Below are 57,671 nucleotides of genomic sequence, written 5' to 3'. Positions count from 1 at the left end.
TATGGTATTCTACTTCATACCTGATGGATCGTCATCAGAGCATGAACGGATGTGCCAAGAAGCGTTTCGAAAACTACAAACAGCAGCCTGTTGAATTTGCATTCAACCCTTCATTCACAGGTAAGCTTTCTCAGTTCGGACTTGATCCTGACCGTCGTACTCCAAGCGGTATCAAGGCTGCTATCATCCGCGAGAAAGGTACTAACGGTGAACGTGAAATGGCATACATGCTTTACCTTGCAGGATTCGACGTTAAGGACGTTACAATGACTGACCTTGTAAGTGGTCGCGAAACATTGGAAGACATCAACATGATTGTATTCTGCGGTGGTTTCTCTAACTCTGACGTTCTTGGTTCTGCTAAGGGATGGGCCGGTAGCTTCCTGTTCAATCCTAAAGCTAAAGCAGCTCTTGACAACTTCTACGCACGCCAGGATACATTGTCACTCGGTGTATGTAACGGTTGCCAGCTGATGATGGAACTCGGACTTATCACTCCTGAAGACAAGAAGAAAGGCAAGATGCTTCATAACGACTCACACAAGTTTGAATCTAACTTCCTTGGCGTGACAGTTCCTATGAACCGCAGCGTAATGTTCGGCTCATTGAGCGGTTCTAAGCTCGGTATCTGGGTAGCTCACGGAGAAGGTAAGTTCTCATTGCCTTATCCTGAAGACCACTATAATGTAGTTCTGAAGTATTCATACGATGAATATCCTGGTAATCCTAACGGTTCAGACTACAGCGTAGCAGGTATCGCTTCACAGGACGGACGTCATCTTGCAATGATGCCACACCTTGAAAGAGCTTGCTTCCCATGGGAAAATGCTTATTATCCAGCAGAACGTCTTGGTGAAGACCAGATTACTCCATGGATGGAGGCATTCGTAAATGCTCGCAAATGGGTTGAAGCAAACAAGAAATAATACGTAACATTTTGTTATTAATAATATCAAAAAGGTTTTCCCGGGTAAAATCGGGAAAACCTTTTTTTCGTTTTATTTTGATTTCCAATCATTTTTAGCGACATTTGCAATGTATAACTTCATAATGCCATGTTTTATAGAATTGTCCTTACATTTATCATATTATTCTCATGTATATTAAATTCATACACTCAAATATACAAATACATTGACATGAAAGACGGCCTCAGCAGCCGACGTGTCCTATCTATATGCCAAGGAAATCAGGGATATATGTGGATTCTGACACACAAAGGTGTGGACAGATTCGACGGAAAGAATTTCAAGCACTACCAACTGACGAGAAATAACAATACAGTAAACTTCTATCCAAACCTTAATCAACTTGCCACCGACGCCGAGAACAAACTATGGGAAGCGGGAAAAGATGGATACATATATAAATACGAGGAGATGAGAGATTCATTTCGTCTTGTATTCGACATGAAACAGACATATCCGCAATACAAGGATCTACCCGTATCTGCCATATATTTTGGTCATAATGAAATATTAATGACTTGCGATAAAGATATTGTTATTTACAATACGGAGAAAGACAGCACTTCATGTATTACCAATCTGCTAAATGAGGATATTTCATACATAGCACAGGATGAAAATCCCGGTGAATACTTTCTGGCGTCAAAAAGACATATTTACAAAATCAAGAGAACACCTTCCGGCACATATTCTAAAGAAAACTATGGCTTGGATGAGGTTGGATTGATAGATTACATTTATTACCACAAAGAAACCGGATATCTGATTATAAACTCCCTTATAAATGGATTATACCTTTATGATACGGATAAAGCCATTCTACATAATGTAGGTAAAGTATTGACAGACGTAAGCATAAATACAATAAAGCCGTATGGCAGTTCCGGATGTGAAGTTCTGATAGCAACAGACGGAGACGGAGTTTATAAGCTGAACCTGAAGGACAGAACTTTCGCCAGCTTCCTTACAGAGGACTATTCCAGACAGAACAGAATGAATGGAAGCATTGTCAAGGACTTATGCATTGATCATGACGGACGTATATGGAATGTAATTTACCCTACCGGTATCACTGTATATACAGAAAAATATCAGCCATACGAATGGATCAGACACTCCAAAGACAATAGTAATTCACTAATAGACAACAGAATTAATGCCATTATGACCGATTCGGATGGCGATGTATGGTTTGCTACCAGCAATGGTATAAGCTGCTTTGACCGCTCGGCAAAGAAATGGATAAACTATCTGTCATCATTTGCTAAAGATTCGAAGAATGATAACCATATATTTACGTCTTTATGCGAATACAAAACGGGAGAGATACTGGCAGGAGGATATATGTCAGGAATATACCGAATAAACAAAAATAGCCAAACAGCCGACTATGCAATCAGACTGTCACCTGATAATGACGAAACACCTGACAAATATATAAGAAGCATAATTCGCGACTCTGACAATATACTTTGGGGAGGTGGCTTCCAAAGCCTAAGGATGTATGATCCTCAAAATAAACGTACAAGCATGTATCCATCAACATATCCGATAACATGCATAAAGGAAAAAGACAAAAAGTCATTATGGATAGGAACAATAGACGGACTGTACATTTTCAGTAAGCCTGAAGAAAAGCTGGAAAAATTCAGAACAGAAGAAGAAACCGGGTGTGTAAATTCCATATGCATTACTCGGGATGGGAGCTATACATTCGTAGGAACGTACGGCAACGGACTTTTCATCATAGACAATATTTCAGGAGAGGTAAAACATTATACTACTGCAAACTGTAGCCTTATTACAAACAACATTTACAGTCTGGTAGAAAACAAATATGGCGACATAGTTCTGGGAACAGAAAACGGAATTTCCCTATTCAGCATCAAGGACAAAATGTTTACAAACTGGACAGGGGAACAGGGCCTTTCAGCATATAACTTCAACCAGGGGGCTGCCGTAAACACTGGATATGGAGAGATTATATTAGGTAGTAATGACGGAGCAATTGTACTTGCTGACAGTATGAAACTGCCTGAGAAATTTTCTTCTCATATGGTTCTTGACAACCTTAGCATAATGTACAAGCCTGCATACCCGGGCGAAAAAGGTTCGCCATTGAAAAAACTGCTTGACGAGACATCAATCCTGGAGTTGGAATTCAATCAGAATACCTTCTCAATAAACGTATCTTCTGTCAACTACGACAATCCGTCAAACATCTATTATACCTGGAAACTGGAAGGCTTCTTCGACGAGTGGAGCAGTCCCAGTGAAGATGGAATGATAAGATATACTAACATATCACCTGGAGAATACAGACTAAGAATAAGAGCAATACTTCTGGACAACAACCAATTGCTGGAAGAGAGAAACATCAGTATTATCATTAAAAGTCCTATATGGCTTACTTCATGGGCCATAATGCTTTATATAGTATTAATATTCGGAGCGGCATTTTCACTTTACAGATATAAGATGATAAAGAAAGACAGACGTATATCGCAGGAGAAAATAAATTTCTTTATACATACGGCTCACGACATACGTACACCACTTACACTTATAAAAGCGCCTTTGGGAGAAATTCTGAAAAAAGAGAAGCTTTCGTCCGAAAGTACCATGAACATAAACCTGGCTCTACAAAACACAGACAACCTTTCGGAACTGGCGAACAAACTGATGAACTTCCAGAAAGAGGAGCTTTACAGTCCGCAAGTCAGCGTAAAAAAATATGAACTTAATTCATATCTTAAAGAGTATCTTCAACAGTTCAAAAACTATGCTGAGCAACAGGAGGTTACTTTGAAATACGAAAGCGATTTCAATGAGCTGGAAGTGTGGATAGACCGTAACAAAATGGATTCGATATTAAGGAACCTTATATCGAACGCCATTAAATATACTCCCAAGGGTGGATATGTGGACATAAATGCATCACATAATAAAAAGAACTGGAATATCGACATAACCGACACCGGTATAGGAATACCTAAAAAAGACAGGAAGAAGATGTTCAGATATATGTTCAGAGGACAGAACGCAACAAACCAGCTTATCACCGGTTCAGGTATCGGAATGCTTCTGACATGGAGGCTAATACGCAACCATGAAGGACGCATATCGTTCACCAGTGAAGAGAATTCCGGTACAAGCTTCCATTTGTCGTTCCCTATCAGAAGCAGAAAATACATATATCGTGATGAAAATCCGGAAGAATGGAATGAAGCAAACATACAGGAAGGATGGGCATACACCATAGCTTCACAAGAAGACCAGCAGACAAAATCCACTGTCACACAAACGGAGAATAATATCCCGGAGAATGCTCCGCACATTCTAATTGTAGAAGATAACGATGTGTTGAGAAACTTCCTGATGCAATCGTTGGCAGACACATACCACACATCCGGTGCAGAAAACGGCAAAGAGGCCCTTGACACAATAAGAAAGAAACAACCGGATCTGATTATATCGGATGTAATGATGCCTATAATGAACGGATACGAACTATGTAGAGCAGTAAAAGGTAATATGGCAACCAGTCATATACCGTTCATTATGCTTACTGCCCTTGGCGAAAAGAAGGATATTATTGACGGTCTGAAGACTAAAGCAGACCTGTATATAGTAAAACCGTTCGACATAACCCTTCTGAAAGCCAATATCAGCAATGTTCTTGAAAACAGAGACCTGATAAGGAAAAGGCTTCAGGAACTTATAGTATCCCTGCCACAACAAAAAGAAGATACGGACGAGAATTCTATATCATCAGAAGAAAATGACGTGCCGGAAATGATTTCCACACTTGACGAAGAGTTTATCCGTAAAGTGACCGGACTTATAAAAGAAGGACTTGGAAAAGGTCTGAATGTGGATACCTTATGTGCAGCCGTAAACATGAGCCGTACAAGTTTCTACAACAAGATCAAAGCACTTACAGGTGAACCTCCAGCCGAGCTTATCAGGAACATACGTATGCAGGAAGCTGCCATATTACTGAAAACAAAGGAATATACCGTATCAGAGGTTTCAGACATGCTCGGATTTGCCGACCCGAAATATTTCGCAGATACATTCAAAAAATATTACGGTGTTCCTCCTAGAGATTATATGAAATCAGTTAATAACTAAAAACAGAGAAATAAGCTAGTTCTTAATTAACGACATGATATATCTAAATTATTTTACAATATTCTTCCGAATAGGACTATTCACAATAGGAGGCGGTTATGCCATGGTTCCACTGATTGAAGCGGAAATAGTTGATAAAAGGAAATGGATAAAAAAAGAAGAATTCCTTGACCTCATGGCATTGTCGCAAACAGTTCCGGGAATATTCGCCGTCAACATCGCAATATTCATAGGGTATAAACTGCGTAAATTCTGGGGAGCATTCTTCATGGCTTTAGGAACAATCATGCCATCATTTCTGATAATACTGGCCATTGCACTATTCTTCAGGCAGTTCCAGCATCTGGAGCCTGTTGAAAGAGTATTCAAGGGCATACGTCCCGGAGTAGTGGCATTAATTGCCGCACCTACTTTCAAAATGGCTAAAACCGCACGTATCAACAGATACAATATATGGATTCCGGCAGTATCTGCACTGCTTATATGGCTGCTCGGCTTCTCGCCTATCTACGTAATTATTCTGTCAGGACTTGGCGGATATATTTACGGGCGATATAAAAGAAAAACTGAGGATAAAAGCAAATGACAGAGAGTTGAAAGTCAGTAAAAGCCACACCCAAATTCTTAATTATTAACTTTTAATTTTTAATTTACAACATGATATTCCTACAACTATTCTATACATTCTTCAAGATAGGTCTCTTCGGATTCGGCGGAGGCTATGCAATGTTGTCCATGATACAAGGTGAAGTTGTGACACGTCATGACTGGCTCAGTTCTTCTGAATTCACAGATATAGTTGCCATCAGCCAGATGACACCCGGTCCTATCGGTATAAACTCTGCCACATACGTTGGTTATACAGCTGTAGTTAATGCCGGCTACTCTCATGGAATAGGCGTTTTAGGTTCTGCCATAGCAACATGTTCTGTAGTCTTGCCTTCATTCATCCTGATGATATTGATAAGCAAATTCTTTTTGAAATATCAGAAACACCCTGTAGTGGCTTCTGTATTCGACGGGCTACGCCCAGGAGTAGTGGGACTTTTAGCATCTGCAGCCCTTGTACTGATGAATACCGAGAATTTTGGTTCGGACACTTACAGCATAATAACGAGCATAGCGATTTTCGCTTCAGTGTTCATCGCTTCACACAAATATAAAGTCAATCCTATACTTCTTATCATACTCTGCGGCATCGCTGGATTTATATTATATTGACACATCATCTAATTACTCATAGTATCTGAAGATTGCATTCCATATATAGTAAAAATGCGAAAATAAAATAAATGATTTTCAATTTTCCGTTTTTTTCATATATTTGCAATGTTTTGTTCCAATATGCCTATTTACAGGATGAGGATGAAAAGGGAATCGGGTGAAAATCCCGGACAGTCCCGCTGCTGTAATCTCCACAGAATAAGGATAGCTTAATATCTGTTTAACCACTGTCAAACTTGATGACGGGAAGGTAAAGCCATCCGGAGTAAGTCAGAAGACCTGCAAAACAAGAAATCATACCACAGCATTCTCGAGGAAAGAATGATGCGGATACATGTAATTTTTGTAAGATACTTATTGAGTAAGAAATGGGCAAACTGAATTATGTTGTCCACAGGTACGCTGTAACTGTACTGTTTTTATGTCCGATAATGGTATCTATGGCACAGAAGAACAACACAGACAGCATCACCGGTAGGATACACCAAATTCCGGACGTTACTATCAGTGCGAGAAAGACTCCATCAGCCTTAATGGCAACGTCACCGCTTCAGATACTGAAAAAATCAGAGCTGGAGCGTATGGGAGTGTATGATGTAGCCGAAGCCGTAAAACACTTTTCGGGAGTTAATGTAAAAGACTACGGAGGTATAGGAGGACTGAAAACTGTTTCCATAAGAAGTATGGGAGCACAGCATACAGGAGTTATATACGATGGAGTAAGCATAAGCGACTGCCAGTCTGGACAAGTTGATATTTCAAGGTACTCTCTGAGTAATGTATCAGAACTTTCTCTTACAATTGGTCAGACTGATGATATATATCAAAGTGCAAAAGCTTTTGCCTCGGCAGGAGTTCTCAACATAAAGACTATAACACCTGACATAGAAAAAGGTAAATACAGTATTAACGCTTCCTTCAAAACCGGCTCATATGGTTTGATTAATCCCTCTGTAATGTATAGCCATAAAATAACCAATAAAACTGGTCTTTCATTTTATGGAGATTATCTGCAAGCCGACGGTAACTACAGATTTAAATTATGGAACGGAAACCAACTGATTGATGCAAAAAGGAACAACAGCGACATACGTTCTTACAGAGCAGAAGCAAATCTGTACTCATCCATTACCTCCAAACAAGACCTACAAGTAAAAGCATACCTATTTGACTCAGAAAGAGGACTGCCGGGAAGTGTGGTTTACGACAATCCTTATTCTGCTGAAAGACTGTACGATAGAAACTACTTCGGACAAGTGCGTTACGAAAACAGATGGAATAAACGGTTGAAAATGCAGGTACTTGGAAAATTCAACTACAGTTGGAATAGAGACTATAACGACAAGTCATCCGGAATAACAGACGACCGATACAGACAGACAGAGACCTATCTGTCAGCCACCGTAATGGGCAGTCCGATAAAAAATCTTTCTTTCTCATTTGCACAGGATTTTGCATATAATTATCTGTACACTAACCTGAGAGATTGCCAGTTTCCTGAAAGATTTACTGTACTGAGTGCTTTGGCTGCCAGATATGAACGTACCAACTTCTCAGCTTCGGCTTCACTGCTCAACACATACATAACAGAGAATGTGAAGATAGGTAAAGCTGCAAATGACAGGAAACGTCTGTCTCCTGCGGTCAGTATATCGTGGAAACCTTTACGTCAGCACGGATTAAGGATAAGAGCCTCGTATAAGGATATATTCAGAACTCCTACATTCAACGACCTGTATTATCTCCTTATAGGGAATACCAATCTTCGTCCGGAAACCACACGACAGGGAAACTTCGGAGTGACATACAATAGATCGGACTCTAACAGACGATTCAGATTCCTTAGCCTTTCAGCTGATGTATATTATAATAAGGTCAACGACAAGATTGTTGCAGTTCCCACCATGTTTGTGTGGAAAATGATGAATGTCGGTAAAGTTGAGACTATAGGAACAGACATAAACATATCATCGGAATACAGTCTGACAGACAAAATAAACCTTTATATCACAGCTAACTATAACTTTATCCAGGCAGAGGATATAACCGACCCTGAATCAAAAACATGGAGAAACCAGATTGTATATACTCCAAAACATTCAGGAGGAGGAAGTCTCACAATAGAGAACCCATGGGTGAATATTACATATAATGTAACCTTTGCTTCTGAGAGATATACTCTGGCACAAAACCTTCCTTCGTACCGTATTGAGCCATATTCCGATCATAGCTTATCGGCATACAGATTTTTTTCCTGGAAAAAGCACAAATTCAAGATTCAGCTGGATGCATTAAATCTGAGCGGAAAAAACTATGAGGTCATAAGATTTTATCCTATGCCGGGAAGAAACTATAAAGTATCACTGAGTTATATTCTATAACAGATAAAACTCTATGAATAAGAATATTAAATCATTAAACAACAACAAATAAAAACAGAACATTATGAAATTGAAATTCATTTATCTTACAGCAGCTATGTTTCTTATCACTGCAATGACATCATGTAATAACGATGAACCGGGAATTGATGGTGGAACAGAAAAACCTGTAATCACCACAGGAGCATACATAATTAACACTGGCAACTGGGGTGCCAATGACGGTTCAATACAATGGTACGATATAGACAAAGGCACAGCGTCATCTGATATTTATGCAGCAAGTAACGGCAAAGGAATAGGTGACCTTCAGGACTTATGTGTTTATGGCTCTAAACTATATGCAGTAAGCACCACTTCTTCAAAAATAGAGATACTGGACAAGGAAGGAAAAATAATAAAAAGCATGCCACTTACAACGTCCGACAATAAACCTCTGCAACCAAGATTTGCCACAGCAGGCGACGGATTTGTATTCTTTACTGCATACGACGGTACTGTTTCCAAACTTGATACCCTGTCTCAAGAAATAGTTTCTTCTGTAAATGTAGGGGATTATCCGGAGGGATTGTCATACACCAAGGGAAAAATCTTCGTAAATATCTCCGGATATGGTATGGGAAATACAGTTGCGGTAGTAGATGCAAAGACCATGACCAAAGTCGAGGATATTACAGTTTTGCTTAATCCTTATACGCAAAGCATTGTGGGTAGCGACGGATTTGTGTATATTGTATCAAATGGTAACTATGCCGGATCTGAAGGACTAGAAGAGGAGGATTATATCTACGGAACTATGCAACGTATAAATCCAGATACATATCAGGTTGAGGAACTATGCAACGCTTCATACATAGCCAACAATGGCGACAAGATGTATATTCTCTACTCTGAGTTCCATCTGCCGGAAAGAGCAAAGTGTTTCGTATATGATATCAAGACCAGTAAAGAGACAGAATTCGTAAAATTCAGCGACATACCAAACCCAGGCGGTATAGCTGTTGACCCTGAGACAGAAGATGTGTACATAATAAACCAGCCATACGGAGCGTTGAACGACGTATATGTGTACGACAAGAACGGCAACAAAAAATCTCAATTTGAAGCCGGTCAATACACTACAGGAATACGTTTTGTAACAGAATAAAAGCCAAAAGAAGAAATATCTGCATCATTATTATAATGAAGAAATCATTTTTACTATCTGCCAATATAGTAACATTAGTCCTGCTTCTCTCTGCATGCAGCGGAGGAAGCAGGACTTCCTCGCATTCTGAAACTCCTGTCGATACAGTAAAATTCAGTTATGCGGAAAACATCAGAATTCTGAAATTCAAGGATTATACCAAAGTGGAACTGCGCAATCCATGGGATACACTGAAAACTCTGCATACGTACATACTGACAGACAGAGACAATACCAACACCGGCAATCTGCCCGAAGGAACTATAGTTCGTACTCCTTTAAATAATGCCATTGTTTACTCATCTGTTCACAACTCCCTCTTGGCCGAAACAGGAGCTATCAAATCCATAGCCGGAGTGTGCGACATTCAGTATATCAAGCATCCACAGATAAAGGAGATGTACGAAGGTGGCTTCATAGCCGACTGCGGCTCTTCAATGAGTCCCGACATAGAAAAGATTATCGACCTCAATGCCGATGCGGTACTGCTCTCTCCTTTTGAGAATAGCGGCGGGTACGGAAGAATAGAAAGTATAGGAATACCCATCATAGAATGTGCCGACTATATGGAGACATCTCCCCTAGGCAGAGCAGAATGGATGAAGTTTTATGGACTCCTTACAGGTAAAGAGGAAGAGACTGACTCACTGTTCAGAAAAATAGAGAAACAATATCTCACTCTGAAACATATGACAAAAGATGTCCACGACCGCCCTACTGTGATTACTGAATTGAAATATTCATCTGCATGGTATGTTCCCGGAGGAAGAAGCACCATGGCCAGGATGATAAACGATGCCGGAGGAGACTACATATTCAGCTATACAAAGGAAAGCGGCTCAGTGCCTATGTCGTTCGAGACAGTTCTGGACAAAGGTCAGAAAGCTGACTTCTGGCTCATAAAGTATAATCAGAAACAGGATAAGACATACTCCGAACTGAAAAACGACTACTCTCCATATACCAATTTTGACGCGTGGAAAAATAAACGTATCTTTGGATGCAATACCTCGTACGTAAACTTCTACGAAGAGACGCCTTTTCATCCGGAGACTCTGCTCAGAGACCTGATTATAATCTTCCATCCGGAAATTATGAAAAATGAAAAGACACAGTATTATACAGAATTGAAGTTTTAACTGTTGATTTTGATTACTCGTCTATTAAAGAATAAAATTTTGAGAAACAGGAATACCATATATATCGCACTGCTTGCCATCCTGACTGTAACCCTTGCCGCCATAAGTCTGTATTATGGTTCAGTCAGTATTCCGGCATCTGTGGTTACCGATATACTTTCAGGTGGAGAGGCGGAAAAATCCAGCTGGACTTACATAGTCCTGCAGTCGCGTGTACCACAGACCATTACCGCTATACTAACCGGAGCCGCACTTGCCGTTTCCGGACTTATGCTGCAGACTGTATTCAACAATCCTCTGGCAGATTCATCCATACTGGGAATAAGTTCCGGCTCCAGTCTCGGAGCCGCACTGGTAATACTTGGTATGGGAGGAAGCATAACGGTATCTACCATCAGTCTCGGCGGATTTCTGTCCGTCATCGCTGGAGCCATGGCAGGCGCATTCGCCATAATGGCATTCATCCTGTTTCTATCCACACTGATAAAGAACAACGTCATGCTTCTGATAGCCGGAATTATGACAGGGTACGTCACTTCATCGGCAATATCACTTCTAAACTTCTTCTCTACAGCCGAAGGAGTACACTCCTACGTCACATGGGGAATGGGAAATTTCGGAGGTGTATCGCTCACTCAACTTCCTACCTTCTCCTCAATGATATTAATAGGGCTGGCAATATCCGTAATGCTCATAAAGCCTATGAATGCTCTTTTGCTGGGAACTAGATATGCGGAAAATCTTGGCGTAAATATCCGCCGAACAAGGAATATGCTCCTGCTGTCAACAGGAATACTGACTGCCGTAACAACTGCGTTCTGCGGACCGATTTCGTTTATCGGGCTGGCTGTACCTCATATTGCACGGCTTCTGCTAGGAACATCAAACCATAACTCACTTCTCCCCACAACCGCACTCTGTGGAGCAGCAATGGCTCTGTTATGTTCGATAGTGAGCATACTTCCGGGAGAGAATGGTATCATACCGATAAATGCCGTAACACCGGTACTCGGAGCTCCGGTAATAATATATGTAATTATAAACCAGAAGAAAATACAATACTTTAACTGATGGAAAACAACGATGTGATTACAGCTACCAATCTGAGTATCGGCTACCACACGAAAAACAGGAAAACTACCGTACAGTCCAACCTCAACTTCACACTGAAGGGAGGCAACCTGACATGTCTGCTTGGTCCGAACGGTGCGGGAAAGTCAACTCTCCTGCGTACAATCTCAGCATCGCAACCTATATTGGACGGTAGCCTCAACATTATGGACAAACCTGTAGAAAGATATTCGGAAAAGGAACTGTCGCGCACCATCGGACTTGTACTGACGGAAAGGATTTTTGCAGGAGCATTGACGGTACGACAGCTTGTAGCCCTTGGACGCCAGCCGCACACCGGTTTCTTCGGACGCTTGTCTGCTTACGACAAAGAAATAATAGACCATGCGCTGCATCTTACAGGAATAAGCCATAAAGCAGAAACTTATACGGCTAACCTCTCTGACGGAGAACGCCAAAAGGCCATGATAGCCAAAGCCATAGTACAGGAATGTCCGATAATACTTCTTGATGAACCGACCGCATTCCTTGATGCAGTAAGCAGAATAGAAATACTCACATTGCTCCACCGCCTGGCGCATGAAGAAAACAAAGCCATATTACTCTCCACCCACGACATTGAGCAGGCGCTGGTTACAGCCGACTATCTATGGCTGCTCACTCCTAAAAACGGAATACATTCCGGAGTGACGGAAGACATAATATTATCCGGACTGATGGACCAGCTTTTTCCTGAAGCAGAAATTAAATTCGACCTTATGCACGGAGGATACTCCCCTACCGTGAAAGCCGACCGTTCCATCATACTATATACAGACGACCAGATACTTAAACACTGGACACAGAACGCACTGAACCGCCACGGATTTCTGTGTCTGGACAAACAGGCGGCACAGGAAGACAAAAAACTGCCGGAACTTAAAGTTCTGTCATCATCAGAAATGCAATTACATATTGATGAAAAGAACTATAGTTGCGGCAGTTTCGGCGAGCTTATATCTATACTAAGTTAAGATATATCAGATATATACACAGATCTCATCCATATCCTTCCTTTTCTTCTCCGGTATTTCAGTATCAGGTGTATAGCCCACAGGAATTAGAGCAACCGGCTCCATCTCCTCAGGCAAGGACATCAACTGATGACAGAGTGCAGCATCGAAATTACATACCCAGCAAGTACCTAGCCCCTGTTCCGCAGCAGCAAGACACAGATGCTCGATAGCTATTGCCAGATCAATATCTGCATGATCCTTATTGTCCGAGCGACGATGCCATGACTCATCATGTTTGGCACATGCCACAATAATACATGGAGCAGACATTATCCATTCACGCTTATAAGTTGACTTTATATCATTCAGCTTATCTTTATCCGTTACAATATAGAATTTCCACGGCTGGAAGTTCACAGCTGACGGAGCCATACGAACACATTCCATGATATAATCTATCTTCTCTTTCTCAATCTGACGTTCTTCGTATGAACGTACAGAATAACGCTTATTTACCAAATCAAGAAAACTCATAAATTAAAGTATTATTTTAGTTGTTAGTATGATACTAAATGTTTTTTAATCTATCACAAATTGATTATAAACTCCACACCGGCAATATTGGTCTTTGTGGAAATATCATCCTGCCTGCAATAAAAAACCGATAATGAATACATATCAGTAAGATTCATCCTTAATCCCGGCATATAGCGGATTCTTTCAGCTTTGAAAGCATCATTATTCTCCAAATCATTGAAGGCCTCAATTGAAAAATACGGGACCAATATAGTTGCTGGTATATTATAGTCAAACATCAGTCTGGAACGAATTATCATCTCATCATCGCCTAAAGCGAATGTATGTTGAAACCTCTCCCTCCAGCGGATTCTGAAATCGCCCTTCTTCCAGAATGCTTCCGAGCCCAGATGATACCTGTAGGCATTGAAGTTACCCTTCGAAGCACTGTTCCTGCGATGATAGGCAAAGACACCTTTCAGTTCCCATTTAGGCAGAACCTTGTAACCCAATCCGGCATTTATAAAAAATCTCTCAAAAGCACTGAAATTATCCCTTGACCTGACTTGCACTTTCGACATAAGTCTAAGATTCTTATTAAACTTATGATTTACAGCTACAGATGTCCATGAACTCCAGTCAGCCCCGTCCTGCGCCATCAATGGAAAATTTCCCAATGCAAGAAGCCCACAAATTACCAACAATAATATACCCGACCTATGTGTTTTCATAATTTTATAACTTTTTACAGTCACAAAGATATAACAAATCAAACGATTTAACTAAGTTTGCAGTCGATTTATAAACTATAGGATAATCAAACAAAAAGAAAATTCTTTATTCATGAAACTTGTAATATTCGATTTAGACGGCACATTACTGAACACAATAGCCGACCTGGCTGCGGCTACCAACTATGCACTTGAGCAATATGGACTTCCTACACATAATGAAGATGAATATAAATTTTTCGTAGGAAACGGAATAAACAAGCTATTCGAACGTGCATTGCCGGAAGATAAGAGAAACGATGAATATGTTATGAAAATACGCTCTGAGTTTGTACCTTATTACGATGCGCACAATTCAGATCTGAGCAAACCTTATCCTGGAATGAACAGTCTTCTGGCAGATCTGCAGAAAAACAACATACAGATAGCAGTAGCTTCAAATAAATATCAGGCAGCAGCCGTAAAGCTGGTAAGACAGTATTTTCCTGACATAAACTTCTGCGAAATACTCGGGCAGCGTGATGGAGTTCCATCAAAACCGGACCCAACAATAGTAAATGAGATATCAGAACATGCAGGCATATGCAAAGAAGAAATCGTGTACGTTGGCGATTCATGCGTTGACATGGAAACTGGTAAAAATGCAGGAGTAAAAACTGTTGGAGTAAGCTGGGGATTCCGTCCTAGAACAGAACTTGAAGCATACCAACCGGATTTCATTGCCGATGATGCGAATGAGTTGAAAAGTTTCTTATTGGAACAATAAATAAAACAGTAAAGGAGATAAAGAAGTTAAAGGAGATAAAGCTCAACACTTTATCTCCTTTAATACTTTTATATATCATAACAACAGAGCCGATACACCATCACGGCGTACCGGCTCTTTCTCTGAATTAAACAACCAATAAATAGAGAATCGTATATGTTATCGTATGAACAATAACTCACGATACTTAGGTAAAGTCCACATCTGGTCATCGACAATCAGTTCCAACTTATCTATATGATAACGGATAAGTTCAAGCATTGGAGCGATGTTATCGTGATAAGCTATGGCTTTCTCGCGTTCGGAAGTAATCTTATTAGCCACCTTACGAGCCTCTACCATAGAGTCAACGTGTTCTTTTATATATGCAGTGCGTTCTGAAATTTCCTTAATGATAGCCACATTTCCAGCAGACAGTCTTTCTGCTTCTTCAGCCGGGAACAAACTTTTCATCTTGAATACATTATCAATAAGTTTTGTCTGATAGCTGATAGCTACAGGCACTACATGATTCATAACCAAGTCTCCCAGAACACGTGCCTCAATTTGAATTTTCTTGGTATAAGTCTCCCATTTTACCTCATTGCGTGCTTCAAGTTCCTTACGTGTCATTACGCCTGTTGACTCAAACATCGCTACACTTTCAGGTTTCAGATAGTTATCGAAGATAACCGGACAGCTGGTTTCGCAGTCCAATCCACGCTTGAGAGCTTCTTCTTTCCATTCGTCACTGTAACCATTACCGTCGAAACGGATAGGTTTACTTTCTTTTATGTATTTACGCAATACCTGTAACAAAGCAGAAACTTTCGGTTCGCCTTTTTCAATCAGGTCATCCACTTCTTTCTTGAATATGACAAGCTGTTCTGCAACTGCTGTATTCAATGCAATCATGGCACTTGCACAGTTGGCTTCAGAACCTACTGCACGGAATTCAAATCTGTTTCCGGTAAACGCAAATGGTGAAGTACGGTTACGGTCTGTATTATCAATCAGCAATTCCGGAATCTGAGGTATGTCAAGTTTCATTCCTTGCTTTCCTCCCAATGATACTAAATCTTCATTGGCATTTTCCTCTATATGGTCAAGAACTTTGCTTAACTGTGAGCCAAGGAAAGAAGAAATGATTGCTGGAGGTGCCTCGTTTGCTCCCAGACGATGAGCGTTAGTAGCACTCATGATAGAAGCCTTAAGCAGTCCGTTATGTCTGTAAACAGCCATCAATGTATTGACTACGAATGTAACGAAACGCAAGTTTTCTTCTGTTGTCTTTCCTGGAGCCATCAGTAGAACGCCGGTATCAGTTCCTAAAGACCAGTTGTTATGCTTACCGGAACCATTAACACCCTTAAAAGGTTTTTCGTGAAGCAACACTCTGAAACCATGTGCACGTGCCACTTTACGCATAAGTGACATAACCAGCATATTATGGTCAACAGCCAGATTACATTCCTCATATATCGGAGCAAGCTCAAACTGGTTAGGAGCAACTTCATTATGACGTGTCTTTACAGGAATACCAAGTTCTAGTGCCTGTATCTCCAAATCCTTCATAAATGCTGCGACTCTGGTAGGAATTGCTCCGAAATAATGGTCTTCAAGCTGCTGGTTTTTAGAAGCCTCATGTCCCATAAGTGTACGTCCTGTAAGTAACAAGTCCGGACGAGCTGCATACAAACCTTCGTCAACAAGGAAATACTCCTGTTCCCAACCAAGGAATGCCGTCACCTTTTTCACGTTTGTGTCAAAATACTTGCAAACAGCTACGGCAGCCTTATCAACGGCGCTAAGAGCCTTAAGCAAAGGAGCTTTATAGTCAAGCGACTCTCCTGTATATGCAATGAATACAGTAGGAATACACAATGTATCGTCAACTACAAAAACCGGTGATGAAGGGTCCCATGCGCTATATCCACGAGCCTCGAATGTATTTCTTATACCTCCGTTTGGAAAAGATGACGCATCAGGTTCCTGCTGTACAAGAAGTTTACCGGAGAATTCTTCCATCATGCCACCTTTACCATCATGTTCCACAAACGCATCATGCTTCTCGGCTGTTCCTTCCGTCAGAGGCTGGAACCAGTGTGTATAATGTGTTGCACCAAGTTCGCTTGCCCAACGTTTCATACCTGCCGCCACTTCGTCTGCAGTCTGTCTGTCAAGTGTCGCTCCATGATCCATCGCATCTACCAACTTTGCATAAACCGTACTTGGAAGATACTTGAACATTTTCTCCCTGTTGAATACATATTTGCCAAAATACTCACTCGGACGGCAGCTCGGAACGCTTACCTCCATAGGCTTTGTCTGGAAAGCCTTTTCCACTACATTAAAACGAATCATATTTATTTAGTTGTTAGGTTATTCAATGAATAATTAATAATTAAAAAAGAATTGATGTCTTCTTCACTATTAATTATTCATTGTTCATTATTAATTATAAATTATCTGTTGTATGCCGATTCACCATGTTCATAGATATCAAGTCCTTCTTCTTCCACGCGCTTGTCAACACGCAAGCCAACAGTCGCGTCAGCAATCTTGAACAGGATAAAAGTAACTACCGCACTATATACAATGGAAACTACCGTAGCCACAATCTGTATCCACAACTGATGCCAGTCTCCATACAAAGCACCCTGCACGCCGTCCTCTCCGGAAATAAAACGCGTAGCAAACACACCTGTCAGAACAGAACCAATTATACCACCAACTCCATGCACACCAAAAGCGTCGAGGGCATCATCGTATTTAAACTTAGGCTTTACAGCGGCAACCATGAAAAAGCATACCACGGAAGTAATGATACCGATACACAATGCACCTAGCAAATCAACTGTACCGGCTGCGGGAGTGATAGCCACAAGTCCGGCCACAGCTCCTGTACACGAACCTATGATAGTAGGTTTCTTATTGCAAAACCAATCTATCACCATCCAGGTTATGGCAGCTGCGGCTGTGGCAATATGCGTCACCATAAAAGCGTTCGCCGCCAGTCCGTCGGCCGCCAGCCCACTTCCGGCATTGAATCCGAACCAGCCTAACCACAAGAAAGAAGTTCCCATAAAAACGAAAGTCACGTTGTGTGGCGTAATGGGGTGTCCTACCCTATAATCCATTCGCTTGCCAAGCATGATAGCCATAACCAATGCGGAAATTCCGGCGTTAATATGCACGACCGTACCTCCGGCAAAGTCGATAGCACCCATTTCCTGCAGGAATCCTCCACCCCACACCCAATGGGCCATAGGGAAATAAGCTACAATCACCCACAAAGTAATAAACAATACATATCCGGAAAACTTTATACGCTCGGCAAAAGCACCGAGTATCAATGCCGGCGTAATAATTGCGAACATGCATTGAAACATCGCAAAAAGCAGTTCGGGAATATCGCCTGCTGTAAGGGTGCCGATGCTGATGCCGTGAAGGAAAGCCTTGTCGAAGCCTCCTATTATACACGCCAGCGGATTGCCTGTTTCGGCAAAACTGGTATCGAACGCCCAACTATAGCCGAACGCCACCCACAAAATACTGACTACACCAACAATAAACAGCGTCTGCATGATGACACTCAACACATTTTTCCGTCGAACCAGACCGCCATAAAATAAAGCGATACCGGGAATACTCATAAACAACACCAATATTGAGGCAACCAACAGCCAAGCCGTATTGCCGGAATTCAAAACCGGCTCGGTTACAACAGTTTCTTCACTCGCACACACATCAGGCACCCAACAAAACATAATCAGAAGCATTACGGCATACCGCAACATACGCATGCCGCCTTTTATATATTTGTCCATAATTTATCTCGTTTATTTAGTTATTTTATTATATATGAAAGAATGACGAACAAGGTTATTTCTCCTGTTCCGCATTATAGAGCGCGATGTCTCCACGTTCCCCGGTACGAATGCGAATCGCATCTTCCACCGGAATTACGAAAATACGACCATCGCCTATCTCGCCTGTATGTGCGGCTTTCATTATGGCTTCAACAGTTTTTTCCACATTCTTGTTTCTCACAACAATAGATATCAAAATGCGCTCTATGGAACTTGTATCATATACTACACCTCGATATATGCGTCCCTCGCGTGTCTTCCCGACTCCTCTCACATCGTAATAAGAAAACCATTCTATATCGGCTTTCAGAAGAGCCTCCTTTACATCGTCGAACTTCGTCCGGCGAATAATAGCTTCAATCTTTTTCATAATCTCATTCGTTATTGTATTTGTATATTGTATGTATATTGTATTTGTATATGCTATACCCGGATATCAGAAACTTATTCCGGCTACGAAGTATGCGCCTTTTGTTGTAGGATTCCAGATAGCCTGTGCCCAAAGCGGAAGAGAAAAACTGTCTGTTATCTTTATCTCTTTTGATGCCTGAAGACTTATGGCAGAAACTTTAAAACCGTTGGAATAACCATTATAGAAATCATTAGCCCAAGGAGTGGCTCCAATCTCTGCTGTCCAATCAATGCCTCCCAATGAGAAAGGTGCCGAAACAGAAAAATATGAAGCATATGCATCTTTACCATCTTCGTTTACACCTACCGAACCAGCAAAATTAGTAAACCAATTGACCGCTACAGGTCCGAAATCGTAACCCAAGGCAACTTCAAATGTATGAGCATCCTTATAATCGGAATAACGTGCAGGCGAATCCGCACTTGTAAACCAATAGTCGGTCACTCCGACACTAAAACCACCATACTCATATCCCAGTGTCAAATCAAGTTCTTTAGTATCTGTGCCTTCAAAACCTACAGAACCCCAGGCCGACAAAGAGAAACCTTTGTAAGAAAGTCCTGCTCCCGGCTGAATGCTTACACCACCCAGATCCTGACCACGCCAGATGTAACCACTGACCAAGTCAGCTCCTACCGACGCTTCAACCTTGTCCTGCGCCTTAACACCCGATGCTGATGCCAATCCAATAATAGCAAAAAGCAACATCATTTTTCTACCTTTAATCATTTTCATATCTCTTTACCTTTTTAAAATGAACTTTTGTCTTATTTAAACCAATATCCATGGATTATTGCTATCTATTAGAAAGTATTAAAGTTATATTTATATCTTTATGTCTTTCTTTACTGCAAAAGTACAGCTTTTTGAAAGAAAAAATTCAATTTACCTATACTTTATGTAAATCAAAATACATATATAACAATCCCAAAGAAAATAAGATATTTTTAATTACAGTTTTTAATTATTATCCACTTCATTTTTACTATTTAATACATCGCTAAAATGTAAGAGAAAAATATATACCGGATTTATGCCATACAACATATAAATAACTTCTTCTTTTGACAACATATAATACTAAAGTTTATAACTTTGCAATATAATGATTTTAAAAACATTTTTACTATGATTCACGAAATGCCAAAGCTTCCCTACGACATGGAAGCATTAGCTCCTAAAATGAGCAAAGAAACTTTTGATTACCACTATGGCAAGCATCTGCAAACCTATGTGAACAATTTGAACAAGTTTATAGCAGGTACAGAATTTGAGAACATGAACCTGGAAGACATCATCCGTAACGCCCAAGGACCAACATTCAACAATGCTGCACAGACATGGAACCATACATTTTTCTTCATGTCGCTCACACCTGAGCAAAAGGAAATTCCATCAACACTGTCCGACAAGATAAACTCCACATTTGGTTCCATAGAAAAATTCAAAGAAGAATTTACCAAATCAGCATTAGGTGTATTCGGCTCAGGATGGACTTGGCTAGTAAAAGATAATGAAAACAATCTGAAAATAATGAATACTGCCAATGCCGGCAACCCTATCACCGAAGGTTTTACACCACTTATGGTTATAGACGTTTGGGAACACGCCTACTACATTGACTACAGAAATAACCGTGCAGCTTTTATTGATGCTTTCTGGTCGCTTGTCAACTGGAATAAAGTGGCAGAAAGATTATAAACTTCCAATACCCATAAAAAACGCTTCGATGTTTTAGATAAGAATGCTTTGTAAAACATCGAAGCGTTTTTTATTATTTACTCTATCACAGTTTCAGCTATTTTCTTATTAAGGAACTGCATCTTTAAATTAGCCTCTTTCTGTTCCTTTCTTATTTCTTCCATCGAAGCTAATACCTGAGCCAGTTTGCTAACCTCTACTATTGCCTTGATGTCCGGCGAGTACATAACAGTTCTGTAAGTTCTATCACCAATAAATTCAAGCTTCAATGACTTGGCATCCTTATTCGCTATTATAAACCCAACGACACCACCGTCTGCACCAACCTTATAATCTGCCTTTTCAATCTTTCGTCCCAAGTCCGAAGTGACATACATATCTGGCGATTCAGGTGTTTGAGCAAAAGCATCAGCAGAACTAACCTTTACAGATGTATGATTTAAAGAACCGCCTGCACAATAAATGGAAGTAAGTGACATTTCTCCCTTTTCACTTACACAAGCCCTCAAAAATGTTCTTCCTATATTTTTTTCAACAACTTGCGACGGATAAAAGTAATTTCCTATTTCCTGATATGCCGTATCTTTTTCAAGTACAAATGCAACTTTCATGGAATCCAAAACAGCCTGCTTTACCGCCATCATACTGTCAAGATATTCTAGGGATGTTTTCTGTTCTTCCAATTCAACCTGCTGCATAAGTCTTACAGCTTTCTTGCGGACTTCAAACACTTTAGGATATAAATTCCTTATACTATCTATCTGAAGTTTAGCCTCACTATAATTAGCCGACTTAAAGGACTCCTCTGCTCTATTGAACAGCTCTGTGGCTTTTTTTTCTTCCTGCCCACATGAAGCAAGAAATAAAATCATAAATGGAACAAGAAATTTTCTGACTTTCATATATACATTATTATATTATAATAGTACGGCAAAAATACATAATATTACATCAAACATATCTATGTTATACGAAAAAAAATAATTTTTGCTCCCGGTTATGTAGAGTTTATCACACAACCCATTTAATTTTATCATTTTTTTCATCCTGATTTACAGGACTTTTTAAAATTTCATTATAAAAAATCATTCAAATATTTTGCAGTTTCAAAAATAAGTCATACCTTTGCACTCGCTATCGGGAAATAACGATAGCAAAACAGGATTGATTCGCTAGCTCAGCAGGTAGAGCACAACACTTTTAATGTTGGGGTCTTGGGTTCGAGCCCCAAGCGGATCACTCAAAAAGAATACCGCTGATAACTAATCGTTATCGGCGGTTTCTTTTTTATCCATAAAGCACTGTTTTTTTATACCCCAATTTACGACATAATTCTTCGTAATCCTTTTCACTTGTAACAAACAGTTTCAAAATATCTTTTTCTTTTATTCCTTTGTTTTTATGACCAAGTTCTCTTCTTATGAAAAGTAATAATTTAAAATAATTATCTAATGTTATTGCTGAATCATTTTTGTTTGTATCAAAGTTTAATTTGATAAAATGTTTTAATACTTTATCAGAAGCATTAAACAATAGAAGTTGCTTTAATTCCATATATCGTTTAGTATAAGTATCTTTATCCAACTCCTTATTATCCAAAGTATCTTTTAACAAGTCAAAAATATAACTATATACCTTGTTGTATATATCACTTTTTTCTTCTCTTAACTTTAAACATAAAGTAGCTTTGCTGTTTTTGTTTATCTGATAAGATACACGAAAGAAAGCAATAATCGCCACTAGTATAGCTGACAAAACGCCTAATATCGCAACTAACAATTCTTTATTATTTATAATTCTTTCTATCATATAATATATAGCTTATACTATAAATTTTATTTATAACATTTGCAAACATTACACATAAGTCGAATAATCTCAAATCATTTTAATACACTGAATCAAATGTTAAATTCTAATTTTAGTCCATATTACTATATAAACTGTTATTTATTATACAAAAAGCTTTATTATCATATTCAACTCTACAGTTCTTTCAAATATTGCAATAACTGTTTCACCGTTATTGCCCCTTCCACCTCTTTGGTTTCAAACACCATAAAATATCGATAATTAGAACCAGACATATCTGCCCATTTTCGGCCAATCTTTATTTTGTTTAACGAATCATCATTCACCAAATGATCACCCTTTGTTTCTACAAGGACGGTTCTTCCAGATTTCATACGTACAATAAAATCCGGATAATGATTGATAAAACCATTTAAGCAAAATCCTTTTCTATCTGGATTTCGATGCCAGAAAAGAACATTATCATTATCCGCAATCGCAGATATAACATCATACTCAAAGTCATTTACATCTTCTTCTTTTGCATATAATCCTTTTTCCAATCCTTGAAGTTCCTTACTAGTAAAAACTACTTTATCTAAGAAGGTATAGTGCGGTCGAACCTCAATACGCGATATATCAAGCCAATAATTAAAGACTTCGGCCTGATGTTCTTTCAACAATACTTCTATTTTATCCTGAATAGCATCTCTTGTATTATAAATATTGTCTATAAGATTATTGATTTCATCAGCATTAAACCGTTCTATCACTTTTGATACATACTCCTTTATACGAGGCTCAGGAATACTGTCTATCCTTATTAAACGTGCTATTTGTTTCGCCAACAATCCCTTTTTATCAGAGGCGGATTTATCCACATATTGACTTCGAATCAAATCAATAGCCTGTTGATTATTCCTCCTGACAGGTACATAACTATCACCACTTTCAGCAATATCAATAGTAGTTCCCTGAGGGCGTATTATAGTAAAATCAACAAAGGTATCCTTCGTGGACAAGTCAAATCCCTTTGTCAACATAGATTTTTCCAATGGAACCCATTCTTCTTCTGAAAATACTGAAGCACTTGTTTTAGTATAAAAAATAGGCAAATTCATTGCTGATGCCACTTCCTGATACTCTACATTTATTTTGTAATATTTATCCATAGGCATAACTCCCGCTAAAGGATCATCATAATTAGAATTATCATCAATTTGCTCATCATATTCTTTACTCAATTGTTTAGCTTGTTCTTGAAGATTTGCAATTTCATTGTTTGCCTCCGATGCATGAAGTTCCGTCTTAATAGATTCAACTTCTTCATCAGTTATGTCCATAGGGTTATATTCTACCTCTGTTTGTACATCAGTAGATTCTACATTTCCAAACAAATCTCCCCATACAACAGGTTGCTGCTGTTCAGGAATAACCTTTTCTATTTCTCTAAAGTCTTTTCTGCTGAAGCCTGCTTTTTGCAGCGATACAATAATCTTCTCCACAGTCTGGCGAAAATCATTGGAACAGGTAAACACATATGAAATGTTCAGAAGATCATTGGAATGCCTTGTTGCATAAGGCTGGCGCAAAATTCGCCCCAATATCTGCTCTACATCTACAGCTGACGTTTTATTGGCTAATGTAGCTAATATATAAGCAAACGGACAATCCCAACCTTCTTTCAAAGCATTTACAGTAATAATATATCTTACCGGACATTGATCACTCATCAGATTTATGCCTTTTAATTCATCTTTATTAGCTGTTTTGATCTTTATTTCTTCCTCCGGAATACCGAAATTTATCAGATTATGTTTTATTTTGTCAAACGTAATGTTATCATCATCTGTTTTGGGTTGTGCCTGAAAGAGCACAATAGGCCGAATATACTTCCCCCCTTGATGTTTCATCACTTTAGCATGCTCTTCAAGACTATTTCGCATACGTATAGCATTAACTAATACATCTTTAGCCGAATTACGATTTTCTACGATAACAGGCAACTTCACCATATTTTCTCTTTTCAATTGCATAGCATCAACAAAAGAAATAATATTGCTATTATCTCTTGGTGTGGCCGTCAATTCCAATATAAAACGTGGTGCGATATTAGTCAACATTTCCACACGTAAGTCAGCCTTAAAATTATGACTCTCATCCACAATAACGAGAGGATTCTGTTGAGCAATAACCTGTATAAGTGCTGTTGGATCAGCGCCTTCTATCAATCTATCAGAATTAACATAAAGTTTCGCATGCTCAACCAAGTTTCCGTTTTCGCGATAGACTCGAGGCTTAGCCTGTTCAGATGTTTTATCTTTCTTCGCCCTAATAGTCTCTACAAATGACTGAGCACTAAGTACAAAAACAATCAAGTTTTCACGCATGCTTGTAGGACTAATATTTTGTCCCATAAGAGCCGACTCCTTATCAACAACTATTACACGATGATTGAACAATGCATCCAGACGTTGGCGGTACGGATGTTCTACATCTTGTAACTTTTCCAATGTTTGTTTCAATATTGTATCACTTGGGACAAACCAGGCTACAACTTTGTTTGGAGCATCAGTTTGTAAACGCTCCATAACAGTTTTTATGGCATTACAAGCAATAAATGTCTTTCCACCTGCAGTTGGTACTTTTAATGTTACACGAGGTACAGAATTGACACTATTGATATAAGGTCGTAAATAATCATTGTTTATTCCACTGACAGACACACCTCTCTGTTCCCAATATCGGGAATAGGCTAGCGAAAGACTGTTACATTCATTTAATACGTCAATGTATTGGGCAAGGTCTCTTAATGTATCTTCTTGATATTTTTTCAGTTCCATAGTTAAAATCTATTTATATCACGTGGAATTTTCTTAAACGAAATGTTCATTTTAGCCAATTGTTCTTTACTGATGGTACATGTATCAGCATAAATTACATAATAGTCTGCCTTCTCAGGTACAATGTTAAGCGTATCATGCGAAAGTGTTGTTTGTTCATCCTTTTTATAATAGAAGAAGTACCCTGTACCATCATGATAATCCAATAGATACGGATATTCTTCACTCTGTTCTCTTGTCAGATGTTCACGAGTTTCTGTATAATATATATATTCACGAATACGTTTTTCTCCGACTTCTTCATTCAAGGTATCATCCTCTTTGAACAAAGGTGCACCAAGTTCGTAAAAATCAAAGGATCCTCCAAGTCCTTCCATCCTATCAGTAATGATTTTGGTTCCGACCACTTTCAAACAATCATCTTTAATAGTAGGCTTACTTATTTTATCATATTTATCCTTATTTTCTTCAATAGCACTTTTTGCCTGTTCCATCAAATCAGCCCCTTTCATAAGATTTACCGGAGTCAGCTTTTTAGAATATATTTCTTCCTCAATTTTACCCTTATACGAATAACCATTAATTGCTCGTTTTATCCTTTCTGCTGTAATTGTTTCCGCATAATCCATCAGTTCTATGAGAATAAATTGTCTTTTACCATCGTCTAATTGATTTAATTTTAATACTGCATGCCCTGTAGAACCACTACCTGCAAAACTATCAAGAATAAGACTATTATCTTTCGTTGCTATTTGTAAAAGTCGCAGAATCAAAGATGTAGGTTTAGGAGTATCAAAATCAACATTCTTTCCCAAAAGACTATAAATTTCTTTTTTAGCCATATCTGTATTACCAACTTCATCATGTGGCAACCAAGTCCATGGCACAACCCCATCCACCTCAGATAAATATCTGATAATATTCGGTTGAGCATTTCCATCCTTACCAAAATATATTCGCCCTTTTTCCAATAAATCCATGTATGTTGTCTCAGAAATTCCCCAACAACGCCCTTCCGGAGGATAATGCACTTTACCTCCTGGAGTTACAATTGGATAAAATTGGTCTTTCGTTGCATGTCCCGCTTGTGCAGTCATTGGTACAGGTCTCCATCGTCCTTTAGGATCATTGTTCGGATTTTTATAGACTTTTGCTTGCTGTGGATTCATTGGAATTAAATTTCGGATTTCTTTAAACCTCTTTTTATCCATTGCATATAAAAGTATATATTCATGTACATCCCCAATAGTTTCCCTATTCTCACGTGAATATCTTTTCTGCCAAACAAAAGTAGCAACGAAATTATTTTTACCAAAAATTGAATCACATAAATATCTTAAACTTTGGAATTCATTATCATCTATTGATATAAAAATCACGCCATCCGTTTTAAGAAGTTTTTTAAGCATCATCAAACGAGGGTACATCATACAAAGCCACTTATCATGACGGCTAAAATCCTCACCCTCAACGCCAACTACCTCACCTAGCCACTTCTTTATATGTGGATCATTAACATTATCATTATAAACCCATCTTTCTTCACCTGTATTATAAGGAGGATCTATATAGACACAATCAATCTTACCCTCATATTCAGGTAATAAAGCCTTTAAAGCTTCAAGATTATCCCCATGAATAATTTTATTACCGCTATGGGTTTCAGACTTATCTTCAGAGTTGTCAGCTCGAAAGCCATACTTATGTTCTAATACACGAAAAGGAACATCGTTATGATGATTGATTACTTTTTCTTTTCCAATCCAATCAAGTGTGGGCATAATATTTAAATTATCAAAATAATGTATAATCTGTTTCTCTCACTCATAATCCTCTTGTTGGTTGCTTTGTCATTTGCTATCAACTTTTTGAGGAAACAATCTTAAATATAATAAATATCAGATTATCAAATCCTTCATAAATCAGCTACCGTAAAAAGCAGATTTACAACAACAAGAAAAACAAACTGGTCACATATGCAAAATTAGTAAATTTGGATGAACCGACCAAAGTTTTATCAATCAAAGAACTAAGAGTAAAATAACGGATTGCTCAACATATTTATTAAAAATCTTTAGTTGACAACATCTATTTATTTCATGTTATCAGATAGAAAAATATATGTTTTAAAAGCGGGCGCACGTTCCACTTTAAACGGGCGCACATTCAAATCCAAACGTGCGCACGTTTTAGATGAAATGTGCGCACGCTTTTTTCTGACCATTAGAAAGGTTAAAATCCGTACAACAGCGGTCACTTTTTTTACTATATTAAAAGAATTTGCGCTAATCGCTAAATCAAATAAAGAAACGAATTATCTGCGTTTTTTAAAGAAATCCTTCATCAACTGCCCACACTCATCAGCCATAACGCCTGAAAGAAGAACTGTCTTGGGATGAAGAGCATCAGGAGCATATTTCATGAAACCACGTTTATCATCAGAAGCTCCATAAACCAATTTTCCGAGTTGCGACCATGCTATAGCACCGGCACACATCACACACGGTTCAACAGTGACATACAGCGTACAGTCATTCAGATACTTTGCTCCCAAAGCATTCTCTGCTGCTGTGATTGCCTGCATCTCGGCATGAGCAGTAACATCATTCAGTGTTTCAGTCAAGTTATGCGCACGGGCTATTATACGGTCACGACAAACCACTACGGCTCCCACCGGAACCTCTCCACTCTCGGCCGCGCGTTCAGCCTCAGCAAGGGCCTGCTTCATATAGAATTTATCGTCTGGCATATACTATCTGCGCATTTCGTGTTCATTGAAAAGAGTAGGATAATCATCGTCCAACTGCTGATGGATATGAGACAAGACGGTCTCACGAAGCCATCTCGCCTTGTTTGTTATCTTATATTTCTTGAGATAACAATCTACTATGCGGATTTCTTCTTCACTCATCAGACATACCATACGCTGCTTGCGTGGTGGAACAGATGACGGGACTCTCTTTCTTGTTTTACCTTTTGCTATCATTCAATGTGCAAAATTAATCTACTTCCGGTTAATTAAGAAAAAATAAATAAGTATTTTTGCAAAAAATGACAAAATGGCTTTACATAATATTTTAGGAAAAACAGGAGAAGACATAGCATGCCAGTTTCTTCAGGAAAAAGGATATGAAATATTGGAAAGAAACTGGACGTGGAGAAAACTGGAACTGGACATAATAGCCAGAAAAGACAACTGCTTGATTATTGCTGAAATAAGAACAAGGAGTACCGATGCCTATGGTGAGCCTGAATATACAGTGTCCGACAAAAAGATAAGAAGAATCATCAATGCCGCGGATGTGTATATAAAGAAGAATATGATTGACCTTAATGTAAGATTCGACATTATATCCATAACCGGACAAGACGGAAATTTCAAGATAAAACATATTGAGGACGCATTTATTTCTCCTGTATGGTAAAACAATACATTAATTAAAGATTTACAATGAATTATCCAAAACCTATATATATACCACAGACAATTTCCACTAATGTAAGCCTGGCTGATATTTGTTCAAAAGGTTACACAGAAGACCTTACATCTGTATATTCATCTTTTCAGACCGACGGCAGGGGACAGCGAGGAAACAAATGGGAATCAGAAGACGGAAAGAATCTTCTGTTCAGCTTTGTGGTTTTCCCGAAAGAACTGCCTGCCAGAGAACATTTCATACTGCTGCAGATTACCGCTCTTGCGTTGTTCGACACTCTGTCGGAATACACTGACGGAATAAGCATAAAATGGCCCAACGACATTTATTGGATGGACAAGAAGATTTGCGGGACATTAATAGAAAATGACTTGAGCGGTATGAACATAGAACGATCAATCTCGGGAACCGGTGTAAATCTGAATCAGAAAATTTTCAGAAGTGACGCCCCTAATCCTGTCTCTCTATCACAGATTACAGGACAGGAATATGATATTGAGTCTGTGCTTCACAAGATAATGAATTCGGCAAGCGGTTACTATCATATGTACGAGAATGGAGAAAATGATATTATCCGAAAAAAATATTTTGATGCCATATACAGAAAAGACGGTTTCCATAAATATAAAGATGACAACGGAACATTTGACGCTACCATAGAGGATATAGAGAAAGACGGACGCCTCGTACTTAAAGACAGAGAAGAAAACGTTAGAAAATATCTGTTTAAGGAAGTGTCATATATTATATAATATACCAAACACAGGAACATGAACCAGACAAACAAGGAAATTCTGCAGATAGCCATACCATCAATCATCTCGAACATCACAGTACCGCTGCTGGGACTGGTAGATGTAACCATAACCGGGCATTTGGGTGATGTGGCATACATAGGTGCCATAGCCGTGGGAGGTATGCTGTTCAATATGATTTACTGGATTTTCGGATTTCTGAGAATGGGAACCGGAGGTATGACTTCACAGGCATATGGAAGCAGGAATGATAATGAATGCCGTAATATACTGCTGCGTTCGGTGGGGATAAGCGTTCTGCTGGCAGCCATACTTATTATGCTACAAACACTCATTGTCAGCATAGCATTTCTTTTTATCGACACCAGCACTGAGGTTAAGACATATGCATCGGAATATTTCCATATATGTATCTGGGGAGCTCCGGCTGTATTGGGACTATACAGTTTCACAGGATGGTTTCTTGGAATGCAGAACTCCAAATACCCAATGTTCATAGCCATAACACAGAACATCATAAACATTGCAGCAAGTCTTTTCTTTGTAAAAGAAATGGGAATGAAAATTGAGGGTGTGGCATACGGAACACTGATTGCCCAATATGCCGGATTGTTGATGGCTATACTCTTGGGATTAAAATACACTCAAAAATATACATGGAACATATCTCCAGCCAATGTATTCAACAGGAAGAGCATGTCGGTTTTCTTTAAAGTGAACAGAGATATATTTTTCCGAACATTATGCATAGTGGCTGTTACAGTATTTTTCACATCGTCCGGAGCGGCATACGGGGATACTACTCTGGCAGTAAACACTCTGCAGATGCAGCTGTTTACAATTTTCTCGTACATAATGGACGGATTTGCATATGCAGGAGAAGCTTTGGTAGGCAAGCATGTAGGCAGCCGCAACAACGCACTTCTACGACAGACTATAAAACACCTAATTTACTGGGGAACAGGTGTTGCAGTATTCTTTACATTATTATATAGTATAGGTGGAAGGGATTTCCTGCAGCTACTCACAGACGACACTGATGTAATAAAAAACTCATCTGAATATTACTATTGGGTACTGGCAATACCTTTTGCCGGATTTATGGCTTTCATCCTCGACGGTATATGTATAGGAGCCACGGCAACAGGCATAATGCTGCGCTCTATATTCGTGGCTTCCGTTGCATTTTTCTCTACTTATTATATATCGGACAGTACGCTTGGAAATCATTCACTATGGATAGCATTCATATTATATCTATTCGTAAGAGGAAGCGTGCAGGCAGCACTCACCTACCGTCTTATCCGGTCTGACTTTCGGGCCAGTTGACAAGATAAAGCTTCTCACTTGCTCTGGTCAAGGCTGTATATAGCCAACGGTAATAATCGGGCGTAAAAGTATCTTCGGTGATATATCCCTGGTCGATAAAGATTCTTTTCCACTGTCCACCCTGCGCCTTATGACATGTCACGGCATAAGCATATTTCACCTGAAGAGCATTATAGAAACTGTCTTCCTTGAGTTTCTTCATACGTTCCTTCTTATTGGTTATGTCCGAATAATCTTCCATTACGGCATTGAACAGACGGTCACTGTCTTCTTTCGACAGCGACGGATAGTCCGAATGAAGTGTGTCAAGTAATATCTTCAGCTCGAACTCTATATCATTATGATCTGGGAAAGAGAGTACTACATCGGCAAACCTGAACCCGTACATTTCTTGAGTCCTGCGTACGCGGCGCACAACGGCTATATCTCCATTTGCAATGAAGTCCATCTCCTTACAGTCCGCAGTCCAGTGATAATTATTCTTGGCTATCATAAGTATATCGCCTGTACTTAGTTCTTCTTCTCTATAAAGAATGGTATTCCTTATTCCCTTATTATAAAGATAAGCCCTCTTGTTTGAACGGCATATTACCATAGTTTCATCCATACCTACTTCATTATAGGATGAGTTTATAGCCTCAATCAGTTCACTGCCTGGTATGGAAGAAATATCTTCGTATCCCTTAAGCGTAAGCACCGGAAGATCGTAAATATCATCGGCTGCCATTCTTTCGCGAAGCATGGTTGCGTTTGACAGAATACCGTTTCTGCCAGAATATCGGATTACTTCCGTCAGGATACATTCCGTAACGTCAAGTCCGTATCCGCTCAACACTTCTGCAGATAAAGCCGGGCTTTCATCTTCACCAACCGGCGGCAGCTGGGCATCATCACCTATTATAAGAAGGCGGCATCCCTGTCCGGCATATACATATTCTATCAGGTCATCTAGAAGCCTTCCGCTTCCAAAAGATGCTCCCGACAGCCCGTCATTAGAAATCATGGAAGCCTCATCCACTATGAACAGTGTATTCTTGTGAAGATTGTCATTCAAAGAAAAATTATCAAGATCATTGGAAAAGGATTTCTGACGATATATTTTCTTGTGTATTGTATAAGCTGAAAATCCCGAATAACGGGAAAAGACCTTGGCAGCCCTTCCGGTAGAAGCCATAAGCACATAGCCGGCCCGCATCTCGGACAAAGTCCTGACGACAGCCCCAATCAGAGTTGTCTTACCGGTTCCTGCATATCCTTTCAGTAATAACAAAGTATCATTTTCAGGCTTAAACAAGAAATCTGCTATACATTTTATAGCTTTTTCTTGCTCTTCTGTTGGTTGGTAACAAAAATTTCGCTTAATTTGTTGCGTTAAATAGTTATTTAACATAAAAGTAAATAAAAAGATTGAGTAATATTTACGTTGTTCAAGTTATTTATCTTATTTTTGCGCTACGAATATAAACTAAAAAAATAATATTATCATGAAAACAGTTATTAATCTTGTTTTAGCAGCCTGCGTTGTAGGTTTGGTTTACATCTGCTATGGCAGTGTAATGGGTCCAATAAATTTTGACAAAGAAAGAGGAATTAGAGAAAAAGCTATCATTGCTCGTCTTATCGACATCCGTAAAGCACAGCAGGAATACCGCGGTATGCACCAGGGTGCTTACACAGCTGACTTCGACTCTTTGATAGACTTCGTAAAAACAGCAAAACTTCCATTCATCCTTAAAGTTGGATCTCTGACTGACGCTCAGCTTGAAGCCGGTATGACTGAAAAGAAAGCTATGGCTATCATCAACAAGGCTAAGAAAACTGGTAACTATAAAGAAGTAGAAAAAGAAGGACTTCAGAACTTCCGTCGTGATACTATGTGGGTAGCTGTACTTGACACTATCTTCTCAAAAGGATTTAACCCTGATTCACTTTGCTATGTTCCTTACGGTAACGGTGCTAAATTCGAAATGGCAGTACGCAAAGACACTATGAAATCTGGTGCTCCTCTTAACTTGTTCCAGGCACAGGTTGCATACGATGTATATTTGGACGGTATCAACAGACAAGAACTTGCAAACCTTAAAGATATGCAGTCTAAACTTGGCAAATATTGCGGTTTGAGAGTAGGTGATATCGAACAGCCAAACAACAATGCCGGAAACTGGGAATAATCATTTATACATGACAGAAACTTTAGATTTTAACAAATCAGAACAATATACATTATCCATCCGTCTCAGTACGGATGGATTTTCTTTTTCTATCTATAACCCTATAAACGGGAATGACTTCTATTATCGCGCATATCCTGTAAACACACAGCGTTCGATGGCCGCAAACGTAAAAGCTTTCCTTGCAGCCACAGAAGAGCTGAAATACACATTCAAACAAACCAACATTCTGATACACTCACCACGCTATACGATAGTACCTTTGGAGTTTTTTGAGGATGACTCCATGGAGAATATATTCTATCACAACGTAAGGGAAAAGAAGAATGAAATCATATTGTGCAATATATTAAGTAACAGCAGCTCTGTTGTTATATTTTCACTGGACAAACTTACGCACGTGTTCTTGTCCGAACATTTTCCTGATGCAAGATTCTTTTCTTCAATAAGTCCACAGATTGAATATCTGACTATAAAAAGCCAACTTGGTAACAGCAAGAAACTATACACCAATATTCACCACAACAGTATTGATGTAGTAGCACTGGATAAAGGCAGACTTATGCTTGTAAATACGTATTCAAGCACATCAACAAATGACATCAATTACTTTATACTCAACATATGGCAACAGGCCGGATTTGATCAGGAAAGAGACGAGTTGTATTTAACAGGACTATCCGATATAAAAAAAATCATTATCCCGGAGCTTAAAAAGTATATAAGCCACATTTACAGTATTAACCCACAAGCGGAATTCAATAATTCATCAATAAGTGAAATAGAGAATATCCCGTTCGACGTTCAATCACTAATATTATGCGAGTAATAAGCGGTATATATAAAAGAAGAAGATTTGATGTTCCTCATACATTCAAGGCACGCCCTACAACAGATTTTGCAAAAGAAAATTTGTTCAATGTACTGAACAACTATATTGATTTTGAAGATGGCGTTTCAGCGCTTGATTTGTTTGCCGGAACAGGAAGCATAAGCATAGAACTCCTGTCGAGAGGATGCGACAGAGTTATTTCTGTAGAAAAGGACGCCCAACATCTGTCATTCATCAGCAAGATAATGAAAGAAGTGAAGACAGACAAATGTTTCATGTTAAAGGCAGACGTTTTCAAGTATATAGAAAGATGTCAGGAGAAGTTTGATTTTATTTTTGCCGACCCACCTTATGCACTTGAAAGGCTGTCGGAAATACCTGATTTGATTTTCAAATACGGATTACTGAAAGAAGGAGGGCTGTTTGTTCTTGAACACGGAAAAGACTTGAGCTTTGAATCACACCCATACTTCATAGAACACAGATACTATGGAAGTGTCAACTTCTCATTTTTCGGATATCCGTCTGATGCGGAAGCAAACGACGAAAATAATGAGATTACAAAAGAGGAGACAACAGTCTCATGACAGACTCGGAAATCTTATTCTTTCCTGAACGGGAATTCCATATCTTTTGTGTCAGCAACATACTTGATTTTATATCATTATAAAATATATTTTTCAGAGCCAATGCCGTTTCTTTGTCATAGAAGAAGGCATTGGCTTCAAAATTATGTTCAAAACTCCTGAAATCCATATTGGTAGAACCTACAGTGGATATTTCATCGTCACTGACCATGAGTTTGGAATGTAAAAATCCTGCCTTATAAAGATAAACCTTCACCCCGGCCTCGAGCATATCGTCAATATATGACATAGTTCCTTTATGTATAAGCCACGAATCGCCTCTCTTAGGAATCATGACCCTTACATCTACACCAGCCAAAGCTGCTGTCTGTAAAGCTGTAAGCACAGGCTCGGTAGGAAGTAAATATGGAGTCTGTATATATATATAGCTTCTGGCATTATTTATTGCCATAACATAACCTTGCATGATATCCCTCCATTCACCTACCGGATCAGAAGTTACTATCTGAACCAATGAATTGGACTTCCTATCATTTTCAGGTTGTTCCGACATTTTAGGAAAATATTCAGGAGCGGTAATCAGAGATCTTTCCACAGTAAACCAGTCTGTCAGGAAACTTGTCTGCAATCCATATACGGCTTTTCCTTTAATCCTTACATGAGTATCTCTCCATCTTCCCCAATCAAATCCATACAAATATCTATAGGCTATATTCATACCTCCGACATAACCCACTTTACCATCAATAACAACAATCTTTCTATGATTTCTATAATTGACCTTTGAGGTAAAAATAGGATATCTCACTTTCAGAAAACCTTGTACCTCTATGCCTTCGCACAACATCTGTTCATAAAATCCGTTGTCAACCTTCCAACATCCTACATCGTCATAAAGCAATCTAACCTTTACCCCTTGTCTCGACTTGTCTATCAGAGCATCTCTCAGCATACGGCCAACGGGATCATTTTCTATTATGTAGAACTCAATATGAATATGATGCTTTGCATTATAAACAGACCTCAATAATGAAAGAAACATGGAAAAACCGTCTGTGTATATCTCAACCTCATTTCCATCAAAAGGCAAAGCTTTGTTGACATTTTTAAAGAATGATATTATCCTGTATTTTCCTATACTGATATTTAATGTTTCCTGTGCCTGATATTCAGCCATAGGCCTTTTTATAAGCCTGGAATATCCTTTTTTACTTATCAGCCTTTCCTTTCTATTACTTCTCCCCAAAAAGAAATATAGTACAAGTCCTACCAATGGAAGGAAAAACAGAACCAGTATCCAAGCCATTGTCTTAACCGGGTTTCTATTATCAAGTACAACAAATACCACAGTTGAGAAAACAACCAGGATATAAGTAAAATAAAACAGCGAAAAGAAAACATCATTCATAATAATTCCATTTCAGGTTAAAAACAAAAATACATGTTTTTAATGAAAAACATATTACTTTTCAGCCTTTATATAATAAAAAAACGCATGAAATCATTTCTGACTTCATGCGATTTTCTAACGTTATCATTATCTCCTGTGACCAAATCCAGGTCCATGTCCCGGAGGTCCGAATCCCGGGCCGCCCATAGGACGTCCACCTTGTTTTCCACCAAATAAATTAAGACGATATATAAAATGAACCATACAATAACTGTAGATGGCATTATACTCTGTATCAGAACGCATGGCAGCCGAAATTACACGACTTATATTGCTCTGATTGCGTAATATATCGTAGAACTGTACGCTTACTGTTGCAGCATTTCCCTTGAGGAAATTCTGTGAAATCTGCGCATTCCATAAAAGTTCATCACGATTCATGGAAGCATCCGTGTAACCACGTCTGGAATTCTGTGACAAATCAGTAGAGATGGACATATTCCACGGAAGATTGATATTTGTACTTGCACCGTAAGAGAACTGATAAGTGTCCATATTGCTGGACTCCTGATAGCTGTTTCTTGAATGAGTATAATTGATAGATCCATTCAATGAAACTTCCCACCAGTCTGATCTGTATGTACCTCTCAAGCGCTCGCCAAGGCTTAACTGCTTGGTTATATTCTTATCTGAATTTGTGGTAACCTCCTTACTGCTGATATAACTAACCATATTACTATATCTGGTATTAGTAAATGTGTTAATTGTATATTTCTTGTTCTTCAAGGCAATGTTACCACCTACCATACCGAATATATTCCAGTTTCCGTTAATATTTTCAGGTCTGGTAGTATATCCTCCGGTATTTTCATCATAAGTTCGGCGGTTACTGATACTGTTAAGTGTATTGTTGTATGTAAAGAATGTCATACAACCTCTCTGAGTATCAACATTGAACGTATTATAATGAACACGCAATGTATTTGTAAAGGAAGGCTTCAGATTAGGATTTCCCTGTTTTACATTAAGCGGATCCGTATTGTCCTCAATAGGTAACAGATCTGTCATGCTTGGCTGTGAACTACGTCCTCTATAGTCAACCCTGAGCTGACTTGTTTTCGAAAACTTATATCTGAAGTCCAATGTAGGAGTGAAGTTAAACACCTTACGCACACTTACAGTATCCAAATCACCTTTCTTATAATCAAGTTTTGTGTTCTGTGGCTGTAATGAGACACCCAAGTTAAACTGAGACTTTTGGGTTATCCATTTATAAGACACATCAACCTGATGATTATAATAGTCATATGCTGCACTTTTACTTAAATCATCATTATAAGTACCATTTATATCTCCTGCTATGCCTTGAGGTACTGTCCATCCTTCGGGCATATCATAAGTGGAATTATCCGAGGTGTTTCTCTTATACTGGAAATTATAGCTGAACTGCAAGAACATATTCTTGAGTATAGGTTCGCTATATGAAACACGGGCACTGTAGCTGTAACTTTTTGTCGGTGTAGATATATAACGGTTCAATATTTCCAGTTGCTCTTCCGGTGTCTTCTGGAAATAATTGGTTTCAGATGTAGAGAATTGCTCTGATGTACTGTTTGTTACATTATAGTATCCTCTCAATGTTATATTTCTTCCAGCTTTACCAAGACGTCTGTTATACATCAATGAGGCTCCATGAGTAAGCGAATTTGAACGCGACAGACTGTTACGTATAATGGTGTTGATGATGTTCTCTTCAGGAACAAGTTCTGTCAAATCATCAGCATTGATAAGTTCGTCTGTAGAGAACACCGGATCCTGATTAAAGGTATATGTCTTTGAATCAGTTCCGTTGTCAGTATCTCCCAACTGAAATCTTGGACGGAAAAGCACCATAGTCATAGTGTCAGGATTCCATTCAATCCTAAAATCAGCCGTAAGATTAAGATTCTTATTATCTTGGATATTCATCGCATTTGTAAAAGAGCTTGAAGAACTGGACACAAATGTTTCAGAAGCACTTTTACTTCTTATATCCGAATTTTTCAGATTAAAGTTTACACTTCCGTTATTATGCCACTTCTCTGTTTCTGTAGCGAAGTTGAAACCTGCCATATGAATGGTGTTCAAGCCATTCTGACGTCTCCAACCGCCACCTCCCCCACCGCCGGGAAAGCCGTTGTCATTTACATTGTTTGACGAACCGATGACAGTAAACTGATTTCCACCATAAAAACGGTTTAAAAGGACTTTTGCACTATACCTATCCTGAGTACCACCAGCAACATCGGCATTACCAAACCAACCTTTGTTCATACCCGGCTTTACAGTAAGGTCAAGTACTGTTTCTTCTTCTCCATCCTGAATACCTGTAGCCTTTGCCATATCCGACTGCTTATCGTACGCACGAAGTTTATCAATAATGTTTACAGGCAAATTCTTCAGGGCAATATTAGGATCGTCGGCAAAGAACTCCTTACCGTCAATCATAATTTTGCTTATTTCTTTTCCGTTAATGGTTATTTTTCCGTCATCATCTATCTCTGCTCCAGGAAGTTTCTTAACCAGTTCCTCCAGTGCTGATCCCTCCGGCACTCTGTATGCAGAAGAATTATACACCAAAGTATCCGCCACTGCAGTTACTTCAGGAGCCTGTGCAACTATCACAGCTTCCTCAAGCATAATAGCATCAGAAGAAAGTTCTATATTTCCAACCGAAGCCTTCGGCTTTTGTCTGGTTATTTCGAAATCTTTAAAAACCGGCTTATATCCCACAAAGGACACTTTCAGCAAATACTTTCCTAACTTTGCATTTAGCGAAAATTTACCGTCCAGATCTGTAATATTACCGATTATCATAGTACTGTCCTTTGGTGACAACACTTGCACCGTAGCCTGCATTACCGGCATCTTATCATCAGCATCTACTACTGTTCCGGAAACAGTACCACGAGGAGTCCTTCCTTGTGAGAAGATTAACGAAGGGGTGAAAGCCCCCAACAAAAAACACAAAACCCAACTTTTCATAGTCCCAAAACTATCATTCCATATTTTAACAAATTATATTCAATACGCTTTTGATAGAGAAACTAAGAAAAGGTTTAATCCAGTAAACGTCATTTTAATTTTTCCTACCAAATTTTTTCTCTATTTTACGTTTTTGCACCAAAAACTCAAAGCATATAACATTCATTACCATATAATATATACCTACAGAATTATCGGCACTTTGATAATTCAAATCTGCAGCAGCCATTCCTAGCGCAATCAGATAGTATATTCCCCACAGAAACAAAGCAAATTTTGCAGCTTTCGCACGCAAAGACGATGTTATCTCATCCTCATCGACAGTCTTCGCAAAAAATATGAAAAACAATGAAATCCATATGACTGCTTTTGCTGCAAGTTTAGAATATATAAAACCTGCATCTGATGTTATCATTCCAAACATATACATAAGCATTGGAACAAATACAGACAATATAAGAAGTGTGTATCCCGCCACACGAAAACAAGTTGGAAAAAGTCCTTTCATAACTCTTATCATTTAGTTTTTAATTAGTGGTACAAAAATAATTATTTGTAAACGTTATAAAGTGATTTTCTAACTTTTTTTCTATTTTTGCCGTCAAATATGTAAAATCATGAGCAAACAAAAAATTATTATTTGCAAAGAACTGGAAGAAGATCTGAAAACAGTAATATCTTCTCATAAATTCGATAAACTGTTCATATTAACAGATAACCATACTTCACGTCACTGCCTGCCTTTGACCAAGAACATAGATTTCATACATAATGCCTCGGAAATCACCATAGGAGTTGAGGACACAAACAAGAATCTGGACACCTTAGCTTACGTATGGTCTGAATTAAGCCAAAGAGGAGCCACAAGACATTCCCTATTAATAAACCTTGGAGGAGGAATGGTTACAGACCTGGGTGGTTTTGCTGCCGCAACATTTAAAAGAGGAATACAATTCATAAATATACCTACCACGCTTCTATCAATGGTAGATGCAGCAGTCGGTGGAAAAACAGGAATAAATTTCAACGGTCTGAAGAACGAAATCGGAGCTTTCGCGCCTGCATCTGAAGTAATCATTGACAGTGAGTTTCTGAAAACACTTGACTATGAGAACATAATGTCAGGATATGCAGAAATGTTGAAGCATGGTCTTATAAGCAATTATGACAATTGGAAAGAACTCATACAATTCGATTTTTCAAAAGATATAGATTATAAATCATTACAGACACTAATAGGAAAATCAGTAGGAATAAAAGAGAACGTGGTTGAACAAGACCCGTTTGAAAAAGGAATTCGCAAGTCATTGAACCTAGGACACACGGTGGGACATGCTTTTGAAAGTTATTCTTTGCGTGGAAAAAATCATTCACTGCACGGATATGCAGTAGCATGGGGATTGGTATGCGAATTATATCTATCGCACATCAGAGCAGGTTTCCCTAGTGACAGGCTTCGACAAACAGTGACATTTGTAAAAGAACACTACGGCAAACTGGGTTTCACATGTAAAGACTACGAAACTTTATATGAACTCATGACTCACGACAAGAAGAACGAATCTGCCAATTCCGTAAACTTCACACTTTTGAGCGATGTTGGCGAAATAAAAATAAACCAGATAGTTTCAAAACAAGAAATTTTCGAAAGCCTTGACTTCTATTCTGAAACAATGGGATAATTGATTAACATGGTATAGACCATGGCATGGGCAAAACCAAGAATATAATTTGGTGTTTATAAAAAAAACACTAATTTTGCATCCGCAATTCGGGATGTAGCTCAGCCCGGTTAGAGTACGCGTCTGGGGGGCGTGTGGTCGCTGGTTCGAATCCAGTCATCCCGACTGAGAATAAAGCATTGATAATCTGATGATTGTCAATGCTTTTATTGTTTTATATAGTTTATACATCTACAACAATCGAATAAAGAAAATTGCAAACTAAATAAAAAACAAAGGAAAGTAAAATAGAACAATTATTTACTTTAAAGAAGTTTGAAATACTTGAATTTATAATATTATACAATTAAAAATTTTAAACATTCATATAATATATCATATATATAATAAAAAAAATCCAAGTCAATGAGCATAAACTAATTTTTATTGATTAAATTTGCGTCATTAAAAAAATATATCAGAAACTAATCACTATCTATCATGTTAACCCAAATAATTAACGCTCGTATTTTAACGCCACAAGGATGGCTTAAAGACGGTTCTGTAATAATTTGTGACAATAAAATCCTTGAAGTTACTAATTGCGATCTGGCTATTGTCGGCGCAAAAATAATTGACGCAAAAGGTATGTATATAGTACCTGGCGGTGTAGAAATCCACGTACACGGTGGTGGAGGTAGAGATTTTATGGAAGGATCGGAAGATGCATTTAGAGCTGCAATCAAAGCACACATGCAACATGGTACGACCAGTATCTTCCCTACTCTGTCATCATCAACAATCCCAATGATACGTGCTGCTGCTGCAACTACAGAAAAATTAATGCAAGAACATAACAGCCCTGTCCTCGGATTACACTTGGAAGGTCATTATTTTAACATGAAGATGGCAGGAGGACAAATGCCTGAAAACATAAAAAATCCAGACCCTGAAGAATATATCCCTCTGCTGGAAGAAACAAATTGTATAAAAAGATGGGATGCCGCTCCCGAACTTCCTGGAGCAATGCAATTCGCAAAATATATCACATCTAAAGGTATCCTAGCATCTGTGGGACATACTCAAGCTGAATATGAAGACATATTGACAGGTTATGAGGCCGGATATACACATGCAACACACTTCTATAATGCAATGCCGGGATTCCATAAACGCAGAGAGTACAAGTATGAAGGTACCGTAGAAAGTATATATTTGATTGACGATATGACTGTTGAAGTTGTAGCCGACGGTATCCATGTTCCACCGACAATTCTCCGCCTTGTACACAAGATAAAAGGTGTTGAAAGAACTGCATTAATCACAGATGCTCTTGCCTGCGCAGCAAGCGACAGTCAGGAAGCTTTCGACCCAAGAGTTATAATCGAAGACGGTGTATGCAAATTAGCAGACCGATCTGCGTTGGCTGGAAGTATTGCAACAATGGACAGACTGATACAGACTATGGTACAGAAAGCCGAAATACCTTTAGAAGATACAATAAGAATGGTATCTGAAACACCGGCCAGAATTATGGGAGTATTGGACCGCAAAGGTACACTGGAAAGAGGCAAAGACGCCGATATCCTGGCTTTGGACAGAGATCTTAACGTACGTGCCGTTTGGTCTATGGGAGAAATAGTAGAAGGTACAAATAAATTATTCTAAGAATCATACAAACTAATAATATCGATTATGCTTACTCAATTAATAAACGGACGTATCCTTACTCCACAAGGATGGATTATGGATGGCTCTGTACTCATTAGTAATGGTAAAATACTGGAAGTTACCAATAGCGATTTGGCTGTAATAGGTGCTAAAGTTATTGATGTAAAAGGAATGAATATTGTTCCAGGATTTGTAGGTATGCATATACACGGAGGAGGAGGCCACGATTATAACGAATGTACAGCTGAAGGATTTAACGCTGCCACTCACGCACATTTAATTCATGGAGCAACAACAGTGTTCCCTACATTGACTTCCACTTCATTCGATAATATCACAAAAGCAGCCGCTTTATGTGAGGAAATGATGAAAACCAACAAAGTAATACAAGGTTTACACATTGAAGGTCCTTACTTGAATCCTAAAATGGCAGGTGCCCAGTGGGGAGAATACTTATCAGAACCTAACAAAGACGAATATACACAAGTAATAAACTCAACTTCATGTATAAAAAGATGGGATATAAGTCCAGAAGTTCCAGGTGGTTTTGATTTCGGCAGATTCACTTCCTCAAATGGTATATTAACAGCAATCACACATACAGAAGCGGAATATGACGATATTAAAAAGGCATTCTCTGCTGGTTTCACTCATGCTGCACATTTTTATAATGCAATGCCGGGATTCCATAAACGTAGAGAATACAAATATGAAGGAACCGTTGAAAGTGTGTATCTGACAGACGGCATGTCTGTAGAAGTTATAGCTGATGGAAGACATCTTCCTGCTACAATATTAAAGCTAGTATATAAGCTAAAAGGTGTAGAACAAACCTGTCTGGTAACAGACGCATTAAAATACGCTGCATTTGACGGAGAAATTAATGACCCGCAATATGTTATCGAAAACGACGTATGTAAGCTGGCAGATCATTCATCATTGGCCGGAAGCCTTGCAACCATGGATAAACTGGTATGGACTATGGTTAAAAAGGCAGGAATTCCATTAGAAGATGCAGTAAGAATGGCTTCTGAGACACCGGCAAAGATTATAGGTATAGACGACAGAAAAGGAACTCTTCAAAAAGGCAAAGATGCCGACATCGTTATTTTGGACAAGGATACTAATGTAAGATGTGTATTCTCTTATGGAGAAATCGTTGAAGGCACAAACACATTAATACATTAATAGCCTTACATTCAACTATTTAATAAAATCTTTATTAGTATAGATAAACACACATTTGTAATATCTGGGATACACACTTCAAAGGTGATTATCCCAGATTTCTTTTTTTATTAATATTTTCCAATAAAAAAGTCTCAAATATTTTGCAGATTTAAAAAAAAGTCATACCTTTGCACTCGCAATCGGGAAACAACGATAGCAAATAGGATTGATTCGCTAGCTCAGCAGGTAGAGCACAACACTTTTAATGTTGGGGTCTTGGGTTCGAGCCCCAAGCGGATCACTCAGAAAATCAAGCGATTATCTCAAAAAGATAGTCGCTTTTTTCGTATTTATACGTTGGTTTGGAGCACGGCATGGGTGTCGGCGGGCGACACGGTCGACTCACGCGCGATGCGGTTGGCAAGTTCCTGCGTTTCTACGGGTTTGCCTACGGTGACGCTGCGGGGATACCACAGGTCGTTGATTGCTTGTTGTACACGCTTCCAAAAAATCATACAAACTTACTTTTTAGGTCTTCTGCCCAGTGCGGTCAAGACGGTTTTGCAACTTATTGATTGACAATGGATTCTGTTTTAGTCTCCGACGATATTCTCATTTGTCCCCGACGGGGTGCTCGTTTGTCCCCCACGAGGCGGTCGTTTGTCCCCGATGGGGAAACCGGGTGTCCCAGACGGCAAATCGTTTTGACTAATTCTTGACAAGAAGACGGGTTAAACATATTGCATTATTGTTTTATAATATCGGTTTTGCCCTATATTTCTATTTGATGACTTGATTCCCAGTTGACCAAGTTGCCTTTTGTGTCGGCTTCTTCTTGTTCAACGCCATAACCCCTACTAACGGATGTGGTACGTAGGCTTCTTCCAGATAGTTCATGTCATCGTCCGTCAGTTTCAAGTCAAGTGCGGCAACAGCTCCCTCGATGTGGTGCAGTTTGGTTGCTCCAACAACGGGCGAAGTGACTTTTTTCAGGAGCCATGCCAGAGCGACTTGAGTCATCGTCACGCCGTATCGGTCGGCAAGTTCGGCTACACGGGCAATGATGACGTTATCCTGTTCGGCTGAGGCATCGTATTTCATTTTTGCCACACCGTCTTCTTCCTGACGCTTGGATGTTTCACCCGGATGTTTCGATAAGCGGCCTCCCGCCAACGCACTGTATGGAGTAAGTGCAATGTTATCTTCTTCGCATAGGGGAACCATTTCACGCTCTTCCTCGCGGAAAATCAAATTGTAGTGACCTTGTACGGAAACGAATTTTGCCCAACCGTTACGCTCGGCTATGGCGTTGGCTTTGGCAAGCTGCCAGGCAAAACAGTTGGATATGCCGATGGCACGTACTTTACCTGCTTTTACTGCGTTGTTCATTCCTTCCAGGATGTCCTCAATAGGCGTGTTGTAATCCCACATGTGGCAGATGTACAAGTCCACGTAATCCATGCCAAGGTTTTCAAGGCTCTTGTTGAGCATACGCTCCACATGTTGTTGCCCAGTGATGCCTGCGGCAATTTCGTCAGCGGTACGTGGCAGGAATTTTGTTGCCACTACCACATCTTCGCGCTTTGCCAACTCACGAAGGGCTTTGCCGACATACTGTTCACTTGTGCCACTTTGGTAAGCGATGGCGGTGTCGAAGAAGTTTACGCCTAATTCCAATCCTCGCTTGATGATGTCTCGTGAAGCGTCCGGACCAAGAGTCCAAGTACAAGGTCCTTGTGTCGGGTCGCCGAATCCCATGCATCCCATGCAGATGCGTGATACGTTTAAGTCAGAATTTCCAAGTTTAATGTATTCCATAATGATATGTTTTTGTAATGAATAAATGCGTTAGTTTTTCCCTGCATAGACTTGTGTCATGCCCCCATCGACCGTCAATTCAATGCCAGTGATGTATTTGCTTAAATCCGATGCAAGAAACACCACAGCATCGCCCAGTTCTTCGCTTGTGCCGACACGTCCCAATGGGATTTCCGAAGCGACACGGTCGGCGTATGCCTGCACGTCGGCATGGCTCATACCTTGCACCACTTCATAGCCTTCGGTTGGTATCACGCCCGGACTGACTGCATTGACACGGATACCACGGCTTTTTAAGTCGGTTGTCCAGCTACGGGCAAATGAACGCACAGCCGCTTTTGTAGCGGCGTACAAGCCGAAACCGGGCAATCCCATATAAGCCGTAATGGAAGCGTTGAGGATGATTGATGCTCCGTCCCGCAGGACAGGCAGCATAGTTTGTACGGTAAGATATGTCCCCCATACGTTTACATCAAATGTGCGGTGGTAATCCGTTTCCGTAGCTTCTTCTAAGGGGATAGCTTTGCCTCCGCCCGCATTGGCAAAGATGATGTCGAGCGTGCCCTTTTCCTCCTTGATGATGTTTGCGAGACGTATCATATCTTCTTTGTTGGAAATGTACGCCTGCACTGCCTTTACGGAATTGCCAAGTCTCTCGGCAGCCTGTTCCAGTACTTCTTTGCGTCGTCCGGTGATATAGACGAACGCTCCTTCTTCTGTCAATCTCTTTGCGGTTCCGAATCCGATACCGCTGCTTCCGCCCGTTACAAGGGCAACCTTTCCTGTCAATAATTGTGTTGCCATACGATTTATTTTTGTTGGTTACGAATGTCCAATGTATGATGCAGACGTTCTCTGCCAATAGCCGCCTTTTCGGGCGACACTTCGTTTCCTACCATATCAAGAATGTCCCATAATTGTGCTTCTGTCACTCCGACATTCAATGCTCCGCCGTAATGAGATTCGACCATAGGTTCTCCGATAGCGGCAAGTGCGGACACGGTGGTTGTTTCCCGTTCGATGTACGTCAGCAAATCACGGGCGAAAAGGTCGGCAAAAAGATGTTCTTTCAGGCAAAAGTCCAGCAACGGGTTGAATCCGAAGAAACCGTTTCGCAGTTGTCCGGCTGTCATTCCGGCACAAAACATCTGCAATTTCTCACCTCGTGCATATTTACTTTCACTATCATCAACAGGTGAGGCTTCCCGGCCTTGCTTGTCGTGTATGCCGTTGTTTCGCCGTTCATTCACCAAGTTCATAAACACGATAGTTGCCCGACATGCCGGGGCAAATCCCAAGTAGGCATACAGATGCACGATTTCTTCGTTAATCTCGTTGATGGTCATGCCGAAATCCAAAGCTTCCGTCAAGACCTTTTTCAGCCCTTCCACATTAGTGGTGGTGACAGCCGTATAAATGGATATCTTGGCAATATGCGATTGCCGTTCTGTGAGGTGTTTGAGTTCCATCATTTGTTCTTTGTTTTAATTCGACGGTGCAAAATTAGAGTGTTCCCGGTGTAAACCTGTTATCCTGATTACCGAACGTTTGATACTGATTACTGAAAAGAGAAAATCAAGTGAAACAATTAGAAAACAAAGCATTATCTTTGCCCGCAAAATATAAAAACATCCAGATGAAGAAAGTAGAAAAGATAAATATTGATGCGTATAATAAGTATATGGGAATAGAAACCCTGCACCCGTTAGTGAGTGCCATTGATTTCTCAAAAGTAGAGCCTATACACAGTTTCCTGTTCAATATTGATTTTTATGCTGTATTTTTGAAAGAAACCAAGAACGGGACTTTGACCTATGGGAGGCAGTATTATGACTATCAGGAAGGCAGTATCGTCTGTATCTCTCCGGGGCAAGTTATCGGTGCGGAAGCGACAGAAGAAATATTCCAACCCCAAGGATGGGGACTGCTGTTCCATCCCGATTTAATATTGGGAACATCATTGGCTACCAAAATGAAGAAATATACCTTCTTCGCCTATGACGTGAATGAAGCCCTGCACTTGTCCGAACGGGAACGGCACATTATTCTTGATTGTTTTAATAAGATAATGGAAGAACTGAATCATCCGATAGACAATCACAGCCAAACATTGGTTTGTGTCTATATCGAGCTGCTGTTGGATTATTGCACACGCTTTTACGAGCGTCAGTTTATCACCCGTAAAAAGGTCAATTCAAACCTGCTTGTCCGTTTCGAGAAGCTGTTGCAAGACTATTTCAATTCCCGTCAACCGATGCTGTCCGGTTTGCCTACCGTAAAATATTTTGCGTCTGAGCTGTGTCTTTCACCTAACTATTTCGGAGACTTGATTAAGAAAGAATGTGGTAAATCCGCGCAGGAATATATCCAAGACACAGTCATCGCCATAGCTAAAGACCGTTTGCTTGACACGACAAAAAGTATCGGGCAAGTAGCGGAAGAATTAGGATTCCAATACTTGCCTTATTTCAGCCGGATGTTCAAGAAAAAAGTTGGGAAAACACCGGGAGAATATCGAGGTCAGAAGGCTATATGAAAATAAGAGAGTGTGCCGAAATTGCCACACCCTCTATTTGCTTATTCCTTCACCTTCAATCCGTCGAACACTTCGCTCATCTCCATTCCGTCCAATGCCTCGTCGATGGCAAGCGGGGAGAATGCCATCAGTCCAACACCTAATTCTTCGAGCGTGTGGACAGTGTCTTATGCCAATGCGCCATCATCGAATAACAGTTCTGCACGGCAGCCACCAGGCAAGGACTTGGGGGCAACGTTTTTGTCAGGCACGACCATCAGCAACTCGCTGACGGAATTGTACCTGCTGTTCAAGTACCTGCGTCCGAAGGCGTTGGAGAAGCAGGACATCCGCTGCTTCGACGCATGGGCGGCGATATTCGCCAAGAAGACGACGGACTTCGAGTTCAACGTGACGAACAACATCGTGCAGAAGGGACGCTTCCGCTACTTCATCAAGGTGCCGGAACTGGCGGCGTTCTACAACGAGATAACGGACTACCGCACAGCGGAGGATGTGGGCGTGGACCGTCCGCACAAGAACGAGATACTGCACAACATACCTCCCACGCCCGACCAGGAATATTTCATCAAACAGCTGATGGAATTTGCCAAGACGGGCGATGCCACACTGCTCGGCAGATTGCCGTTGTCGGAAACGGAGGAAAAGGCGAAGATGCACCATGTTGTATTCTGAAGTGATGATTGCCGTATGTTCGTTTATCGGGGTCATTCTTGTACTTTCGTAGCTCTCTATCCACTCCTTTAGTGTTGCCACATCACAAGTATCGGTACACATCATATCCAAAATTCCGATAGGGTCGCTGAATGTCACAATCAAAGTATCATAGTATGCTGTCATAATCTGTCCTCCTTTCCTTTTATCCATTCGTCACGCAGTTGTCTGCACTCCTCCAATGTCGGTCTCACGCAGGAGAAAAGTTCTCCGTCCGTGTGTCGGTAATCATATTGGAAAAGGGTTGTTCTTTTCCGTCTGATAGTCGTTTGGTACTTTTCGTACTTCTCGAGGGTGTGTCAAAATTCATTTTTTGAAAAAATGAACTTATAATTTGAAATTTGAGCACCCTAAAAGAGTAAAAAAGGGCCGCATCATTACTCAATACAGAGTTTGATACGGCTCCTTTTAAATATTATAGTTATAATCTGTAACTTTAGGGAGTAGTCATTTTAGTTTTGACACACCCTCCACTCCGTTGATGGTCATTCTTGTTGTCATGGTAGTCATTTATTAAAATTCAACAATCAACAGTCGGTTCTCCATTACCTTTTCGGGGTCGGTTATCATCCTTTGGGCTACCCAAAGGTGATGTGCTCCGAAGCCGTAGGCGAACAGCCTTCCGAAGTTCTCGTTTTCTGAAAGTTTCGCCATTGAATTGCGGATTTCCTTTTCGCTGAAACTCAAGGACAAGGTGTTTATCAGACTGACAAAGATGTCGGTTACTTTCTCGTCCCATAATATCAGTATGTTTTCTATCTTTATTTCCATATCATGTATATTTTGAAGTCTATAAATCAAGCACTCATCCGTTTGCGGATAAGTTCGGCATTGCTCTCTACAAGGCTGATGATGCGGTCGTGGTATTCGGTATTGGAATTGCATACACCTCTGCTCTGTACCACCTTGAATGTTGTCAGTGAAACCTCCACCGTTTCAATGCGTTTGCCGTCAATGGTTGCGGATAGGATAAGGGAGTCTGTCCTCTTGTGATAGCTTCCCACACAATGGTGCATCAGTTTTCCTTCAAGTTGCATTTCCGCCACACTCTCAATGACCTTTACAAGAATAAGGTTGTCGGTAAACACAAGTCCGAAAAACTTGCCTTTGGACTTCAGATAATTCTTTTCGTCCTTGACCAACTGCTCCCTGCGTTGCTCCGCTCTTTCCCTTTCAATCTGTTCTTCGCGTTTTCTGACAAGTCGGTCATGTGCCTTTTTCAAGTCTGTCGGACAAACATATTTTGGGCAGTGGGTGTCTTTCCCGAAATGTCTGAGCAGTCTTACAAGGTCACACCACATGGAGGCATCCGCAATATGATAGCCGTTTCGGATACAGATTTTTATGGAGTTCCAATATTCATGTAAATTGATATTTGATATGACGGCATATCTGAACATTTCTGTCTGTCCCGCTTTAAGCAATGTTTCCTTTTTGCTGTCGGTCATAATGGCGGTAAAAATTCGTATGGGGTCAGTTCGTGGAATGCTCCCTTGAAGCCGTTCCGCCTTAATTCGGGAATGATGCGCATTGCCGGATAAGTCTTGTATGCGTCTATGTTGTATGCTTTCAGCATCTTGTTGCTGCGTAAATCCATATCGCTCCATTCAGTCCAAAGGTCATAGTACATCGTGTGCATGGCTCTCAGTCGGGCAATAACTTCGGTCTTTCCGTTTGGGGCAATCCACCATTGCACCACCTCCCTTATGGAATACTCTGCCTTCTGTTCCACCTTGTATGTTGCTCCTACCATAAAGTAGCGCAACACTTGATAGCCTTTTCGGGTCGTAATGATTTCATAATATGCGCTGCCCCTGAAAACTCTCTTTCGGGTATCAAGTATTTCAAGTTCCTTTCCGCAATGGGGACAGCTACAGCCACATATAGTTTCCGCAAGAGTGTGTCCGCCTTTCCAGCGGTGTCCACATTCCGAACAAGTGATAGTTCCGCCTTTTGTGCGGTAGGCATGATGCTTGAAGCAATGTTCAAAAGCGTATGCTTTCTGCTTGTCTGTCAGTTCGGGCAGTCCGCTTGACAAACGGACTACCTCTTTCTGTATGCGTGTTCTCGGTTTCATATCAAAAATCAAATAATGAGGGTTGGACTTGTGTTTCTTTTTTCGCTGTCGGCTTGTTGCGGTTCTGTAGCTTTTGGAGTTCCATCTGCTGATATTGGGCAACCGCCTTTCTCCTTGCTTCCTGCTTTTCCTCTTCTGTCAGTTCCACCACATGGTTTACAACTACTTGACATTGTATAGGCTTGCCTACTTCAATCTCGTTTTCATCGTAATAGTGAATGGCTTGTCCGTATATCTCTCCGTCTGAAAAGCCGTTGCAACCGCTTTTCTGCACATAGTTCAGAATGTATGTGACACAATCGTCTATGTTCTTGGCTGGGTTGCGGTAGCTTTTGGCGAATAGTTCATCTTCCGCTGCTCTCTGCTCCAAAAACATCTGTATGGTTCGTTTGAAATGGTCTGTTCCTTTCATCATAATCTCAAATTTTAGTCGGGTTGTCGTTCAAATAAAGTATCTCGCAATCTTCCACTTCTGTGGGAAGTCCGAAAAGGGGGTAATGGATGAAATAAGGCTGTGCGTTCCCTTCTTCATCTGTGAGGGGTGAAACATCTTGTACTTGCCATTGCTTCATCCATCTGTCTATTGTCTGAACTTCATCGTCTGTGAGTGCGGTTGCATCGCCATTGATGATATAGGCTAAACTCCATGTGGGTATCTTTTCCGTTGTCCTGTTCATATCCGTTCCTTTATGTGGTCAGACAATCTCTTGTAAAATCTCCGTGTGGTATTGTGGGGGGCATTCCACCAAAAGAAAACCGATAAAATCCTTTCTCGCTTCCTTGTTGAGTTCGTGGTATAGCCTTCTTAGGGTTGAATGGTTGCCGTTGATGTAGGTTTCCACCATATACTCAAAGATGTTGTCCACCTCGTAAAATCTGCATTGCTGCGCTGCTGTCTTGCTGTATCGTTTCATAATGTTATGCTTTTGGGAGTTAATTCAAAGTGTCAGTAGCCATAGGAAAAAGCCGAAAATGGCAATGAGAAATATGATGAATACCATTACATTGATAACCATTCGGAATACTCCACAGACTATTTCTCTGATGATGTACCAAAGGATATTGACTATCCAAAGGAAACAGCGCAACAGAAATGCGAATACTGCAAGTCCAATGGATTGCGCTGTCTGTCTTATGTTCATTGCTGCTGTCATTTTGGGTGTCGTTTGTCAAGTTCTACAATTCTGTCAATTCTTCCGTACAATATCTTGCGGAGTGCCGTCTTGTCCATAGCCTTGTATTCTCTCCATTGTCCGTACTGGCTTACAAGGAATGTCCTCAGTATGTCGGAGAAGTCAAACCGCCATCCTTGCAATGGTATCGCACTTTTGAAATAGGTATTGCCGTTTACCTTTTCGGTTATCCAATTCTTTTCCTCTCTGTTCAGCACCTCGCCATTATTCACTTTCATACGAAGTCTGTAAACCTTGCACTCATGTAGGCTTTCCAATGTCGGAACTTCCCACTTCACGAATTTTGTTGCTACTGCTGCTTCCATATCCATTTGTTTTTATTTTTAATGCGGATTCGAGAGCTGAGGGAGTTGAGTTTCCAACCTTATATGCCTCCCGTTTATCCGACATTTTTTTAATGCGTCTTTCTGTCGCTTCGGTCGTTTTCGTTTCGGGTGCTTCAAAAAAGGTAGGGAGTGGGTAGAGCAAGGGTTTTCAAAGAAAAAATACTACCCGCAGGGCTGGAGATTTTTTCTAAAAACCATTGAGCATCCCAATCCCGGATTTACCTTTGCACCCAGAACGGGAACGATCCACCTGATGCGACTGCCTGAAAGACCATCAAAATGGAGGTAAACGGATGTGGAGGCATATTGGATATGAAATGTTCCGGGAAAAGAAAGAAAGGAAATGTCAAAAAAAGGGATACGGCGAAAACGTGAAACCGGCAAACATTCCAAGAAAGTATGTTGCAACCGTGTGGCTAAACCTGTTTAGTTATGCGGTTGCAATTTTCTTTCCGGTTTGCCGTCATGGGTAATGGCACTTTTCATTTATGGAAGGTGTGGTTACCCATGACTTCCGTTTTCGATTAGAGGAACCGACAAAAAAAGAAAATCAACAGGTGACAGCCGTAAAAGCACCGCTTGTGGCATAAGCAAAAAAAGAAAGGGGCCTTGCATCATCAGTCTGAACATGGTTCAGGCGTGACGCAAAGCCCTTTTCTATGCTTATGCAATAGTAGGAACATGATCGTCAATTTATTGATGATCATGTTCCTACGAATAAATTCGCTTTTACGGAAAAACTTGTCTGTGGAGCTTAAAAAGCTGGATTTTTATTTCAATATATGCCATTAAAGTGCTACTTTTGCATACGAAGAGTTCTTTGAAGGTTACGCAATGCGCAGAAGAATAAAACAGCAGATAACTAACTAATTCGTAACTTATTACTACTATGAGTTGGTAACTGCAACTCATTTTCAATCACTTAGACCTTTTTCGTAATTTCTTGAAACAAATATTATGACAGAAGGAAAGAAGAATATCATTATGAGTATTAACACTGAAAAATTTGCAAAGGATTTACAAAAAGAAGAAAAGACATTAAAATCTCTTCAAAGAACCAATGCCAATGAAGCGGTAATTGATGCACAGAAGCAAGTTATCAAAGACTTACAGGAGAAATACGATGATTCGTTAATTCAATAAAATATTACCTTTGCCTACAATAATAAAAAAAGAATACAATGGAAACAAACGGTTATCGTCTCCTTCTTCCGGAAGGAACTCTTGATTACTTCAACATATCAGATGTTAAGGAAAGCAGTACTGAAATAGTAATTTATCTTGAAGAGAAGAATGAAGTTCCCAAAGAATACTCTGATAGTAAAGTTGAGGGTAAGGGCTTTTATGATCCGGTAGTTGTACAAGACTTTCCAATCCGCGGGAAGAAGGTATTTCTAAACATCCGTCGTCGCAGATGGGTCTTAAAGGATGAGAACCGCTATGTAAGCCGTAACTGGAAACTGGTTGCCCAAGGCAGCCGTATGACGCAAGAATTTGCGTCTTTTTTAAAAGAGTTATATTGATACGCTTCCCGTCAGCTGTAAGCTTTTGGGAACACTGTTCGGTATTGACGGTGAACTTCTTGAAAGGCAGTACCGCAATCATCTGAGCGGATATTTGAAATGGAACCAACTCCCGCATGCAGAAGAATGGGTACTGTTTGAGAAAAACATCGGAGCATACGTAGGGATAGACGAAGTGTGTCTTTCGCGCGGTGAATTATATACCATATTGATTAACAAGGAGAAAAGAGGAGGTGCCGGAAGTATTATCGCCATCATAAAAGGTACTGACGTAAAGACTGTCACATCCATCCTTCTAAAACTTCCCAGACGCAGACGTTTCCAGGTAAGGGAAATAACACTTGATATGGCTCCCAATATGGAACAGACGGCACGTATATGCTTTCCTGCTGCGCGTCGGGTTACAGACCGTTTCCATGTACAGAAGCTTGCTTATGAAGCCGTTCAGGACATGAGAGTTAAAGCCCGTTGGGAAGCACTTGATGAAGAGTCCATACAAATAGCACATGCAAAGGCATGTGGAAAGACATATCATGCTCCGGTATTTGAGAACGGAGATTCAAGAAAACAGCTGTTGGCCAGAAGTATGTATCTTCTGTATAAGAAAGAATCATTATGGACCGAATCACAACGTGTTCGTGCCGGTATCCTGTTCAGAGAGTATCCGAATATAAGGAAAGCGTACTATCTTTCCATGAGATTAGGATTGATTTATCATCAGTGCAGACATAAGGATGTAGCCTTGACAAGGCTTGCCAGGTGGTATGACGAGGTGGACAAATCAGGATTCCTTGCATTTGGAAGAGTAGCAAGGTCAATACAGACACATTATCTTGAAATAATAAACTACTTCGAAAGACGTTCTACGAACGCTGCATCAGAATCTTTTAATGCGAAAATAAAGAACTTTCGCTCACAATTCAGGGGAGTGAAGGATAAGGCTTTCTTTCTGTTCAGACTATCGAAAATTTATGCCTAATTTCAAAATCCCTCAGATTTTTACGTTGATCCGAATTAACTCCTCAGGTTTTTACGTTGATCCCCAACGTTACCCTATCAAATACACCAATAAAAAAAATAGAGGAACTAACTTAATCATAAAACTAAAGTTAATTCCTCTATTTCGTGCGCCTGATAGGACTCGAACCTACACGTCTCACGACACCAGATCCTAAGTCTGGCGCGGCTACCAATTACGCCACAGGCGCGTGAGAAGCTTTATTTCTCATTTGCGTTGCAAAGGTACGCATTTTTTTTACATTGACAAATTTTTCAACTATTTTTTTTCAAGAAATTGCATGCAGCTTCTATTATAGTGTCTTTTCCACGCAAAATATCTTCTTCAGTCATATCCACATGTATGTCCGGCTCAATACCAAATTCTATCTGATTCATTTCAGCATCATACATTGGGGCTGCAGAAAACCTTATAGACCATCCGTTAGGTATTTCCGAAGAGAATGGCAATCCAGAACCACCACCGGTTTTATCTCCTATTATTGTGACAAGAGGCATATTCTTCATACAATTCACAAAATCATTTGTCGAACTATATGAACGCCTGTTTGTTAAAACAACAGCATTTCTTTGCCATCTGACTCCATTGGAAGGTTCAATATACACCGGTTGGGGCGATGAAAACTCATTATGTCCGGGCCCAGTTTTATGAGACATATATCCGACATGAATTTTCTCATTGGTAAATCTTGAAGCTAATTTCTGGGCCGTCGTAAGATTTCCTCCCCCATTATTCCTAACATCAATTATCAACCCGTCGCACAATTCCATCTCCTTCAACATGTAATCAAGATTGCCATCACCTATTCCGTTAGAAAAACTTGAGCAATACACATAGCCTATATTGTTCTCCAAAATCTGATATGTAAGTCCGGAGGTATTTACATAATCTTTTCCCAGGTAATTACTCTGAATACTGTCGCTGAAATTACGTGGATAAGAATCAAACCATTCTCTGTATTGAGAAGTTCCATAAGCACTACTAAGATTAACATGACCATCACGCAACTCGTTTACCATTTCTGACAGCACTTCAAAAAGGTTATAGCTGGACATATCGGATGTTATCCGTTTGGAATATCTCAAATAAACCTCATCCCAGTCCAATCCATATACATCATTCTTATAGTCAAGAAAACAGTACTGTTCATCAATAATTCTCCACAAAGATTCGAAGTTTGCCTGTGGGGTGTTGCCTGAAACATCTTCTCTGATACACGAAGAATACAACACTGATAAAAAGACACAAAGCAATATTATAAACAAAGAATTATTCCTGCTATTCATACCAAAAATCATTTAATCAAAATGGAGTAACCTTGGATGGAAGACTGATTTTGTTCTTTCCCCGTATAATAGAGAAATTTCTTACAAATCCAATCATAAAATTGTGCGAATAGAAATGGCTTTTTAAGTTATTTACTTTAGCTTGTTGTATATCGCACAAATATCCTGCACGCATTATTGTCTTGCCTATAGGAAAATCTAATGTCAACATTTGTCTAAACGTGGGAGCGTTATGAAATGAAGTAAACAAGACATTGCTGCCACCATGTTTCAGCGAAAATATTTCATAATAGGACTGACCATATTCAGGTGAAAACATAATACCCATAAAAGGTAAATTAGCCTGATATCTTAAAGTCATAGGATATCTGAAAATCCTGAATTTATATATCACCATAGCAGAAGCATCAATACTTCCATATACTTTGGCTTGTGCCGGATTATTTGAGTTACGTGTGTTGTATATAAAACCGCAATTCAAATCTAACATCGGTCCAAACAAAATCTTCAGATTTTCATCAACCTTATACTGATAATGAAGAGCATAAGTCCAATTAAACATTCCTGAATATGATTTTGAGGATTTTGAGATATTCTCTGCAGATGAACAGTTGACCTGTATCACACGTTGGGCAGACACCTTACCTCCCATAAGCCTGGTCATGCGCATATTCTCGTGCATAAACCTCAGTTCAGGTCCACGATATTCCAAAGGGGAAAGATATGTATCATATACATTGGATATTCCCGCACCTATCATTACGGAACGTACTATGTATTTCTGATGAGATAAAGTATCCTGCGCCAATACTTCGGCGCAAGACACAAATAATATAATCAGAGTTGATATATAACCATATATTCTATTCATAATTTTAGAACAGTTTCATCTGACCATCATCTTCATTTGACAGATCCACATCATCTGTATTCACATCATCTGCTTCCGTTTGTGATTCAGGTTCTTCCTTTATGACAGGTTCGAGTTCTTCTATTTTGTCTATAGTAAACGTAGTAAGACGTTTTCCTTTGGCCTTAAAACTCTTCACACCGACAAAATCATCTGCATAGACTATCATTGGCTCTCTGAAACTGTCATGTCCACCAAACAGTACATTAATACGCGGATAAGTTTCGGATGTAAGCAACAATAATACATTCTGCTTGTTTTCACCAAGGAAGTTCTGTCGTTTGGCACTTTGTTCTAAACAGAATCTTTTAAGATATGGATAATTCTGCTGGTCTGCATCATAAAGAACTGCAGTCCAAACCTTTTCTGGATCATATTTTTCAAGAATCATTATATCCGAATCATAATGGTTGTTCAAATCAAAATCAGTCGTATAGAACTCACCATTCTTCATGATTACCAATATACTGTCTTCGCTTTGGAATTCTCCCAGATACTCACCGCGTCCATCATAATTAAGACGAAGTACATCAT

Annotated in this window: 52 protein-coding genes, 4 tRNA genes, 5 pseudogenes and 1 riboswitch (2 of these 62 only partly in view); of the genes and pseudogenes, 28 read left to right on the top strand and 33 right to left on the bottom strand. The window is 39.7% G+C overall.

Going from position 1 to position 57,671, the window contains the following annotated elements:
- The 9 genes from purL to OCV82_RS04130 form a co-directional block, all read left to right on the top strand.
- Positions 1 to 926, top strand: the final stretch of a protein-coding gene (purL, locus tag OCV82_RS04170) for a phosphoribosylformylglycinamidine synthase (protein ID WP_154043257.1). Its footprint begins 2,779 nt before the window's first position; only the last 926 of its 3,705 coding nucleotides appear in the window; the start codon falls outside the window, past its left edge; its stop codon occupies positions 924 to 926.
- A 213-nt stretch (positions 927 to 1,139) separates the two neighbouring features.
- Entirely contained in the window at positions 1,140 to 5,102 is a 3,963-nt protein-coding gene (locus OCV82_RS04165; protein ID WP_262542908.1) for a hybrid sensor histidine kinase/response regulator transcription factor, read from the top strand.
- A gap of 34 nt (positions 5,103 to 5,136) precedes the next feature.
- Positions 5,137 to 5,688 (top strand): chromate transporter, encoded by a 552-nt coding sequence (locus OCV82_RS04160; RefSeq protein WP_154043255.1) that lies wholly within the window; start codon positions 5,137 to 5,139, stop codon positions 5,686 to 5,688.
- Positions 5,689 to 5,759: 71 nt separating this feature from the next.
- The gene (locus tag OCV82_RS04155) at positions 5,760 to 6,323 is read left to right on the top strand and encodes a chromate transporter (RefSeq protein WP_154043254.1); all 564 of its coding nucleotides are present in this window, start codon (positions 5,760 to 5,762) and stop codon (positions 6,321 to 6,323) included.
- A gap of 96 nt (positions 6,324 to 6,419) precedes the next feature.
- Positions 6,420 to 6,627: riboswitch (cobalamin riboswitch) on the top strand.
- Between the two features lie 67 nt (positions 6,628 to 6,694).
- Complete coding sequence (locus tag OCV82_RS04150; protein WP_154043253.1) at positions 6,695 to 8,707, top strand: TonB-dependent receptor plug domain-containing protein; 2,013 nt, start codon at positions 6,695 to 6,697, stop codon at positions 8,705 to 8,707.
- Positions 8,708 to 8,771: 64 nt separating this feature from the next.
- Positions 8,772 to 9,854, top strand: coding sequence for a YncE family protein (locus OCV82_RS04145; RefSeq protein ID WP_154043252.1), 1,083 nt, complete (start codon positions 8,772 to 8,774; stop codon positions 9,852 to 9,854).
- A 35-nt stretch (positions 9,855 to 9,889) separates the two neighbouring features.
- Positions 9,890 to 11,032 (top strand): ABC transporter substrate-binding protein, encoded by a 1,143-nt coding sequence (locus OCV82_RS04140; RefSeq protein WP_154043251.1) that lies wholly within the window; start codon positions 9,890 to 9,892, stop codon positions 11,030 to 11,032.
- Between the two features lie 39 nt (positions 11,033 to 11,071).
- Complete coding sequence (locus OCV82_RS04135; RefSeq protein ID WP_154043250.1) at positions 11,072 to 12,103, top strand: iron ABC transporter permease; 1,032 nt, start codon at positions 11,072 to 11,074, stop codon at positions 12,101 to 12,103.
- Positions 12,103 to 13,116, top strand: a complete 1,014-nt coding sequence (locus OCV82_RS04130) for an ABC transporter ATP-binding protein (protein WP_154043249.1) — start codon at positions 12,103 to 12,105, stop codon at positions 13,114 to 13,116. Before OCV82_RS04135 ends, OCV82_RS04130 begins: the two co-directional genes overlap by 1 nt.
- A gap of 6 nt (positions 13,117 to 13,122) precedes the next feature.
- On the opposite strand, the gene OCV82_RS04125 is transcribed toward OCV82_RS04130, so the two are convergent.
- On the bottom strand, positions 13,123 to 13,632 hold the full coding sequence (locus OCV82_RS04125; protein WP_154043248.1) for a nitroreductase family protein: 510 nt from the start codon (positions 13,630 to 13,632) through the stop codon (positions 13,123 to 13,125).
- Positions 13,633 to 13,685: 53 nt separating this feature from the next.
- Positions 13,686 to 14,345, bottom strand: coding sequence for a DUF2490 domain-containing protein (locus tag OCV82_RS04120; protein ID WP_154043247.1), 660 nt, complete (start codon positions 14,343 to 14,345; stop codon positions 13,686 to 13,688).
- A 112-nt stretch (positions 14,346 to 14,457) separates the two neighbouring features.
- Here OCV82_RS04120 and OCV82_RS04115 point away from each other — a divergent pair, with 112 nt between their 5' ends.
- Positions 14,458 to 15,111, top strand: a complete 654-nt coding sequence (locus tag OCV82_RS04115) for an HAD family hydrolase (RefSeq protein WP_154043246.1) — start codon at positions 14,458 to 14,460, stop codon at positions 15,109 to 15,111.
- A gap of 159 nt (positions 15,112 to 15,270) precedes the next feature.
- Here OCV82_RS04115 and OCV82_RS04110 read toward each other — a convergent pair whose 3' ends face one another.
- The 4 genes from OCV82_RS04110 to OCV82_RS04095 all read right to left on the bottom strand — a co-directional run bounded on the left by OCV82_RS04110 (position 15,271) and on the right by OCV82_RS04095 (position 20,103).
- A complete protein-coding gene (locus tag OCV82_RS04110; RefSeq protein ID WP_262912055.1) occupies positions 15,271 to 17,454 on the bottom strand; it encodes a glutamine synthetase III family protein in 2,184 nt (727 codons plus the stop codon).
- Positions 17,455 to 17,555: 101 nt separating this feature from the next.
- Positions 17,556 to 18,860, bottom strand: a complete 1,305-nt coding sequence (locus OCV82_RS04105; RefSeq protein ID WP_154043360.1) for an ammonium transporter — start codon at positions 18,858 to 18,860, stop codon at positions 17,556 to 17,558.
- A 115-nt stretch (positions 18,861 to 18,975) separates the two neighbouring features.
- Positions 18,976 to 19,332, bottom strand: a complete 357-nt coding sequence (locus OCV82_RS04100; protein WP_154043244.1) for a P-II family nitrogen regulator — start codon at positions 19,330 to 19,332, stop codon at positions 18,976 to 18,978.
- Between the two features lie 66 nt (positions 19,333 to 19,398).
- Positions 19,399 to 20,103, bottom strand: a complete 705-nt coding sequence (locus OCV82_RS04095; protein ID WP_375338106.1) for a TorF family putative porin — start codon at positions 20,101 to 20,103, stop codon at positions 19,399 to 19,401.
- 399 nt (positions 20,104 to 20,502) lie between these two features.
- Between OCV82_RS04095 and OCV82_RS04090 the strand changes: the two genes are divergently transcribed.
- Positions 20,503 to 21,075 carry a superoxide dismutase gene (locus OCV82_RS04090; RefSeq protein ID WP_154043242.1) on the top strand — a complete coding sequence of 191 codons (573 nt, stop codon included), beginning with the start codon at positions 20,503 to 20,505 and terminating at the stop codon, positions 21,073 to 21,075.
- 77 nt (positions 21,076 to 21,152) lie between these two features.
- Here the strand turns inward: OCV82_RS04090 and OCV82_RS04085 are convergent, their stop codons facing one another.
- On the bottom strand, positions 21,153 to 21,977 hold the full coding sequence (locus tag OCV82_RS04085; protein WP_154043241.1) for a hypothetical protein: 825 nt from the start codon (positions 21,975 to 21,977) through the stop codon (positions 21,153 to 21,155).
- A 264-nt stretch (positions 21,978 to 22,241) separates the two neighbouring features.
- Between OCV82_RS04085 and OCV82_RS04080 the strand changes: the two genes are divergently transcribed.
- A tRNA-Lys gene (locus OCV82_RS04080) sits at positions 22,242 to 22,314 on the top strand.
- Between the two features lie 48 nt (positions 22,315 to 22,362).
- Here OCV82_RS04080 and OCV82_RS04075 read toward each other — a convergent pair.
- The 5 genes from OCV82_RS04075 to OCV82_RS04055 form a co-directional block, all read right to left on the bottom strand.
- Positions 22,363 to 22,884, bottom strand: coding sequence for a hypothetical protein (locus OCV82_RS04075; protein WP_154043240.1), 522 nt, complete (start codon positions 22,882 to 22,884; stop codon positions 22,363 to 22,365).
- Positions 22,885 to 23,060: 176 nt separating this feature from the next.
- A complete protein-coding gene (locus tag OCV82_RS04070; RefSeq protein WP_154043239.1) occupies positions 23,061 to 25,709 on the bottom strand; it encodes a DEAD/DEAH box helicase in 2,649 nt (882 codons plus the stop codon).
- A 2-nt stretch (positions 25,710 to 25,711) separates the two neighbouring features.
- Positions 25,712 to 27,490, bottom strand: coding sequence for a site-specific DNA-methyltransferase (locus OCV82_RS04065; RefSeq protein WP_154043238.1), 1,779 nt, complete (start codon positions 27,488 to 27,490; stop codon positions 25,712 to 25,714).
- Between the two features lie 533 nt (positions 27,491 to 28,023).
- The gene (locus OCV82_RS04060; protein ID WP_154043237.1) at positions 28,024 to 28,458 is read right to left on the bottom strand and encodes a nucleoside deaminase; all 435 of its coding nucleotides are present in this window, start codon (positions 28,456 to 28,458) and stop codon (positions 28,024 to 28,026) included.
- 3 nt (positions 28,459 to 28,461) lie between these two features.
- A complete protein-coding gene (locus tag OCV82_RS04055; RefSeq protein WP_154043236.1) occupies positions 28,462 to 28,695 on the bottom strand; it encodes a hypothetical protein in 234 nt (77 codons plus the stop codon).
- 73 nt (positions 28,696 to 28,768) lie between these two features.
- On the opposite strand from OCV82_RS04055, the gene OCV82_RS04050 reads away from it, so the two are divergent.
- Genes OCV82_RS04050 through OCV82_RS04040 form a run of 3 tightly spaced genes read left to right on the top strand, consistent with a single transcriptional unit; the run spans position 28,769 to position 31,230 of the window.
- A complete protein-coding gene (locus OCV82_RS04050) occupies positions 28,769 to 29,134 on the top strand; it encodes a YraN family protein (RefSeq protein WP_154043235.1) in 366 nt (121 codons plus the stop codon).
- 26 nt (positions 29,135 to 29,160) lie between these two features.
- Positions 29,161 to 29,898 (top strand): biotin--[acetyl-CoA-carboxylase] ligase, encoded by a 738-nt coding sequence (locus OCV82_RS04045; RefSeq protein ID WP_154043234.1) that lies wholly within the window; start codon positions 29,161 to 29,163, stop codon positions 29,896 to 29,898.
- An 18-nt stretch (positions 29,899 to 29,916) separates the two neighbouring features.
- Positions 29,917 to 31,230 (top strand): MATE family efflux transporter, encoded by a 1,314-nt coding sequence (locus OCV82_RS04040; RefSeq protein WP_154043233.1) that lies wholly within the window; start codon positions 29,917 to 29,919, stop codon positions 31,228 to 31,230.
- Here OCV82_RS04040 and OCV82_RS04035 read toward each other — a convergent pair.
- On the bottom strand, positions 31,202 to 32,620 hold the full coding sequence (locus tag OCV82_RS04035; protein ID WP_154043232.1) for an ATP-dependent DNA helicase: 1,419 nt from the start codon (positions 32,618 to 32,620) through the stop codon (positions 31,202 to 31,204). The genes OCV82_RS04040 and OCV82_RS04035 overlap by 29 nt on opposite strands.
- Positions 32,621 to 32,714: 94 nt before the next feature.
- On the opposite strand from OCV82_RS04035, the gene OCV82_RS04030 reads away from it, so the two are divergent.
- Genes OCV82_RS04030 through OCV82_RS04020 form a run of 3 tightly spaced genes read left to right on the top strand, consistent with a single transcriptional unit; the run spans position 32,715 to position 34,820 of the window.
- The gene (locus OCV82_RS04030; protein ID WP_154043231.1) at positions 32,715 to 33,401 is read left to right on the top strand and encodes a hypothetical protein; all 687 of its coding nucleotides are present in this window, start codon (positions 32,715 to 32,717) and stop codon (positions 33,399 to 33,401) included.
- Positions 33,402 to 33,411: 10 nt separating this feature from the next.
- Positions 33,412 to 34,230, top strand: a complete 819-nt coding sequence (locus OCV82_RS04025) for a DUF3822 family protein (protein ID WP_154043230.1) — start codon at positions 33,412 to 33,414, stop codon at positions 34,228 to 34,230.
- A complete protein-coding gene (locus OCV82_RS04020) occupies positions 34,221 to 34,820 on the top strand; it encodes an RsmD family RNA methyltransferase (RefSeq protein WP_154043229.1) in 600 nt (199 codons plus the stop codon). The genes OCV82_RS04025 and OCV82_RS04020 overlap by 10 nt, the downstream gene beginning before the upstream one ends.
- Here the strand turns inward: OCV82_RS04020 and cls are convergent.
- The 3 genes from cls to OCV82_RS04005 form a co-directional block, all read right to left on the bottom strand.
- A complete protein-coding gene (cls, locus tag OCV82_RS04015) occupies positions 34,792 to 36,228 on the bottom strand; it encodes a cardiolipin synthase (RefSeq protein WP_154043228.1) in 1,437 nt (478 codons plus the stop codon). The two genes, OCV82_RS04020 and cls, sit on opposite strands and share 29 nt — an antisense overlap.
- A 129-nt stretch (positions 36,229 to 36,357) precedes the next feature.
- Positions 36,358 to 39,234 (bottom strand): TonB-dependent receptor, encoded by a 2,877-nt coding sequence (locus OCV82_RS04010; RefSeq protein ID WP_154043227.1) that lies wholly within the window; start codon positions 39,232 to 39,234, stop codon positions 36,358 to 36,360.
- A 94-nt stretch (positions 39,235 to 39,328) separates the two neighbouring features.
- Complete coding sequence (locus OCV82_RS04005) at positions 39,329 to 39,742, bottom strand: hypothetical protein (protein ID WP_154043226.1); 414 nt, start codon at positions 39,740 to 39,742, stop codon at positions 39,329 to 39,331.
- Positions 39,743 to 39,851: 109 nt separating this feature from the next.
- Here OCV82_RS04005 and aroB point away from each other — a divergent pair, with 109 nt between their 5' ends.
- From aroB to OCV82_RS03980, 5 genes are all read left to right on the top strand, one after another.
- The gene (gene aroB / locus OCV82_RS04000; RefSeq protein ID WP_154043225.1) at positions 39,852 to 40,916 is read left to right on the top strand and encodes a 3-dehydroquinate synthase; all 1,065 of its coding nucleotides are present in this window, start codon (positions 39,852 to 39,854) and stop codon (positions 40,914 to 40,916) included.
- A 90-nt stretch (positions 40,917 to 41,006) separates the two neighbouring features.
- Positions 41,007 to 41,081 (top strand) — tRNA-Pro (locus OCV82_RS03995).
- A gap of 315 nt (positions 41,082 to 41,396) precedes the next feature.
- Positions 41,397 to 42,563: an N-acetylglucosamine-6-phosphate deacetylase gene (nagA, locus tag OCV82_RS03990; RefSeq protein ID WP_154043224.1), complete on the top strand. Its 1,167-nt coding sequence runs from the start codon at positions 41,397 to 41,399 to the stop codon at positions 42,561 to 42,563.
- 27 nt (positions 42,564 to 42,590) lie between these two features.
- On the top strand, positions 42,591 to 43,754 hold the full coding sequence (nagA, locus tag OCV82_RS03985) for an N-acetylglucosamine-6-phosphate deacetylase (RefSeq protein ID WP_154043223.1): 1,164 nt from the start codon (positions 42,591 to 42,593) through the stop codon (positions 43,752 to 43,754).
- A gap of 210 nt (positions 43,755 to 43,964) precedes the next feature.
- Positions 43,965 to 44,037 (top strand) — tRNA-Lys (locus tag OCV82_RS03980).
- A gap of 61 nt (positions 44,038 to 44,098) precedes the next feature.
- Here the strand turns inward: OCV82_RS03980 and OCV82_RS03975 are convergent.
- From OCV82_RS03975 to OCV82_RS03960, 4 genes and pseudogenes are all read right to left on the bottom strand, one after another.
- Positions 44,099 to 44,251: pseudogene (locus OCV82_RS03975) on the bottom strand (HU family DNA-binding protein); the annotation flags it as partial.
- A gap of 265 nt (positions 44,252 to 44,516) precedes the next feature.
- Positions 44,517 to 45,554: an aldo/keto reductase gene (locus tag OCV82_RS03970; RefSeq protein ID WP_154043222.1), complete on the bottom strand. Its 1,038-nt coding sequence runs from the start codon at positions 45,552 to 45,554 to the stop codon at positions 44,517 to 44,519.
- A gap of 30 nt (positions 45,555 to 45,584) precedes the next feature.
- Positions 45,585 to 46,358, bottom strand: coding sequence for an SDR family oxidoreductase (locus OCV82_RS03965; RefSeq protein WP_154043221.1), 774 nt, complete (start codon positions 46,356 to 46,358; stop codon positions 45,585 to 45,587).
- 5 nt (positions 46,359 to 46,363) lie between these two features.
- The gene (locus OCV82_RS03960) at positions 46,364 to 46,924 is read right to left on the bottom strand and encodes a carboxymuconolactone decarboxylase family protein (protein WP_262542897.1); all 561 of its coding nucleotides are present in this window, start codon (positions 46,922 to 46,924) and stop codon (positions 46,364 to 46,366) included.
- 266 nt (positions 46,925 to 47,190) lie between these two features.
- Here OCV82_RS03960 and OCV82_RS03955 point away from each other — a divergent pair, with 266 nt between their 5' ends.
- The gene (locus OCV82_RS03955) at positions 47,191 to 48,090 is read left to right on the top strand and encodes a helix-turn-helix domain-containing protein (protein ID WP_154043219.1); all 900 of its coding nucleotides are present in this window, start codon (positions 47,191 to 47,193) and stop codon (positions 48,088 to 48,090) included.
- A 216-nt stretch (positions 48,091 to 48,306) separates the two neighbouring features.
- A pseudogene (locus tag OCV82_RS03950) lies at positions 48,307 to 48,747 on the top strand (hypothetical protein); the annotation flags it as partial.
- Here the strand turns inward: OCV82_RS03950 and OCV82_RS03945 are convergent.
- The 9 genes and pseudogenes from OCV82_RS03945 to OCV82_RS03905 all read right to left on the bottom strand — a co-directional run.
- Positions 48,727 to 48,930: pseudogene (locus tag OCV82_RS03945) on the bottom strand (DUF6956 domain-containing protein); the annotation flags it as partial. The pseudogenes OCV82_RS03950 and OCV82_RS03945 sit on opposite strands and share 21 nt — an antisense overlap.
- A pseudogene (locus tag OCV82_RS03940) lies at positions 48,927 to 49,094 on the bottom strand (DUF3873 family protein); the annotation flags it as partial. The pseudogenes OCV82_RS03945 and OCV82_RS03940, both read right to left, overlap by 4 nt.
- Positions 49,095 to 49,317: 223 nt before the next feature.
- The gene (locus OCV82_RS03935) at positions 49,318 to 49,575 is read right to left on the bottom strand and encodes a hypothetical protein (RefSeq protein WP_022232584.1); all 258 of its coding nucleotides are present in this window, start codon (positions 49,573 to 49,575) and stop codon (positions 49,318 to 49,320) included.
- Positions 49,576 to 49,601: 26 nt separating this feature from the next.
- Positions 49,602 to 50,881 (bottom strand): annotated as a pseudogene (locus OCV82_RS03930) (PcfJ domain-containing protein).
- Position 50,882: 1 nt separating this feature from the next.
- Positions 50,883 to 51,293: a PcfK-like family protein gene (locus tag OCV82_RS03925; protein ID WP_022217992.1), complete on the bottom strand. Its 411-nt coding sequence runs from the start codon at positions 51,291 to 51,293 to the stop codon at positions 50,883 to 50,885.
- A gap of 7 nt (positions 51,294 to 51,300) precedes the next feature.
- Positions 51,301 to 51,558, bottom strand: coding sequence for a DUF6926 domain-containing protein (locus OCV82_RS03920; protein ID WP_154043218.1), 258 nt, complete (start codon positions 51,556 to 51,558; stop codon positions 51,301 to 51,303).
- An 18-nt stretch (positions 51,559 to 51,576) separates the two neighbouring features.
- The gene (locus OCV82_RS03915; RefSeq protein ID WP_013619456.1) at positions 51,577 to 51,795 is read right to left on the bottom strand and encodes a hypothetical protein; all 219 of its coding nucleotides are present in this window, start codon (positions 51,793 to 51,795) and stop codon (positions 51,577 to 51,579) included.
- 24 nt (positions 51,796 to 51,819) lie between these two features.
- The gene (locus OCV82_RS03910) at positions 51,820 to 52,035 is read right to left on the bottom strand and encodes a hypothetical protein (RefSeq protein ID WP_053398753.1); all 216 of its coding nucleotides are present in this window, start codon (positions 52,033 to 52,035) and stop codon (positions 51,820 to 51,822) included.
- Positions 52,032 to 52,379 carry a hypothetical protein gene (locus tag OCV82_RS03905; protein ID WP_013619458.1) on the bottom strand — a complete coding sequence of 116 codons (348 nt, stop codon included), beginning with the start codon at positions 52,377 to 52,379 and terminating at the stop codon, positions 52,032 to 52,034. The genes OCV82_RS03910 and OCV82_RS03905 overlap by 4 nt, the downstream gene beginning before the upstream one ends.
- 978 nt (positions 52,380 to 53,357) lie before the next feature.
- On the opposite strand from OCV82_RS03905, the gene OCV82_RS03900 reads away from it, so the two are divergent.
- Genes OCV82_RS03900 through OCV82_RS03890 form a run of 3 tightly spaced genes read left to right on the top strand, consistent with a single transcriptional unit; the run spans position 53,358 to position 54,902 of the window.
- Positions 53,358 to 53,543 carry a hypothetical protein gene (locus OCV82_RS03900; protein ID WP_154043217.1) on the top strand — a complete coding sequence of 62 codons (186 nt, stop codon included), beginning with the start codon at positions 53,358 to 53,360 and terminating at the stop codon, positions 53,541 to 53,543.
- A gap of 38 nt (positions 53,544 to 53,581) precedes the next feature.
- Positions 53,582 to 53,923, top strand: a complete 342-nt coding sequence (locus tag OCV82_RS03895; RefSeq protein WP_154043216.1) for an ISAon1 family transposase N-terminal region protein — start codon at positions 53,582 to 53,584, stop codon at positions 53,921 to 53,923.
- Between the two features lie 25 nt (positions 53,924 to 53,948).
- Positions 53,949 to 54,902 carry an ISAon1 family transposase gene (locus OCV82_RS03890; RefSeq protein WP_449500944.1) on the top strand — a complete coding sequence of 318 codons (954 nt, stop codon included), beginning with the start codon at positions 53,949 to 53,951 and terminating at the stop codon, positions 54,900 to 54,902.
- Between the two features lie 147 nt (positions 54,903 to 55,049).
- Here OCV82_RS03890 and OCV82_RS03885 read toward each other — a convergent pair.
- The 4 genes from OCV82_RS03885 to OCV82_RS03870 form a co-directional block, all read right to left on the bottom strand.
- Positions 55,050 to 55,131 (bottom strand) — tRNA-Leu (locus OCV82_RS03885).
- A gap of 64 nt (positions 55,132 to 55,195) precedes the next feature.
- Complete coding sequence (locus OCV82_RS03880) at positions 55,196 to 56,227, bottom strand: S41 family peptidase (RefSeq protein ID WP_154043215.1); 1,032 nt, start codon at positions 56,225 to 56,227, stop codon at positions 55,196 to 55,198.
- Between the two features lie 16 nt (positions 56,228 to 56,243).
- Entirely contained in the window at positions 56,244 to 57,098 is an 855-nt protein-coding gene (locus OCV82_RS03875; RefSeq protein ID WP_154043214.1) for a DUF3316 domain-containing protein, read from the bottom strand.
- A 4-nt stretch (positions 57,099 to 57,102) separates the two neighbouring features.
- Positions 57,103 to 57,671, bottom strand: the final stretch of a protein-coding gene (locus OCV82_RS03870) for a DNA gyrase/topoisomerase IV subunit A (RefSeq protein ID WP_154043213.1). It continues 2,065 nt past the right edge of the window; 569 of the gene's 2,634 nt are visible here — the last part of the coding sequence; its start codon lies beyond the right edge, outside the window; its stop codon occupies positions 57,103 to 57,105.

It is taken from the genome of Bacteroides cellulolyticus (assembly GCF_025567135.1).
Classification (GTDB): domain Bacteria; phylum Bacteroidota; class Bacteroidia; order Bacteroidales; family Bacteroidaceae; genus Phocaeicola; species Phocaeicola cellulolyticus.
The sequence above is the reverse complement of the archived record's forward strand: the minus strand, read 5'-3'. Positions and strand labels throughout refer to the sequence as shown.

What these genes read in the sequence shown, in the direction of transcription:
- OCV82_RS03970 (WP_154043222.1), bottom strand. Translation starts at nt 45,554, where the DNA reads ATGGAATACATTAAACTTGGAAATTCTGACTTAAACGTATCACGCATC.
- OCV82_RS04075 (WP_154043240.1), bottom strand. Translation starts at nt 22,884, where the DNA reads ATGATAGAAAGAATTATAAATAATAAAGAATTGTTAGTTGCGATATTA.
- OCV82_RS04085 (WP_154043241.1), bottom strand. Translation starts at nt 21,977, where the DNA reads ATGAAAGTCAGAAAATTTCTTGTTCCATTTATGATTTTATTTCTTGCT.
- OCV82_RS03895 (WP_154043216.1), top strand. Translation starts at nt 53,582, where the DNA reads ATGGAAACAAACGGTTATCGTCTCCTTCTTCCGGAAGGAACTCTTGAT.
- OCV82_RS04060 (WP_154043237.1), bottom strand. Translation starts at nt 28,458, where the DNA reads ATGCCAGACGATAAATTCTATATGAAGCAGGCCCTTGCTGAGGCTGAA.
- OCV82_RS04035 (WP_154043232.1), bottom strand. Translation starts at nt 32,620, where the DNA reads ATGTTAAATAACTATTTAACGCAACAAATTAAGCGAAATTTTTGTTAC.
- OCV82_RS04040 (WP_154043233.1), top strand. Translation starts at nt 29,917, where the DNA reads ATGAACCAGACAAACAAGGAAATTCTGCAGATAGCCATACCATCAATC.
- OCV82_RS03875 (WP_154043214.1), bottom strand. Translation starts at nt 57,098, where the DNA reads ATGAATAGAATATATGGTTATATATCAACTCTGATTATATTATTTGTG.
- OCV82_RS04070 (WP_154043239.1), bottom strand. Translation starts at nt 25,709, where the DNA reads ATGGAACTGAAAAAATATCAAGAAGATACATTAAGAGACCTTGCCCAA.
- OCV82_RS04095 (WP_375338106.1), bottom strand. Translation starts at nt 20,103, where the DNA reads ATGATTAAAGGTAGAAAAATGATGTTGCTTTTTGCTATTATTGGATTG.
- OCV82_RS04050 (WP_154043235.1), top strand. Translation starts at nt 28,769, where the DNA reads ATGGCTTTACATAATATTTTAGGAAAAACAGGAGAAGACATAGCATGC.
- OCV82_RS04010 (WP_154043227.1), bottom strand. Translation starts at nt 39,234, where the DNA reads ATGAAAAGTTGGGTTTTGTGTTTTTTGTTGGGGGCTTTCACCCCTTCG.
- OCV82_RS04100 (WP_154043244.1), bottom strand. Translation starts at nt 19,332, where the DNA reads ATGAAAAAGATTGAAGCTATTATTCGCCGGACGAAGTTCGACGATGTA.
- OCV82_RS04090 (WP_154043242.1), top strand. Translation starts at nt 20,503, where the DNA reads ATGATTCACGAAATGCCAAAGCTTCCCTACGACATGGAAGCATTAGCT.
- OCV82_RS04155 (WP_154043254.1), top strand. Translation starts at nt 5,760, where the DNA reads ATGATATTCCTACAACTATTCTATACATTCTTCAAGATAGGTCTCTTC.
- OCV82_RS04025 (WP_154043230.1), top strand. Translation starts at nt 33,412, where the DNA reads ATGACAGAAACTTTAGATTTTAACAAATCAGAACAATATACATTATCC.
- OCV82_RS04125 (WP_154043248.1), bottom strand. Translation starts at nt 13,632, where the DNA reads ATGAGTTTTCTTGATTTGGTAAATAAGCGTTATTCTGTACGTTCATAC.
- OCV82_RS04005 (WP_154043226.1), bottom strand. Translation starts at nt 39,742, where the DNA reads ATGAAAGGACTTTTTCCAACTTGTTTTCGTGTGGCGGGATACACACTT.
- OCV82_RS03880 (WP_154043215.1), bottom strand. Translation starts at nt 56,227, where the DNA reads ATGAATAGCAGGAATAATTCTTTGTTTATAATATTGCTTTGTGTCTTT.
- OCV82_RS04115 (WP_154043246.1), top strand. Translation starts at nt 14,458, where the DNA reads ATGAAACTTGTAATATTCGATTTAGACGGCACATTACTGAACACAATA.
- OCV82_RS04120 (WP_154043247.1), bottom strand. Translation starts at nt 14,345, where the DNA reads ATGAAAACACATAGGTCGGGTATATTATTGTTGGTAATTTGTGGGCTT.
- OCV82_RS04150 (WP_154043253.1), top strand. Translation starts at nt 6,695, where the DNA reads ATGGGCAAACTGAATTATGTTGTCCACAGGTACGCTGTAACTGTACTG.
- OCV82_RS03915 (WP_013619456.1), bottom strand. Translation starts at nt 51,795, where the DNA reads ATGAAACGATACAGCAAGACAGCAGCGCAGCAATGCAGATTTTACGAG.
- OCV82_RS03935 (WP_022232584.1), bottom strand. Translation starts at nt 49,575, where the DNA reads ATGGAAATAAAGATAGAAAACATACTGATATTATGGGACGAGAAAGTA.
- OCV82_RS03920 (WP_154043218.1), bottom strand. Translation starts at nt 51,558, where the DNA reads ATGAACAGGACAACGGAAAAGATACCCACATGGAGTTTAGCCTATATC.
- OCV82_RS04110 (WP_262912055.1), bottom strand. Translation starts at nt 17,454, where the DNA reads ATGATTCGTTTTAATGTAGTGGAAAAGGCTTTCCAGACAAAGCCTATG.
- OCV82_RS03905 (WP_013619458.1), bottom strand. Translation starts at nt 52,379, where the DNA reads ATGGAAGCAGCAGTAGCAACAAAATTCGTGAAGTGGGAAGTTCCGACA.
- OCV82_RS04165 (WP_262542908.1), top strand. Translation starts at nt 1,140, where the DNA reads ATGAAAGACGGCCTCAGCAGCCGACGTGTCCTATCTATATGCCAAGGA.
- OCV82_RS03910 (WP_053398753.1), bottom strand. Translation starts at nt 52,035, where the DNA reads ATGACAGCAGCAATGAACATAAGACAGACAGCGCAATCCATTGGACTT.
- OCV82_RS04105 (WP_154043360.1), bottom strand. Translation starts at nt 18,860, where the DNA reads ATGTTTTGTTGGGTGCCTGATGTGTGTGCGAGTGAAGAAACTGTTGTA.
- OCV82_RS03955 (WP_154043219.1), top strand. Translation starts at nt 47,191, where the DNA reads ATGAAGAAAGTAGAAAAGATAAATATTGATGCGTATAATAAGTATATG.
- OCV82_RS04130 (WP_154043249.1), top strand. Translation starts at nt 12,103, where the DNA reads ATGGAAAACAACGATGTGATTACAGCTACCAATCTGAGTATCGGCTAC.
- OCV82_RS04055 (WP_154043236.1), bottom strand. Translation starts at nt 28,695, where the DNA reads ATGATAGCAAAAGGTAAAACAAGAAAGAGAGTCCCGTCATCTGTTCCA.
- OCV82_RS04030 (WP_154043231.1), top strand. Translation starts at nt 32,715, where the DNA reads ATGAAAACAGTTATTAATCTTGTTTTAGCAGCCTGCGTTGTAGGTTTG.
- OCV82_RS04140 (WP_154043251.1), top strand. Translation starts at nt 9,890, where the DNA reads ATGAAGAAATCATTTTTACTATCTGCCAATATAGTAACATTAGTCCTG.
- OCV82_RS03965 (WP_154043221.1), bottom strand. Translation starts at nt 46,358, where the DNA reads ATGGCAACACAATTATTGACAGGAAAGGTTGCCCTTGTAACGGGCGGA.
- OCV82_RS03925 (WP_022217992.1), bottom strand. Translation starts at nt 51,293, where the DNA reads ATGAAAGGAACAGACCATTTCAAACGAACCATACAGATGTTTTTGGAG.
- OCV82_RS04160 (WP_154043255.1), top strand. Translation starts at nt 5,137, where the DNA reads ATGATATATCTAAATTATTTTACAATATTCTTCCGAATAGGACTATTC.
- OCV82_RS04020 (WP_154043229.1), top strand. Translation starts at nt 34,221, where the DNA reads ATGCGAGTAATAAGCGGTATATATAAAAGAAGAAGATTTGATGTTCCT.
- OCV82_RS03900 (WP_154043217.1), top strand. Translation starts at nt 53,358, where the DNA reads ATGACAGAAGGAAAGAAGAATATCATTATGAGTATTAACACTGAAAAA.
- cls (WP_154043228.1), bottom strand. Translation starts at nt 36,228, where the DNA reads ATGAATGATGTTTTCTTTTCGCTGTTTTATTTTACTTATATCCTGGTT.
- OCV82_RS04145 (WP_154043252.1), top strand. Translation starts at nt 8,772, where the DNA reads ATGAAATTGAAATTCATTTATCTTACAGCAGCTATGTTTCTTATCACT.
- OCV82_RS04065 (WP_154043238.1), bottom strand. Translation starts at nt 27,490, where the DNA reads ATGCCCACACTTGATTGGATTGGAAAAGAAAAAGTAATCAATCATCAT.
- aroB (WP_154043225.1), top strand. Translation starts at nt 39,852, where the DNA reads ATGAGCAAACAAAAAATTATTATTTGCAAAGAACTGGAAGAAGATCTG.
- OCV82_RS04045 (WP_154043234.1), top strand. Translation starts at nt 29,161, where the DNA reads ATGAATTATCCAAAACCTATATATATACCACAGACAATTTCCACTAAT.
- nagA (WP_154043224.1), top strand. Translation starts at nt 41,397, where the DNA reads ATGTTAACCCAAATAATTAACGCTCGTATTTTAACGCCACAAGGATGG.
- nagA (WP_154043223.1), top strand. Translation starts at nt 42,591, where the DNA reads ATGCTTACTCAATTAATAAACGGACGTATCCTTACTCCACAAGGATGG.